This is a genomic window from Citrobacter sp. JUb117 (assembly GCF_024809055.1).
In the GTDB taxonomy this organism is placed as follows: domain Bacteria; phylum Pseudomonadota; class Gammaproteobacteria; order Enterobacterales; family Enterobacteriaceae; genus Citrobacter; species Citrobacter gillenii.
This window is the reverse complement of the sequence record NZ_JANUFB010000005.1, coordinates 57,672-114,860: the sequence shown is the minus strand read 5'-3', so window position 1 is coordinate 114,860 and position 57,189 is coordinate 57,672. Positions and strand designations below refer to the sequence as shown.

General features: G+C 51.7%; 58 protein-coding genes and 1 pseudogene (2 of these 59 running past the window's edge). 29 read left to right on the top strand and 30 right to left on the bottom strand.

Annotated features, from left to right (window positions below; all coding sequences use genetic code 11):
- From M2374_RS12965 to M2374_RS12935, 7 genes are all read right to left on the bottom strand, one after another.
- Positions 1-144 carry the 5' end (the start) of a bifunctional alpha/beta hydrolase/class I SAM-dependent methyltransferase gene (locus tag M2374_RS12965; RefSeq protein ID WP_181689059.1) on the bottom strand. Its footprint begins 1,617 nt before the window's first position, so only the first 144 of its 1,761 coding nucleotides appear in the window; its start codon is at positions 142-144; its stop codon lies beyond the left edge, outside the window.
- Positions 137-775 carry a lysophospholipid acyltransferase family protein gene (locus M2374_RS12960; RefSeq protein WP_370316940.1) on the bottom strand — a complete coding sequence of 213 codons (639 nt, stop codon included), beginning with the start codon at positions 773-775 and terminating at the stop codon, positions 137-139. Before M2374_RS12960 ends, M2374_RS12965 begins: the two co-directional genes overlap by 8 nt.
- 6 nt (positions 776-781) lie before the next feature.
- Positions 782-1,699: a phosphatidate cytidylyltransferase gene (locus M2374_RS12955; RefSeq protein ID WP_115258366.1), complete on the bottom strand. Its 918-nt coding sequence runs from the start codon at positions 1,697-1,699 to the stop codon at positions 782-784.
- Entirely contained in the window at positions 1,696-2,301 is a 606-nt protein-coding gene (locus M2374_RS12950; RefSeq protein ID WP_096756931.1) for a CDP-alcohol phosphatidyltransferase family protein, read from the bottom strand. Before M2374_RS12950 ends, M2374_RS12955 begins: the two co-directional genes overlap by 4 nt.
- A 106-nt stretch (positions 2,302-2,407) precedes the next feature.
- Entirely contained in the window at positions 2,408-2,731 is a 324-nt protein-coding gene (locus M2374_RS12945) for a YdbL family protein (RefSeq protein WP_096756930.1), read from the bottom strand.
- Positions 2,732-2,738: 7 nt separating this feature from the next.
- Positions 2,739-2,930, bottom strand: a complete 192-nt coding sequence (locus M2374_RS12940; RefSeq protein ID WP_003020350.1) for a YnbE family lipoprotein — start codon at positions 2,928-2,930, stop codon at positions 2,739-2,741.
- Complete coding sequence (locus tag M2374_RS12935; protein WP_181689058.1) at positions 2,927-5,566, bottom strand: YdbH family protein; 2,640 nt, start codon at positions 5,564-5,566, stop codon at positions 2,927-2,929. The genes M2374_RS12940 and M2374_RS12935 overlap by 4 nt, the downstream gene beginning before the upstream one ends.
- A gap of 181 nt (positions 5,567-5,747) precedes the next feature.
- Between M2374_RS12935 and blaGIL the strand changes: the two genes are divergently transcribed.
- On the top strand, positions 5,748-6,608 hold the full coding sequence (gene blaGIL, locus M2374_RS12930) for a GIL family class A beta-lactamase (RefSeq protein ID WP_345943523.1): 861 nt from the start codon (positions 5,748-5,750) through the stop codon (positions 6,606-6,608).
- Between the two features lie 156 nt (positions 6,609-6,764).
- On the opposite strand, the gene M2374_RS12925 is transcribed toward blaGIL, so the two are convergent.
- Positions 6,765-6,977 (bottom strand): hypothetical protein, encoded by a 213-nt coding sequence (locus tag M2374_RS12925; RefSeq protein ID WP_181689057.1) that lies wholly within the window; start codon positions 6,975-6,977, stop codon positions 6,765-6,767.
- A gap of 615 nt (positions 6,978-7,592) precedes the next feature.
- On the opposite strand from M2374_RS12925, the gene ldhA reads away from it, so the two are divergent.
- Together ldhA and hslJ are read left to right on the top strand one after the other, a co-directional pair.
- A complete protein-coding gene (gene ldhA, locus M2374_RS12920) occupies positions 7,593-8,582 on the top strand; it encodes a D-lactate dehydrogenase (protein WP_096756925.1) in 990 nt (329 codons plus the stop codon).
- A gap of 112 nt (positions 8,583-8,694) precedes the next feature.
- The gene (hslJ, locus tag M2374_RS12915) at positions 8,695-9,114 is read left to right on the top strand and encodes a heat shock protein HslJ (protein WP_115258361.1); all 420 of its coding nucleotides are present in this window, start codon (positions 8,695-8,697) and stop codon (positions 9,112-9,114) included.
- Between the two features lie 13 nt (positions 9,115-9,127).
- Here the strand turns inward: hslJ and M2374_RS12910 are convergent, their stop codons facing one another.
- Entirely contained in the window at positions 9,128-9,394 is a 267-nt protein-coding gene (locus tag M2374_RS12910) for a DUF333 domain-containing protein (protein WP_096756923.1), read from the bottom strand.
- 274 nt (positions 9,395-9,668) lie between these two features.
- Between M2374_RS12910 and nifJ the strand changes: the two genes are divergently transcribed.
- The 5 genes from nifJ (at position 9,669) to ttcA (ending at position 16,702) form a co-directional block, all read left to right on the top strand.
- Positions 9,669-13,193 carry a pyruvate:ferredoxin (flavodoxin) oxidoreductase gene (gene nifJ / locus M2374_RS12905; protein WP_181689056.1) on the top strand — a complete coding sequence of 1,175 codons (3,525 nt, stop codon included), beginning with the start codon at positions 9,669-9,671 and terminating at the stop codon, positions 13,191-13,193.
- Between the two features lie 362 nt (positions 13,194-13,555).
- On the top strand, positions 13,556-14,692 hold the full coding sequence (gene ompC, locus M2374_RS12900) for a porin OmpC (RefSeq protein WP_115258359.1): 1,137 nt from the start codon (positions 13,556-13,558) through the stop codon (positions 14,690-14,692).
- A gap of 147 nt (positions 14,693-14,839) precedes the next feature.
- Positions 14,840-15,052 carry a KTSC domain-containing protein gene (locus tag M2374_RS12895; protein WP_096756920.1) on the top strand — a complete coding sequence of 71 codons (213 nt, stop codon included), beginning with the start codon at positions 14,840-14,842 and terminating at the stop codon, positions 15,050-15,052.
- Positions 15,053-15,133: 81 nt separating this feature from the next.
- Positions 15,134-15,568: a universal stress protein UspF gene (gene uspF / locus M2374_RS12890; protein ID WP_115258358.1), complete on the top strand. Its 435-nt coding sequence runs from the start codon at positions 15,134-15,136 to the stop codon at positions 15,566-15,568.
- Between the two features lie 198 nt (positions 15,569-15,766).
- Positions 15,767-16,702, top strand: a complete 936-nt coding sequence (ttcA, locus tag M2374_RS12885) for a tRNA 2-thiocytidine(32) synthetase TtcA (RefSeq protein WP_115258357.1) — start codon at positions 15,767-15,769, stop codon at positions 16,700-16,702.
- A gap of 104 nt (positions 16,703-16,806) precedes the next feature.
- On the opposite strand, the gene dbpA is transcribed toward ttcA, so the two are convergent.
- From dbpA to M2374_RS12865, 4 genes are all read right to left on the bottom strand, one after another.
- Positions 16,807-18,180, bottom strand: coding sequence for an ATP-dependent RNA helicase DbpA (gene dbpA, locus M2374_RS12880; RefSeq protein WP_181689055.1), 1,374 nt, complete (start codon positions 18,178-18,180; stop codon positions 16,807-16,809).
- Between the two features lie 28 nt (positions 18,181-18,208).
- Positions 18,209-18,391: a hypothetical protein gene (locus M2374_RS12875; RefSeq protein WP_096756916.1), complete on the bottom strand. Its 183-nt coding sequence runs from the start codon at positions 18,389-18,391 to the stop codon at positions 18,209-18,211.
- A gap of 274 nt (positions 18,392-18,665) precedes the next feature.
- Positions 18,666-19,649 (bottom strand): zinc transporter ZntB, encoded by a 984-nt coding sequence (gene zntB, locus M2374_RS12870; protein ID WP_096756915.1) that lies wholly within the window; start codon positions 19,647-19,649, stop codon positions 18,666-18,668.
- A gap of 148 nt (positions 19,650-19,797) precedes the next feature.
- Positions 19,798-20,964, bottom strand: a complete 1,167-nt coding sequence (locus M2374_RS12865) for a methyl-accepting chemotaxis protein (protein ID WP_259155056.1) — start codon at positions 20,962-20,964, stop codon at positions 19,798-19,800.
- A gap of 418 nt (positions 20,965-21,382) precedes the next feature.
- On the opposite strand from M2374_RS12865, the gene M2374_RS12860 reads away from it, so the two are divergent.
- A complete protein-coding gene (locus tag M2374_RS12860; RefSeq protein WP_117342870.1) occupies positions 21,383-23,539 on the top strand; it encodes a bifunctional diguanylate cyclase/phosphodiesterase in 2,157 nt (718 codons plus the stop codon).
- A 24-nt stretch (positions 23,540-23,563) separates the two neighbouring features.
- The gene (locus tag M2374_RS12855; RefSeq protein WP_115258352.1) at positions 23,564-24,796 is read left to right on the top strand and encodes a sensor domain-containing diguanylate cyclase; all 1,233 of its coding nucleotides are present in this window, start codon (positions 23,564-23,566) and stop codon (positions 24,794-24,796) included.
- Positions 24,797-24,807: 11 nt separating this feature from the next.
- Here M2374_RS12855 and smrA read toward each other — a convergent pair whose 3' ends face one another.
- Positions 24,808-25,371 carry a DNA endonuclease SmrA gene (smrA, locus tag M2374_RS12850; protein ID WP_096756911.1) on the bottom strand — a complete coding sequence of 188 codons (564 nt, stop codon included), beginning with the start codon at positions 25,369-25,371 and terminating at the stop codon, positions 24,808-24,810.
- A gap of 224 nt (positions 25,372-25,595) precedes the next feature.
- Between smrA and ogt the strand changes: the two genes are divergently transcribed.
- The 4 genes from ogt to uspE all read left to right on the top strand — a co-directional run bounded on the left by ogt (position 25,596) and on the right by uspE (position 29,214).
- Positions 25,596-26,111, top strand: coding sequence for a methylated-DNA--[protein]-cysteine S-methyltransferase (gene ogt, locus M2374_RS12845; RefSeq protein ID WP_135911932.1), 516 nt, complete (start codon positions 25,596-25,598; stop codon positions 26,109-26,111).
- A 194-nt stretch (positions 26,112-26,305) separates the two neighbouring features.
- Entirely contained in the window at positions 26,306-27,058 is a 753-nt protein-coding gene (gene fnr / locus M2374_RS12840; protein WP_135911931.1) for a fumarate/nitrate reduction transcriptional regulator Fnr, read from the top strand.
- A 190-nt stretch (positions 27,059-27,248) separates the two neighbouring features.
- The gene (locus M2374_RS12835; RefSeq protein ID WP_181689054.1) at positions 27,249-28,064 is read left to right on the top strand and encodes an APH(3')-I family aminoglycoside O-phosphotransferase; all 816 of its coding nucleotides are present in this window, start codon (positions 27,249-27,251) and stop codon (positions 28,062-28,064) included.
- A gap of 202 nt (positions 28,065-28,266) precedes the next feature.
- On the top strand, positions 28,267-29,214 hold the full coding sequence (uspE, locus tag M2374_RS12830) for a universal stress protein UspE (protein ID WP_096756907.1): 948 nt from the start codon (positions 28,267-28,269) through the stop codon (positions 29,212-29,214).
- A 48-nt stretch (positions 29,215-29,262) separates the two neighbouring features.
- On the opposite strand, the gene M2374_RS12825 is transcribed toward uspE, so the two are convergent.
- Positions 29,263-29,523: a DUF2534 family protein gene (locus tag M2374_RS12825; protein WP_096756906.1), complete on the bottom strand. Its 261-nt coding sequence runs from the start codon at positions 29,521-29,523 to the stop codon at positions 29,263-29,265.
- 249 nt (positions 29,524-29,772) lie between these two features.
- Between M2374_RS12825 and M2374_RS12820 the strand changes: the two genes are divergently transcribed.
- Positions 29,773-30,804, top strand: a complete 1,032-nt coding sequence (locus M2374_RS12820) for a mechanosensitive ion channel family protein (protein WP_115258348.1) — start codon at positions 29,773-29,775, stop codon at positions 30,802-30,804.
- Positions 30,805-30,846: 42 nt separating this feature from the next.
- On the opposite strand, the pseudogene M2374_RS22365 reads toward M2374_RS12820, so the two are convergent.
- Both M2374_RS22365 and M2374_RS12815 read right to left on the bottom strand, forming a co-directional pair.
- Positions 30,847-30,945, bottom strand: a pseudogene (locus M2374_RS22365) (cupin domain-containing protein); the annotation flags it as partial.
- A gap of 4 nt (positions 30,946-30,949) precedes the next feature.
- Positions 30,950-31,333: a VOC family protein gene (locus tag M2374_RS12815; protein ID WP_115258347.1), complete on the bottom strand. Its 384-nt coding sequence runs from the start codon at positions 31,331-31,333 to the stop codon at positions 30,950-30,952.
- Positions 31,334-31,437: 104 nt separating this feature from the next.
- On the opposite strand from M2374_RS12815, the gene M2374_RS12810 reads away from it, so the two are divergent.
- Complete coding sequence (locus M2374_RS12810) at positions 31,438-32,208, top strand: DeoR/GlpR family DNA-binding transcription regulator (RefSeq protein WP_135911930.1); 771 nt, start codon at positions 31,438-31,440, stop codon at positions 32,206-32,208.
- Between the two features lie 16 nt (positions 32,209-32,224).
- On the opposite strand, the gene M2374_RS12805 is transcribed toward M2374_RS12810, so the two are convergent.
- Both M2374_RS12805 and M2374_RS12800 read right to left on the bottom strand, forming a co-directional pair.
- Positions 32,225-32,506: a Rho-binding antiterminator gene (locus tag M2374_RS12805; protein WP_115258345.1), complete on the bottom strand. Its 282-nt coding sequence runs from the start codon at positions 32,504-32,506 to the stop codon at positions 32,225-32,227.
- A gap of 65 nt (positions 32,507-32,571) precedes the next feature.
- Positions 32,572-32,802 (bottom strand): glutaredoxin domain-containing protein, encoded by a 231-nt coding sequence (locus M2374_RS12800; protein ID WP_096756901.1) that lies wholly within the window; start codon positions 32,800-32,802, stop codon positions 32,572-32,574.
- A gap of 115 nt (positions 32,803-32,917) precedes the next feature.
- Here M2374_RS12800 and M2374_RS12795 point away from each other — a divergent pair, with 115 nt between their 5' ends.
- Positions 32,918-33,478 (top strand): MarR family winged helix-turn-helix transcriptional regulator, encoded by a 561-nt coding sequence (locus tag M2374_RS12795; protein WP_115258344.1) that lies wholly within the window; start codon positions 32,918-32,920, stop codon positions 33,476-33,478.
- Positions 33,479-33,520: 42 nt separating this feature from the next.
- Here M2374_RS12795 and mppA read toward each other — a convergent pair whose 3' ends face one another.
- The gene (gene mppA, locus M2374_RS12790; RefSeq protein ID WP_115258343.1) at positions 33,521-35,134 is read right to left on the bottom strand and encodes a murein tripeptide ABC transporter substrate-binding protein MppA; all 1,614 of its coding nucleotides are present in this window, start codon (positions 35,132-35,134) and stop codon (positions 33,521-33,523) included.
- A 184-nt stretch (positions 35,135-35,318) separates the two neighbouring features.
- Here mppA and mpaA point away from each other — a divergent pair, with 184 nt between their 5' ends.
- Positions 35,319-36,047, top strand: coding sequence for a murein tripeptide amidase MpaA (gene mpaA, locus M2374_RS12785; RefSeq protein ID WP_115258342.1), 729 nt, complete (start codon positions 35,319-35,321; stop codon positions 36,045-36,047).
- On the opposite strand, the gene ycjG is transcribed toward mpaA, so the two are convergent.
- A complete protein-coding gene (ycjG, locus tag M2374_RS12780) occupies positions 36,022-36,987 on the bottom strand; it encodes an L-Ala-D/L-Glu epimerase (protein ID WP_117342876.1) in 966 nt (321 codons plus the stop codon). The two genes, mpaA and ycjG, sit on opposite strands and share 26 nt — an antisense overlap.
- A gap of 114 nt (positions 36,988-37,101) precedes the next feature.
- On the opposite strand from ycjG, the gene tpx reads away from it, so the two are divergent.
- Positions 37,102-37,608, top strand: coding sequence for a thiol peroxidase (gene tpx / locus M2374_RS12775; protein ID WP_096756896.1), 507 nt, complete (start codon positions 37,102-37,104; stop codon positions 37,606-37,608).
- Between the two features lie 49 nt (positions 37,609-37,657).
- On the opposite strand, the gene tyrR is transcribed toward tpx, so the two are convergent.
- From tyrR to pspA, 8 genes are all read right to left on the bottom strand, one after another.
- The gene (tyrR, locus tag M2374_RS12770; protein ID WP_181689053.1) at positions 37,658-39,202 is read right to left on the bottom strand and encodes a transcriptional regulator TyrR; all 1,545 of its coding nucleotides are present in this window, start codon (positions 39,200-39,202) and stop codon (positions 37,658-37,660) included.
- Positions 39,203-39,348: 146 nt separating this feature from the next.
- On the bottom strand, positions 39,349-40,410 hold the full coding sequence (locus tag M2374_RS12765; protein WP_181689052.1) for a YcjF family protein: 1,062 nt from the start codon (positions 40,408-40,410) through the stop codon (positions 39,349-39,351).
- Positions 40,407-41,804: a YcjX family protein gene (locus M2374_RS12760; RefSeq protein ID WP_181689051.1), complete on the bottom strand. Its 1,398-nt coding sequence runs from the start codon at positions 41,802-41,804 to the stop codon at positions 40,407-40,409. Before M2374_RS12760 ends, M2374_RS12765 begins: the two co-directional genes overlap by 4 nt.
- Before the next feature lie 142 nt (positions 41,805-41,946).
- Positions 41,947-42,264: a thiosulfate sulfurtransferase PspE gene (pspE, locus tag M2374_RS12755; RefSeq protein ID WP_115258338.1), complete on the bottom strand. Its 318-nt coding sequence runs from the start codon at positions 42,262-42,264 to the stop codon at positions 41,947-41,949.
- A 76-nt stretch (positions 42,265-42,340) separates the two neighbouring features.
- Positions 42,341-42,562 (bottom strand): phage shock protein PspD, encoded by a 222-nt coding sequence (pspD, locus tag M2374_RS12750; RefSeq protein WP_096756892.1) that lies wholly within the window; start codon positions 42,560-42,562, stop codon positions 42,341-42,343.
- Between the two features lie 8 nt (positions 42,563-42,570).
- The gene (gene pspC / locus M2374_RS12745) at positions 42,571-42,930 is read right to left on the bottom strand and encodes an envelope stress response membrane protein PspC (RefSeq protein ID WP_096756891.1); all 360 of its coding nucleotides are present in this window, start codon (positions 42,928-42,930) and stop codon (positions 42,571-42,573) included.
- The gene (pspB, locus tag M2374_RS12740; protein ID WP_115258337.1) at positions 42,930-43,154 is read right to left on the bottom strand and encodes an envelope stress response membrane protein PspB; all 225 of its coding nucleotides are present in this window, start codon (positions 43,152-43,154) and stop codon (positions 42,930-42,932) included. The genes pspC and pspB overlap by 1 nt, the downstream gene beginning before the upstream one ends.
- A 54-nt stretch (positions 43,155-43,208) precedes the next feature.
- The gene (gene pspA / locus M2374_RS12735) at positions 43,209-43,877 is read right to left on the bottom strand and encodes a phage shock protein PspA (RefSeq protein WP_096756889.1); all 669 of its coding nucleotides are present in this window, start codon (positions 43,875-43,877) and stop codon (positions 43,209-43,211) included.
- Between the two features lie 155 nt (positions 43,878-44,032).
- Here pspA and pspF point away from each other — a divergent pair, with 155 nt between their 5' ends.
- From pspF to sapF, 6 genes are all read left to right on the top strand, one after another.
- Positions 44,033-45,022 carry a phage shock protein operon transcriptional activator gene (gene pspF / locus M2374_RS12730; protein ID WP_170973006.1) on the top strand — a complete coding sequence of 330 codons (990 nt, stop codon included), beginning with the start codon at positions 44,033-44,035 and terminating at the stop codon, positions 45,020-45,022.
- 112 nt (positions 45,023-45,134) lie between these two features.
- Positions 45,135-46,778: an ABC transporter substrate-binding protein SapA gene (gene sapA / locus M2374_RS12725; RefSeq protein WP_115258335.1), complete on the top strand. Its 1,644-nt coding sequence runs from the start codon at positions 45,135-45,137 to the stop codon at positions 46,776-46,778.
- Entirely contained in the window at positions 46,775-47,740 is a 966-nt protein-coding gene (gene sapB, locus M2374_RS12720) for a peptide ABC transporter permease SapB (protein WP_096756886.1), read from the top strand. The genes sapA and sapB overlap by 4 nt, the downstream gene beginning before the upstream one ends.
- A complete protein-coding gene (sapC, locus tag M2374_RS12715; RefSeq protein ID WP_096756844.1) occupies positions 47,727-48,617 on the top strand; it encodes a peptide ABC transporter permease SapC in 891 nt (296 codons plus the stop codon). The genes sapB and sapC overlap by 14 nt, the downstream gene beginning before the upstream one ends.
- On the top strand, positions 48,617-49,609 hold the full coding sequence (gene sapD / locus M2374_RS12710; RefSeq protein ID WP_096756843.1) for a peptide ABC transporter ATP-binding protein SapD: 993 nt from the start codon (positions 48,617-48,619) through the stop codon (positions 49,607-49,609). The genes sapC and sapD overlap by 1 nt, the downstream gene beginning before the upstream one ends.
- 1 nt (position 49,610) lies before the next feature.
- On the top strand, positions 49,611-50,417 hold the full coding sequence (sapF, locus tag M2374_RS12705; RefSeq protein ID WP_096756842.1) for a peptide ABC transporter ATP-binding protein SapF: 807 nt from the start codon (positions 49,611-49,613) through the stop codon (positions 50,415-50,417).
- Positions 50,418-50,459: 42 nt separating this feature from the next.
- On the opposite strand, the gene M2374_RS12700 is transcribed toward sapF, so the two are convergent.
- The gene (locus M2374_RS12700; RefSeq protein WP_181689050.1) at positions 50,460-51,149 is read right to left on the bottom strand and encodes an EAL domain-containing protein; all 690 of its coding nucleotides are present in this window, start codon (positions 51,147-51,149) and stop codon (positions 50,460-50,462) included.
- Between the two features lie 509 nt (positions 51,150-51,658).
- Here M2374_RS12700 and fabI point away from each other — a divergent pair.
- The 4 genes from fabI to pdeR form a co-directional block, all read left to right on the top strand.
- A complete protein-coding gene (gene fabI / locus M2374_RS12695) occupies positions 51,659-52,447 on the top strand; it encodes an enoyl-ACP reductase FabI (RefSeq protein WP_137361798.1) in 789 nt (262 codons plus the stop codon).
- Positions 52,448-52,664: 217 nt separating this feature from the next.
- A complete protein-coding gene (locus M2374_RS12690) occupies positions 52,665-53,822 on the top strand; it encodes a carboxymuconolactone decarboxylase family protein (RefSeq protein WP_181689049.1) in 1,158 nt (385 codons plus the stop codon).
- 89 nt (positions 53,823-53,911) lie between these two features.
- A complete protein-coding gene (locus M2374_RS12685) occupies positions 53,912-55,846 on the top strand; it encodes an exoribonuclease II (RefSeq protein ID WP_115258331.1) in 1,935 nt (644 codons plus the stop codon).
- 263 nt (positions 55,847-56,109) lie between these two features.
- Positions 56,110-57,189, top strand: partial view of a cyclic di-GMP phosphodiesterase gene (gene pdeR / locus M2374_RS12680; RefSeq protein WP_181689048.1) — the 5' portion only. It continues 912 nt past the right edge of the window; only the first 1,080 of its 1,992 coding nucleotides appear in the window; it begins with the start codon at positions 56,110-56,112; its stop codon lies off the right edge, out of view.

Below are 57,189 nucleotides of genomic sequence, written 5' to 3'. Positions count from 1 at the left end.
CCCGGAGTGTTCGTGTCCGCGATGAAACAGGACAATCACTTTTGGCACAGGACCTGCTGCTAATGCCGGCCAGTGGCGGAAAAACAGCGCGGTGTTGTCGCTGGTCAAAAATGGACGTTCATCGGGCACTCGAATGTTAGTCATGAGGGTGCGGTCCTGTAGTTTGTTGCTGTAGCAGCACCAGCTGCTGTCTGAGATCGTCCATAAAAACGCGCTTATCGCTCTGCGCGACCAACGGTCTGCCAATGTTGACGTCAATAAACAGCGGCAGAGGAATACGATTCCCCTTCGCCATCACGTGTTCCGTTCCGCGCAGCCAGACGGGAATAATCGGTACCGACGGCATACGCTGACTGAGGTGCCAGATGCCGGATTTCAGTGGTGCCAGTATTCCCGGTTCGCCGCGGGTACCTTCAGGGAAAAGGATCAAGATCTTGCCGTCGCGTAAGGCCTGTTCACACTGTGCGAGCGGGTCAGCTTCGCCGCCCTTACGCGTAATCGGAATAATGTTGAGAATATTAAGCGCAAACCAGGCCATCCATTTATTACGCAGAAAATAGTCAGCGGCGGCCACCGGATGGATGGCCCCCTGACGGCGCAGCGCAAACAGCGACAGCAGCGCAAAAACATCCATATGACTGTTGTGATTCGCGACCACAATCGCCGGCCCCTGCTGCGGCAAGCGATCCCGGTGCCTGACGCGCAGCCCAAGCCACAGCCAAATTACCGGCCAGACGATGCACAGCGTAAACAGCGTTCGTAGCAATGTGTTGATCATACGTTAATAGTAAAAATAGCGAATGAAGTGGAAAAATACCGGGGCGGTGAAGATCAGCGAGTCCAGCCGGTCGAGAATACCGCCGTGACCTGGCAGCAGTGTACCGCTGTCTTTCACGCCAATATCGCGCTTAATGGCCGACATCACCACATCGCCACAGAAGCCGCTGATGCCGATAATAAGCCCTGCCAGCATCGCCATCGGTATGCTTAACGGTGTCATGAGCGGGCCCAGCACCGCCGCCGCAAGCGTGGTGGTTACCACGCCGCCAACCAGTCCCGCCAGGGTCTTATTGGGGCTTACCTTGGGGATCACCTTGATACGGCCCATTGATTTTCCCCACAGGTACTGGGCAATATCGTTGAATTCCGTTAAGCCGACGAGGAACAGCACCAGCAGTGCCCCGGTCTGCTTGCCGTCATCAGGGAGCACCAGCAAAAACGCCACGTGGCTGAACGCAAACACGGTGGTCATCAAGCTCCAGTGATGCTGGGAGGCGTAGCGTAAAAATCCCTGCGTATCGCCAGCAATCACCATGCGCACCGGCAAGAATAAGAACGCATACACCGGAATAAACACCACGAACATGCCGTACCAGTTGATACCAATCAGCCAGTAGTTAATGGGGATCGCAATAAACATCCACAACAGCGGCATACGGTCGGTCTGGCGCGATGGGGCCAGCGTTAAAAACTCTTTTAACGCCATAAAGCTCACCAGCGCGAAGAAGGTCAACGCCAGCCAGGGCGGGCTTAAGATAGCCAGTGAAAACAGTACAATGATCACCCACCAGGTGCGAATACGCAGCGTCAGCTCACGCCAGTCTTTACCCGGTCGACGCCACACCAGCAGACCGTTTGCCAGTGTCGCTATCACCAGCAGGGCAAAAATCACCGCCAGCGATTTTTCCAGCAGCATCATTTCGCCCCCTCGTCACGTAATGCGCTCTTACAGCGGTTAACGATAGTCCACAGCAGCAATAGCGTGGCAATGCCCCAAATAACGTTATTCCACTGCGCCACCTGCGGCCACAGCGCCAGCACCAGCCCCCATGTACCGAACACCAGCGCCCTGTCGCTTTTGCCGAACGGTCCGGCATAGCTGCGCACGCCATTGATGGTTTGCGCCAGCACACCGCAGAATTCCGTCATCAAAGCACAAAACAGCATAACCAGTACCAGCAGCGCATTACTGCCGGAAAGCAGCATAAACGGCAGATACAACGCGAGATCGGAGAGAATATCCCCGGTTTCATTGAGAATAGCGCCCAAGCGGGATTGTTGGTTACATTCACGCGCCAGCATGCCGTCCAGCGCATTGAGCGCCATGCGTATAAATAAAACGATGGGTAAAAGAATGAAAAGTTTAGGTTCGGGGAAGATAAACAGCACAGCACCAGTGATAAAAGAAAGCGCCATCGCGGCCAGTGTGACGTGATTGGCGGTGACGCTTTTTTTATCTAACCAGAACATGAGCGGGCGTAAAAGCGCCTGGAAAGCAGGCTTTATCTGATAAAGCGTCATCATCACTCCTTGATAATTTATTGATGCAATTATAGTGGATTAATTAACCATTACCTGCCTGATACTTGCCATTATTTCAAAATGAGATTTAATAAACATACGTTGATTACTTTTTCAACCACTTCCCGTTAATGCCCTGGACGTACTCCCCCGGTTTAGCGCGCGCCACCAGTTTTTGTCCGGCCATTTTTGCCACTTCATCAACAGGAATATTGTTACTCTCAGCCAGTTGCTGGTAGCTGGCGCTACGCGCCTTGTTTATCTCACTCACCAGCGTCTGGGTCTCAGCATCGGTTTGCAATGCCACAAGGTAGCCATTGAGCGTTTCACCCACCCGCCCCTGGGTTCTGGCTTCATTCAGGGTCAGCGCAAACGCATTGGCGCTCAGTAAACTCAGGAGCAACAGGGTCACTTTAAGCGTTTTTTTCATCGTCACCTCAGAATAAATCACTGCGTGATTTCAACAGGCTCTCGACGTCTTTATCGACTTTAATATGGATCTCATGCTCGATTTTGACGTTCATATTGATGGTGATGGGCTCTTTCGGCGCCGCGACTTCAATACGCGGGGTGCAACCTACCAGCAAAGATGACGCCAGCAGTCCCAGCATGGCCGCAATAGTTTTCATTGTTGTTCCTCACATTCCTTGCCTTCCAGGCAATGGGTTTCTGGCAGCGCTGCATTTTGCTCAAGCCATGCCTGTAAATTGTCGCCAAAACGCAAACTGCGCCATAACGTAAAGACGTTTTCTTCATGGGTGTAATTCAAATTCACCGTCCCGACTTTGCCATCTACCCGGCTATTGCCGGTGACGGCTGCCTGCATGGTTAATACGCCAAGGTTATCAAGATTTATTTTCGTCCAGGAATGGGTGATTTCCATATAACGCAGCCAGTTTATCGCCGCACCGGCCGCCATATTGTCTTTGACCACCGCATCCGCCGTGTCTTTATCGATGCGCAACGTCATCGGCCCAGGGTTGGTCAACCAGCCGTCTTTGATAATCCATTTTTCATTGTTTAACCAGAGCGGCAATGCGCCGCTGACCGGCCCGGACATGGCAAACTGTTTGGGATTAACCGCGCTAATCAACTCGCTGGACGAGATATTCTGCACCCGCACTAATGCCGGATCGTGTTGCGGCATACGCAGTTGCTGCATCACTACCTTGCCGCCCAGCAAATCGGCGCTAACATCGCTCAACAGTAAGGGATTATCTTCGCTCCAGGGATAGCCGCCTTGCAGATCCGCGGTGATATTTTTCACCGTGACCTGGTTCACCAGCTCTGCAATACGCAATGAAATCGGCCCGCGCGTGCCCAGTTGCCATGCTCCTTCGCTAAAACGAAACGGCAGCACAAAATCGACGCCATTAATCTGGTTGTCGGGCATCCAGGCGCTACCGCCTTTTAATACGCCATGACCGCCTGCCTCAAAGCCTTGTTCTGCGGCGGCGGAGAAGGCAACCTGAGCATACAGTTCGCCTTCGCGCAGGTTCATCTTCCAGTCCGGTGGCACCAGCGGCTGAAATACAGTGAGCGACTGTTTTGGCCACCAGGCCTGACCACGCAAGCGGATCCCGTCCCAGCGACCGTTCAACTGGACCGGGCCAATGGCGCCAGCATGCAGTTGGCCTTTGAACTGGAATATCGTCGGGTCGCTCCCTTCTACGCTGAACTTCAGGGTTGAAGGCGGCAGAGTACTGCCACCGGAGAAGGTGGTTTTCCCGGCGTCCAGCGACAGCGCCCCGCTAAACGTGGGCTGGGTCGGGTCTCGCACCCACACGATCGGCTCATCCATCACTAGACGCGGATTTTCCACCAGCATGGTGCCGTATTGCAGATGGTCAAATCCGGTAGAAAGGTCAAACAGTTTGACGGTGTTGTCGTGCCATTCCCCCTTGCCTGCCACGTCCCAACGAGCGTGCATCGGGGTAAAACTGCCCTCTCCCCAGTACCGCCACTGCCAGCGACCAGCGTCAGGCAGGAAATCATTAGCCAGACCATCAAGATGCAGCTCAAAACCGCCCATCTGGTTTTCATGGGCGCGTAAAATAGCCTGTAACCGCCCATCCACCCCGCGTTGGGTCACCTTGACACCGGCCAGCGGCCAGCGAATTTCGTCTATATCCAGCGAGTCGATAATCCGGCCACGAGAACGTAACAGGGCGCCAGGTTCAAAAGCCAGCTGCGGATCGCTCAGACTGCCGCTGAGCGTCGCGGGTAACATCGCATAAAAGATCAGATCACCCTGCTTCGCCTCGCCGGTTAGCTGTAACGGCATGTCGCTGTTGTCCATGCCAAGCGTGCCGGGACCAAAGGTTAACACCGCGTTACCCTTGCCTGCATCACCCTGCGTCAGAATGTTCAAACGCCCGCTAACTACCGCGTTTTCCACACCGGCCTGCCAGTTTTCGACGTTTAAGCCTAAACGACCGCTTAACGGGAAGCCCTGATAGGGCCAGTTCCAGCGCCCGTCGCTCACCGTCAGCCGCTGGCGGGTGATTTCCCACGGCAGATCCAGCAACGGTTCTGCATTGTCCCGCGCCATCACGATCAGCTGTCCGCTGTTTTCTCGCCATTCCAGCTCTGCATCCACAAGCGTTGGCTCCTGCGGCAGGCTTAGGGTGGCAACCGCGTGACCGCCAACCGGCAGTCCGTCGGGCACCAGCGGCATCGTAAACTCCCCGACCAGCTTCACCGGTGGTTGCTCTTCAAAAGCCGCCACAGACAGTTCGTTGACCGTCAGATTTTGTCCGTGCAGACGTCCCTGAAATTTAACCTTTTCGCCCTGATAACTGACTTGCTGGATGGCAGGCGTCAGCGAAAGTGACAGTTTGCCCTGCCACTCCTGCCACGGAGATAGAATAAGTTTATCGATGTTAATCCAGGTGTTGGGCAGCATGGATTGCCATTCTGCCAGCGTTTTCGGCGCGGCGGGCGATGGCTCCGTCTGCGGCAGTTTAGCCAGGCAAGCGGAATCCAGTTCAATACTGCCGACGTTCAGCAACCAGCGGCTGGGGTGGGATAAATCCGCCTCGGTGATACGCGCGAGTGGACAATCATCCACCAAATAACGGAGTTCGGGAATATGCAGCCCATGTCGGGTAAGCCGTGGACTCTCGTCCAGCGCAATGCGCGTACCGACAGGCAACCAGATGCCCGCCAGTGTAGGAACCCACAAGCCCAACGTCATCAATAACGTCAGCGGCACAAGGGTCAATAATAAGAGTAGAGCCAATACGGCTTTATATTTACCCTTCATGGGTAGTTAATATCCTGATTTAGCGAAAATTTAAGCCGGTTTCGGCGTCTATTGTGGCATGTTTAGCTAAACATGCCCACCTTAAGAATAGATGCCATTGAAATATATGTAATATTTATAGCTTGTGAATAATTTAAATAAGTTATCTTTAATCAGAGAGATACCAAGGAAGAATATAACTATGCCCCACTTTCGTCTGGCCCTTATCCCATTACTTACCGCATTTTGTCTGCCCGCGTTTGCCCACCCGACAACGCTGAATAAAGTCAAAGAAGCAGAAAGCCAGCTCACCGCACGCGTCGGTTATGCCGAGCTGGATCTCACCAGCGGCGAGATTCTGGAAAGCTATCGCCTGCAAGAGCGTTTTCCGATGATGAGTACATTTAAGGTTTTACTCTGCGGCGCGGTGCTCGCACGCGTTGACGCAGGAAAAGAGCGGCTGGATCGTCGCATCCCGTTCAGCCGGCGTGATCTGGTCGAATACTCGCCGGTTACAGAAAAACACCTGACCGATGGCATGACCGTCGGCGAATTATGCGATGCCGCCATCACCATGAGCGATAACACGGCGGCGAATCTACTGCTTACGGCCATCGGCGGTCCGCAAGGATTAACCGCGTTTCTGCGCACAACCGGCGATCGGGTGACCCGACTCGACCGCTGGGAACCCGAATTGAACGAAGCGCTACCCGGCGATAAACGCGATACGACGACACCTGAAAATATGGCGCAAACGTTGCGCCAACTGCTCACCGGAAAAATCTTGACGACGACATCACAGCAGCAACTCACCCACTGGATGGTGACGGATAAAGTCGCGGGGCCACTGTTGCGCTCGGTACTTCCGGCTGGCTGGTTTATAGCAGATAAAACAGGTGCCGGGGCACGCGGTTCTCGCGGGATCGTCGCGGCGTTAGGGCCGGACGGTAAGCCTTCCCGTATCGTGGTGATTTACGTCACCGAAAGCCAGGCAACAATGGAGGAGCGAAACAGGCAGATTGCGGGGATTGGGGCGACGCTGATCCAACATTGGGATGAGTAAAATTGCCTCAAAAAAACGGTACGTTGTTACGCGTGCCAGCGGAAATATAAAAAATCAGGGAATTGAGTTGAGTCATCTGCAGTGCATCGCGCGATTCCCCGTTGTTCTGTCTGCTCTTAAGACATCATATTAACGGGGACGCGGAAGCGTTCAGACTCAGTGATGGCTCAGTTGTCCATCGCTATGTTTAGGTCCGATACGACCTGCTTCTATCAGAATTTCCTCTATGAGCTCTTCGAGGCACGCCTTGCCATGATGATCGCAGACAAGATGCACCTGCCGGGAAATTTCTTCAGGTTTCATACCATCACATAATGCTGCCTTCAGCATTAAGGTGGCCCAGCGTTTTGCTTCAGAGTGAGTTAACATGACCCCTCCCGATATGTGATACCTGTATAAGCGTAGCTGCCTGAAGGTAATTCGCCTGGCTTTTTATCCGCGTTACAGGCTTAACGAACGTGGAGGAGATCGACGTGTCGGATGCTGTTACGGCACGACAACACCACACAGTTTATTGGACTCGGCGGTGGGGATACTTAGGCCCCGGCCATGTCACCCTCACACATGATCAGCATGAATGGAGCACGGGCAACCAGCGACGGTAATCAAGCATATTGCGAAGCGGTAGAATCAGCAGCGTAAAAAGCCAAACTCCCAACCTTTACCAATCCGGAACTATATCGAGAGTTTTAAAAATCCGGTTTCAATATGAGTGGCTAACCACATTAAGGCTATGAAAAGATGCGCCTCTCGCTCATCATTTCCGAATCTGCCCAACATACCCAAAGGTAACCATGCTTAACGGCAGGACGCCCAAAAGAGTACATATACTAAGACGAGTGGTTTAAATCCAGCAATGTGCCCACATTAAGAAGAGATGCTCTAGAATTATTCATTATATCTATGACTATCAATTGTTTTTTGGATTTTGTAAAATAATTTGAATTGGATTAATGTGATTTCAGAATCACTGGAGAAAGTCTTATGAAACTCGCCATCTATAGTACAAAACAGTACGACAAGAAGTACCTGCAACAGGTTAACGAGGCTTTTGGTTTTGAACTTGAATTCTTTGACTTTCTGCTGACCGAGAAAACGGCCAAAACAGCCCATGGCTGCGAAGCCGTGTGCATCTTCGTCAACGACGATGGCAGCCGCCCGGTTCTGGAAGAACTGAAAAAGCACGGGGTGAAGTACATCGCCCTGCGCTGCGCCGGATTCAATAACGTCGATCTGGACGCCGCCAAAGAGCTAGGCTTGCAGGTTGTGCGCGTTCCGGCCTATTCGCCGGAAGCGGTCGCCGAGCATGCGATTGGTATGATGATGACGCTGAACCGTCGTATCCACCGCGCGTACCAACGCACTCGTGACGCCAACTTTTCTTTGGAAGGCCTGACTGGTTTTACCATGTACGGTAAAACCGCCGGGGTGATCGGTACCGGTAAAATTGGTATTGCCGCGCTGCGGATCCTGAAAGGCTTTGGTATGCGTTTGCTGGCGTTTGATCCCTATCCAAGCGCTGCGGCTCTTGAATTAGGCGTTGAGTATGTCGATCTCAACACGCTGTTTGCGGAGTCAGACGTCATTTCCCTGCACTGTCCGTTAACGCCGGAAAACTATCATCTGCTCAATGAAGAAGCCTTCGCGCAAATGAAAAGCGGCGTAATGATCGTTAACACCAGTCGCGGAGCCCTTATCGACTCACAGGCTGCCATCGATGCCCTGAAAAACCAGAAAATTGGTTCTTTGGGTATGGACGTGTATGAAAATGAACGCGACCTGTTCTTTGAAGATAAGTCCAATGATGTTATCCAGGATGACGTATTCCGTCGCTTGTCTGCCTGTCATAACGTGTTGTTCACCGGGCACCAGGCATTTTTAACGGCCGAAGCGTTAACCAGCATTTCGGAAACAACCTTACAGAATTTGGCCCAGATTTCCAAAGGCGAAACCTGCCCGAACGCCCTCTTCTGAAAATGCCGCTCCCCTGCATTCGGGGGAGCATTTTCAGATAACCTCTGATGATAAATCCGACAGTATCATTATTATATTGATTGTATTCCCGTCACTAACGTAGAGAAATTCAATGAAGAAAATTGTCACGTTGATTGCGCTCAGCATGCTTATGGCTGGCTGTGTGAGCAATGGAAAAGTTTCCGTTAATCGCGAACAGTTACAGCACCACCGTTTCGTTCTGGAGAGCGTGAACGGCAAACCGGTCACCGTTGCGAAAAATCAACCCGAATTGAGTTTTGGTGAAAATATGACTGTGTCGGGAAAAATGTGTAATCAATTCACGGGCCAGGGCAAGCTGTCTGACGGCGAATTGAAGGTGAAAGACCTGGCGATGACCCGCATGATGTGCGCCGACCCACAGCTGAACGCACTTGATGGCGTTATCAGCGACGTGTTTAAGCAAGGCGCACAGGTCGATTTGACGGCTAACCAGTTAACACTGGCGACGGCAGAGCAAACACTGACGTATAAACTAGCAGACTTAATGTAATTAACGCGGAGACTTAATAGTTTCCGCAACTCCCGGCGGCAAGCGACTGTTCACTGCACCGTTTGCCGTTAGGTAAAGCACACATCCCGATGGCGGAACCATCCAGTTGACGCGCAATCGACAACGAACCGCCAATCATAGCGCAGTTTGCCTCACCAGAACCCGACATTGCAGCCTTCATGCCCGGCGCGACGTGAGCGGCCGTTGCCTGCTGAACAGGTTCACTGCTGCAAGCCGATAATAATAACGCGGCACACCCTACCCAAAACGCTGCGCGCATCTCACTCCCCTCTAAAAAATAACCCAACGACACAGCCCTAAATAATAGGCAGCAGAAACACTGTCGTCGAGAGGTAAAGTGCGCATTTATGCGCCCTGTTTACATTTTCTGGCAATTTTTTGACGGCTCCTTTGATCAAACCATTCATTCTGTTTATTACAGGGACACAAATGCGAAAATGTGTCCAGATGGCTTTTGCTAAAATAGAAAGATAACTACAGGACTCGTCGTCGTTTTGCGGGTCCCTCTTTTTGCGCAATGTAAGGGTGTCAGTATGCAAACAATTGACGGTAATGGTGCGGTTGCTTCGGTTGCATTTCGTACCAGCGAGGTTATCGCCATCTACCCGATTACGCCGAGTTCGACGATGGCGGAGCAGGCCGATGCCTGGGCCGGGAACGGGCTAAAAAACGTCTGGGGCGATATACCTCGCGTTGTGGAGATGCAGTCGGAAGGCGGTGCCATTGCGACCGTCCACGGCGCGTTACAAACCGGGGCGCTGTCTACATCTTTTACCTCATCGCAAGGTTTATTGCTGATGATCCCGACGCTGTACAAACTGGCCGGTCAACTGACGCCGTTTGTATTGCATGTTGCGGCACGTACGATTGCCACCCATGCGCTGTCGATTTTTGGCGACCATTCCGACGTGATGGCCGTTCGCCAGACCGGCTGTGCAATGCTGTGCGCTAGCAGCGTTCAGGAAGCGCAGGATTTTGCCCTGATTTCGCATATCGCCACGCTGAAAAGCCGCGTCCCGTTTATTCATTTCTTTGATGGTTTCCGCACCTCACATGAAATCAATAAAATCGTACCGCTGGCCGATGACACCATTCTTGGACTGATGCCGCAGGCGGAGATCGACGCCCATCGTTCTCGCGCGCTGAATCCGGAGCATCCGGTGATTCGCGGCACCTCGGCTAACCCGGATACCTATTTCCAGTCACGCGAAGCGACAAACCCGTGGTACAACGCGGTTTACGAGCATGTCGAACAGGCGATGAACGATTTCGCCACCGCAACGGGTCGCCAGTACCAGCCGTTTGAATACTATGGACATCCGCAGGCAGAGCGCGTCATCATTCTGATGGGCTCCGCCATCGGCACCTGCGAAGAAGTCGTGGATGAGTTGCTTACCCGTGGCGAAAAAGTCGGCGTACTGAAAATCCGTCTGTTCCGTCCGTTCTCAGCCCGACATTTACTGCAGGCCTTGCCGGAAACCGCACGCAGCATCGCCGTTCTGGATCGCACCAAAGAACCCGGGGCCCAGGCTGAGCCGTTGTATCTGGATGTCATGACCGCGCTGGCCGAAGCCTTTAACTGTGGCGAGCGTGAAACGCTACCGCGTGTAATTGGCGGGCGCTATGGCCTTTCCTCGAAAGAGTTTGGCCCGGACTGCGTGATGGCGGTGTTTAATGAGTTAAGCCATGCCAAACCAAAATCGCGCTTTACCGTCGGCATCTATGATGATGTCACCAATCTGTCACTCCCCCTGCCAGAAAACACCCTGCCCTCCACCGCAAAACTCGAAGCCCTGTTTTACGGATTAGGCAGCGACGGCAGCGTGTCAGCGACCAAAAACAATATCAAGATTATTGGTAACTCGACGCCGTGGTATGCGCAGGGTTATTTCGTCTATGACTCGAAAAAAGCCGGCGGCCTGACGGTGTCCCATCTGCGCGTCAGTGAAAAACCGATCCGTTCGGCGTATCTGGTGTCGCAGGCGGATTTTGTTGGCTGCCATCAGCTGCAGTTTATCGATAAATATCAAATGGCAGAACGCCTGAAGCCAGGCGGTATCTTCCTGCTCAATACGCCGTACAGCGTGGATGAGGTGTGGTCACGTCTGCCGCAAGAAGTTCAGGCAGTTCTGAACCAGAAGAAAGCCCGTTTTTACGTGATTAACGCGGCCAAAATCGCCCGTGAATGCGGCCTGGCAGCACGTATTAACACCGTAATGCAAATGGCGTTTTTCCATCTGACACGAATTTTACCCGGTGATAGCGCACTGGCGGAACTGCAGGGCGCAATTGCAAAAAGCTACAGCAACAAAGGTCAGGATCTGGTTGAGCGTAACTGGCAGGCGCTGGCGCTGGCACGTGAGTCGGTCGCCGAAGTGGCTCTTCAGCCGGTTGATCCGCACAGTGCCAACCGACCGCCAGTGGTCTCCGATGCCGCGCCTGATTTTGTGAAAACCGTGACGGCAGCGATGCTCGCGGGTCTGGGTGACGCACTGCCCGTCTCCGCACTGCCGCCAGACGGCACCTGGCCCATGGGCACCACACGCTGGGAAAAACGCAATATCGCCGAAGAAATCCCTATCTGGAAAGAAGAACTGTGTACACAGTGCAACCACTGCGTTGCCGCCTGCCCGCACTCGGCAATTCGTGCCAAAGTGGTTTCCCCGGAAGCAATGGCAGACGCCCCGGCTAGTTTGCATTCGCTGGATGTGAAATCCCGCGATATGCGCGGTCAGAAATATGTTCTACAGGTCGCGCCTGAAGATTGCACCGGCTGTAATCTGTGCGTGGAAGTCTGCCCGGCGAAAGATCGTCAGAATCCAGAGATCAAGGCCATCAATATGATGTCCCGCCTGGAGCATGTCGAAGAAGAAAAAGTGAACTATGATTTCTTCCTCAACCTGCCAGAGATCGACCGCAGCAAACTGGAACGCATTGATATTCGCACCTCACAGCTGATCACCCCGCTGTTTGAATATTCCGGTGCTTGCTCAGGCTGTGGCGAAACGCCGTATATCAAACTGCTTACCCAGCTGTACGGTGACCGCATGCTGATCGCCAACGCAACCGGGTGTTCATCGATTTATGGCGGAAACCTGCCCTCCACACCGTATACCACCGATGCAAACGGCCGTGGGCCAGCCTGGGCAAACTCTCTGTTTGAAGATAACGCCGAGTTTGGTCTGGGCTTCCGCCTGACGGTGGACCAACATCGCGTTCGCGTCATGCGCTTGCTGGAACAGTTTGCCGATAAGATCCCGGCTGAACTGAATGATGCCTTGCACGCAGAAGCCACGCCGGAAGTTCGTCGCGAGCAGGTCGCCGCACTGCGCCAACATCTGCAAGGCGTTGATGGCGCACAGCAACTGTTAACCGATGCCGATGCACTGGTTGAGAAATCAATCTGGCTGATTGGCGGTGACGGTTGGGCCTACGATATTGGCTTTGGCGGGTTGGACCATGTCCTGAGCCTGACCGAGAACGTTAACATCCTGGTGCTGGATACCCAGTGTTATTCCAACACTGGCGGGCAAGCCTCGAAAGCGACACCGCTTGGCGCGGTCACCAAATTTGGCGAACACGGTAAGCGTAAAGCACGTAAAGATCTGGGCGTCAGTATGATGATGTACGGTCATGTTTACGTCGCACAGATCTCGCTGGGAGCGCAGTTAAACCAGACGGTGAAAGCGATTCAGGAAGCAGAATCTTACCCAGGTCCGTCGCTGATTATTGCCTACAGCCCGTGTGAAGAACACGGCTACGATCTCGCCCTGAGTCACGATCAGATGCGCCAGCTCACGGCCACCGGATTCTGGCCGCTGTATCGCTTTGATCCGCGTCGCGCTGACGAAGGTAAACTGCCGCTGGCACTGGACTCTCGCCCACCGTCAGATGCGCTGGCTGAGACTTTGATGAACGAACAACGCTTCCGCCGCCTGAATGCACAGCAGCCGGAGGTGGCAGAGCAGTTGTGGAAGGATGCGACCGCAGATTTGCAAAAACGCTATGACTTCCTGGCGCAGTTGGCGGGAAAAGCCGAAAAAAGCAGTACCGATTAATACGTTCAGTTAAGTATTAATCTGGAATAAAAAAAGCCCGAACAGATGTTCGGGCTTGTCAATTTATTCGCTGGCTAATCAATTCTGGGACAACTCTCCAACGAAAAATAAAACGTGACAATAAAGGCATATAACCCGCGCAGAATATCCCAACAAAATTAACTTGTATAATACTTATTTTATATATTTAATCGTTAACTCATTCACCACAATTATCATCATTTCCGTGGAATTATTTGTTTAAGATTTTACTTAAGACGTAACAATTGATATTTATCTCTTTACGGAACTTCTCCTTTAGCATGCGTTAACACCCTACATGGGTCGTCGCAGGTAAATAAAAAAACTAAAGGATTATTTCAATGAACAGAAAAGTATTGGCCCTTGTAATTCCTGCTCTGTTAGCTGCAGGCGCTACTCACGCTGCTGAAGTTTATAATAAAGACGGCAACAAGTTAGACCTCTACGGAAAAGTAAACGCCCTGCGTTATTTTTCTGACACCCCAAGCAACGATGGTGATCAGACTTATTTCCGTGGTGGTTTCAAAGGCGAAACTCAGATCAACGATATGCTCACCGGTTATGGTCAGTGGGAATATCAGGTCAATGCTAACACCACCGAAAGCAATCGCAGCAACAACTTTACCCGTCTGGCCTTCGCGGGTCTGAAATTCGGCGACTACGGTTCTTTCGACTACGGTCGTAACTACGGCGTGATGTACGACGTTGAAGGCTGGACCGATATGCTGCCAGAATTCGGCGGTGACTCTTACACCAAAGCTGATAACTTCATGACCGGTCGTGCCAACGGTGTTGCAACTTACCGTAACACCGATTTCTTCGGCATGGTGAATGGTCTGAACGTGGCGTTGCAGTACCAGGGCGCGAACGAACAGAGCAGCGATGAGCTTGATAACTTCGACCAGGAAGGTACCGGCAACGGCGGCGATCGCAACGTTCAAAACTCTAACGGTGACGGCTTCGGTCTCTCCACTACCTACGATCTGGGTATGGGCGTTAGCCTCGGTGCAGCATACACCTCTTCTGACCGTACTAACGAGCAGACCACTGCCGGTGGCGACGTTGCTGGTGGCGACAAAGCTGACGCATGGACTGTCGGTATGAAATATGATGCAAACAACATCTATTTCGCAACCATGTACGCTGAAACACGTAACATGACCCCGTACGGTGATGCTGGCGTAGCTGACAAAACTCAGAACTTCGAAGTGACTGCACAGTACCAGTTCGACTTCGGTCTGCGTCCGTCCGTTTCTTTCCTGATGTCTAAAGGTCAGGATCTGGGCGCCAACGGTTCTGATGGCGACAAAGATCTGGTTAAATATGCTGACGTAGGTGCGACTTACTACTTCAACAAAAACTTCTCTACCTACGTTGATTACAAAATCAACCTGCTGGATGAAGACGACAGCTTCTACGCTAGCAAAGGTATTTCTACCGATGATATCGTAGCACTGGGTATGGTTTACCAGTTCTAATCTGTCAGCCCGCTGGAAACAGCGGGCTACTCCCCCCCTGCGCCGTAATTGCGTTTTATCTAGATCAAAACATTATATCTGTTGCGTTAAAACACATCCCTGATAGATGATATATTGCCTTCACACTCGCCGCAGAGGATGCCTGCAATGAATCATCACCCCGTTAAATCATCCCGTATTGCATCCGTCGGTTATGACGAATCATCCCGCACGTTAGAAATTCGTTTTCACCATACGGAAATCCTGCAATATCACTCGGTCCCGGCGCGTATCTTTCGAGATTTCCTGACAGTGGTCTCAAAAGGCCGGTTTTACGATGGCGTAATAAAAGGCAAGTTCCCTGAACTCAAAATAAAGTGATGCCAAAATGTGATCTCTGTCATTGTACATAAAGTGCCATTACGCGGTAAGCTTTAGGAGGATACTTAAACAGGAGGTTTTATGAACAGAACGATTCTTGTACCCATCGATATTTCAGACTCAGAATTAACTCAACGTGTTATTGCCCATGTCGAAGCCGAGGCAAGAATTGACGATGCACAGGTCCATTTTCTGACCGTTATTCCGTCATTGCCCTATTATGCTTCGCTTGGACTGGCCTACTCGGCTGAGTTGCCGGCCATGGACGATCTTAAGGCCGAAGCGAAATCTCAACTGGAAGAGATGATCAAGAAGTTCAATATCCCGGCAGACAGAATTCACGTTCATGTCGTTGAAGGTTCGCCAAAAGATAAAATTCTGGAGCTTGCCAGGAAATTACCCGCAGATATGGTCATTATTGCCTCTCACCGACCTGACATTACCACTTATCTGCTTGGCTCCAACGCCGCAGCTGTAGTGCGGCATGCAGAGTGTTCGGTTTTGGTCGTCCGCTAAGCTTTCTGGCCCGCACATCGCTGCGGGCTTTTCATTTCTACCTCTTTTACCCCGCGATTCCTGACCTAAATGTGCTGACATTTTTCCCGCTTATCCGTACCATACACGCCACAGTTTTTATATCAGACTTCTTTTGCCGGACAATCCGGCGTGATGCATTCTCTTTTGATGCCACACTATGAATTGAGCCTCTATTAAATGTCGCAAAATCAAGATATTAGCAAGAAAGATCAGTATAACCTGAACAAATTACAAAAGCGTCTGCGCCGTAACGTGGGCGAAGCGATTGCCGACTTCAACATGATTGAAGATGGCGATCGCATTATGGTGTGCCTTTCCGGTGGGAAAGACAGCTACACCATGCTGGAGATCCTGCGCAATTTGCAGAAAAGTGCGCCGATCAGTTTTTCTCTGGTTGCGGTTAACCTGGATCAGAAACAACCCGGTTTCCCGGAACACATTCTGCCGGAGTATCTGGAACAACTGGGCGTCGAGTACAAAATTGTCGAAGAGAATACCTACGGGATCGTCAAAGACAAAATTCCGGAAGGGAAAACAACCTGCTCACTGTGCTCTCGCCTGCGCCGCGGCATTCTCTACCGCACGGCAACCGAACTCGGTGCCACGAAAATTGCGCTGGGACACCACCGCGACGATATCCTGCAAACGCTGTTTTTAAACATGTTTTACGGCGGGAAAATGAAAGGTATGCCACCGAAACTGATGAGCGACGACGGAAAGCATATCGTCATTCGTCCGCTGGCCTATTGCCGTGAAAAAGACATTGAACGTTTTGCAGAAGCCAAAGGCTACCCGATTATTCCGTGTAACCTGTGCGGTTCACAACCGAACCTGCAGCGTCAGGTGATTGCTGACATGCTACGTGACTGGGATAAACGCTACCCGGGCCGTATTGAAACCATGTTCAGCGCAATGCAGAACGTGGTGCCTTCGCATCTTAGCGATATCAATCTGTTCGACTTTAAAGGTATTAAGCACGGCTCAGCGGTCGTTGACGGCGGTGACTTAGCGTTCGATCGCGAAGAGATCCCGCTGCAACCTGCTGGCTGGCAGCCGGAAGAAGATGAAAATCAGCTGGATGAGTTACGCCTGAACGTGGTTGAAGTGAAGTAATTTATCATGCCGGATGGCGACGTAAACGTCCTATCCGGCCTACGACATGCATAAACGCCTGTAGGCCGGATAAGTAGAGCACCATCAGGCACTCCAACGGACATTTATTTCAACAGGCGAACCCGACAGGTTTTGCCTTTAATCTTACCGTTTTGTAACTGCTTCCACGCTTTATGCGCCACGGACTGACGAACGGCCACGTAGACATGCATCGGATGCACGGCAATCTTGCCAATGTCGGCCCCATCCAGCCCCATATCACCGGTCAATGCCCCCAGAACATCACCCGGACGCATTTTTGCCTTTTTGCCGCCATCAATGCACAGCGTCGCCATCTCGGCCTCAAGCGGCACAATTGAACCGTTGCTAGGTGCAGGTAGCCAGTTCAGCTTAAGTTGCAGCATTTCAGAAAGAATATTGGCACGCTGGGCTTCCTCTGGCGCACAGAAGCTGATGGCCAGGCCGCTGTTACCCGCACGCGCAGTACGTCCAATACGGTGTACATGCACCTCCGGATCCCATGCCAGTTCGTAGTTCACCACCAGCTCAAGCGATTTAATATCGAGGCCACGTGCTGCAACATCGGTTGCCACCAGCACGCGCGCGCTACCGTTAGCGAAACGAATCAGCGTCTGATCGCGATCGCGCTGCTCCAGGTCGCCATGTAGTGACAGCGCACTTTGCCCCGCAGCATTCAACGCGTCGCACACGGCCTGGCAATCTTTTTTGGTGTTACAGAAGACAACGCACGATGCCGGCTGATGTTGACTGAGCAACTTTTGCAGCAACGAAATTTTGCCGTGTGTGGAGGTTTCAAAAAACTGTTGTTCAATCGCCGGTAGCGCATCTACCGTATCGATTTCAATCGTTAACGGGTTTTGCTGCACCCGGCCACTGATTGCGGCAATCGCTTCCGGCCAGGTCGCCGAAAACAGCAGCGTTTGGCGTGACGCAGGCGCAAAGCGGATCACCTCATCAATGGCATCGCTAAAGCCCATATCCAGCATGCGATCGGCTTCATCCATTACCAGTGTATTCAGGGCTTCCAGCGACACGGTACCTTTTTGCAGGTGGTCGAGCAATCTGCCCGGCGTGGCGACAATAATATGTGGCGCATGTTGCAAAGAATCACGCTGTGCGCCAAAAGGTTGCCCACCGCACAACGTTAATATCTTGGTATTCGGCAGGAAACGCGCTAATCGACGCAGTTCGCCCGCGACCTGGTCAGCCAGTTCACGTGTGGGGCATAAGACCAGCGACTGCGTCTGAAACAGCGCGGCATCAATGTGCTGTAACAGTCCAAGACCAAACGCGGCCGTTTTGCCACTGCCGGTTTTTGCCTGCACGCGAACATCTTTTCCTGCCAGGATCGCCGGTAGCGCAGCGGCCTGAACAGGCGTCATTTCAAGATAACCCAGCTCGTTAAGATTCTCGAGTTGAGCGGCAGGTAAAACATTCAGAGTAGAAAAAGCGGTCACAATTTAATCTCGCGGTAAGAACTTACAATTAGCAGGCGCGTATCCTCGCAGATCTGCGCCCGTGATGCGACAATTTAATCGGTTCTTCATCCGGCGGTGGATCAGGCATCGGCTGCGGACGAGGTATCGGGTCAGGAATAGGTACCGGATCGGTCGGTACAGAGTCGGTGTTGAGTGTGGGCAACGGTAGCAATAGCGTGAGACGGGTCATATTCCCTCCAGTCATTCAGGTTGACTCTTTTAGGGTAGACACTCATTTCCTGCAGGCAAAAAAAAGCCGACTAATCTAAGTCGGCGTCGTACGAATCAATTGTGCTATGCAGTAATTCAAAAAAGGAAGTAAGACAATATGGAGCGCAACGCCCATCGCTTGACGTTGCATTCACCTGCGAGAGAGATATTGCCCCGAATAGGTAGAGAGTTTATTGACCTCGCTCAAAATATTAAACGTTTTCGCCCATCAGAGGCGGTAAAAAACGTTGCTGTTACAACCATTTACTACGATGCAACCATAAAGTAACACCACCAATCAGGAGCACTAACAGAATACAGAACAATGAGAAACCAAACTGCCAGCCGCCACCGGGAATTCCCCCAAGGTTAACGCCAAACAATCCGGTTAAGAATGTGCTGGGCAGAAAGACCATCGCCATCAACGACATGGTATAGGTTCTGCGAGCCAACGATTCCTGCATCACCTGCGCAATTTCATCCGCCATGATACCGGTCCGGGCAATACAGGCGTCAATCTCATCCAACCCTCTTCCCAGCCTGTCGGCGATATCCTGCATCCGACGCCGCTGATCGTCGGTCATCCACGGCAGTCGTTCGCTCGCCAGACGTGCATAGGCATCTCGCTGTGGAGCCATATAGCGCCGCATGACGATCAGTTGCTTACGCAACAGTGCCAGAAAGCCGCGCGGTGGGATTTGTTGATCGAGTAAATTGTCTTCCAGATCGATAATTTTGTCGTGCAGCTGTTCAATAAACTCACTGGCATGATCGGTTAACGCGTCACAGACATCCACCAACCAACTGCCACAGTCATTCGGCCCCGTTCCTTCTTGCAAATCGCTGATCACATCATCTAACGCCAGCACTTTACGCTGACGCGTCGAGACAATCAGCCGCTCATCCATATATAAACGCATTGCCACCAGTTGGTCCGGACGCTCATCCGTGCTGCCATTAATACACCGCAGGGTGATCAGCGTGCCTTCCCCTATCCGGCTGACTCGTGGGCGCGTACTTTCACCGGCCAGCGCATCGCGCACAATATTAGGAAGCAGAGGCGTCGTCGCCAACCACTTCGCGCTATCAGAATGGGTATAATTAAGATGCAACCAGCAGGGATGCTGAGCATCGATCACATCGTTATCTTCCAGCGGTTTTACTCCGCCCTGGCCATCCAGTAGCCAGGCAAACACGGCATCCGGCACATTAACGTCCGCTCCCTTAATGGCTTCCACAGCGCCTCCACAGTCATTCAGTCTTTTTCGTTAGTCTAGCCTGCAGATTATGTTAAGCAATATCTCATTATCCCATTGTGCTGAAATGATTCAGAAAAGTTAAATAAAAATGAAAACGCCGACGACGTCGGCGCGGGTGACGACAGGATTAGAATGAATGACCGTATTTATCCCGTCGGCTGAACCCCGAAGGTGTTACGGTGCCGTGAGGTTGTGGGAAAAATTCTTTTTCCGGAGTGTTACTTAAATGAAATTTATGTGTTCGTGACTGCAGGTCGTTTACCTGATTTTTCAGAATGGCAGATGAATCCCATAACTCATCGACCATGATGGCATTACTTTGAGTCACGTTTTCCAACTCTGCCAGGGCCTGGGTAATCTTAACGATACCCTTCTCCTGTTCCCGCGTGGTGGTTAATATCTCCCCCATCAATTGGTCCAATTGCCCGGCGCCGCCCACGATATCCTGCATATTTTTTTCGGCTTCGCGGACAATAGCCGCCCCTTCGCGCACGTTATAATGAGTTTCATCAATCAGCCGTTTAATACTCTTTGCCGCTTCAGCACTACGATGGGCCAGCGTCCTCACTTCTCCCGCTACCACGGAAAACCCCTTGCCGTGCTCACCTGCTCGTGCTGATTCCACAGCTGCGTTTAATGCCAGAATATTCGTCTGAAAAGCAATGCCATCGATCAGGGCGATGATTTCCGTCATCTGCTGCGCGCATTCGGTGATAGAGCGCATATTGGTCGCAACCTGTACCATTAATTCGCCCCCCTGACGGGCAGAGTGTGTAGCGATATTCGCCTGGGCACTGGCCAACTGCGTATTCTCAGCATTATTACGTGTACTGATGGCTATCTCATCCATATTGGCAGAGGTTTGCGTTAACGCCCCTGATTGCTGCTCCGTTTTAACCGACAGCGCTGCACTGCGGTCCGCAAGTTGTTCAGAGAGCATCATCGCCGTGCGTGAAGAAGTGCGGATTTCGCTGACTAACGCAGAAATATTACTCGATAAGCTATTGATACCCGGAATAAGTCGCCCGGCGCAATTATTTCCGAACTCAGGAATACTGATCGCCAAATTCCCTGACGTGACCTCTTCAATGCTTTTTTTGACGGTATTGATTGGTTCAACGAGATATTTTGTCATGTACCACCACAGACATAATATCGAGATCAGACTCACTACGTCAGTATAAATAATAGTATCAATCTCTGTGGATAATAATAACTCCATCACATTGAGAATAAAAAGTGTTAATGTCACAAATGAAATAATAAACGTCCTGACGCTTATATTCTTCAACATTTTCAGCTCTGCTCACCAAGAAATAATATAAATACGGGTAGTAATTTTTATAGCAGTTGCGATACAGATTACCATTCGCTTACGCAGAAACCTTAATTTTCAATTGGACCCTACCCCACTTTCACTTAAGGCGTATTATTACAGTTTAAATTTTCATTAATGCCGCATTTTTCTCTGCCAAAGCGGAGCACCGCACCAACGTTCAGATTATTGTGATGAGGAGCACACCACGAACACAAAATGCGCAAAAACATAAATATGGTGAATGTTTACATAAGCGAAAATAGAATATTTCCTATTTTGAGAGGTTCAAGCTAATACTCATGATAAAATATTAAGACTATTCCTGGTTTTATCGGGTTAACTTGACAAAACCTGCTAGATTTAACATCACGACTTTTTATCTATAGGTAGTACGATGTTGCACGTGTCGTGGGACCCTGTACTGATTGGGATTTCCTTTGTAGTCGCTTTTATTGCCTCTTTTATTGCTCTCGACAGTGCGGGAAAAGTGGCAATCTCCAGTCGACGAGAATCGACCTTCTGGCGGTTATCCGGTGGTGCGACGCTAGGTCTGGGGATCTGGTCAATGCATTTTATTGGTATGCTGGCCATGAAAATGAGCATGTCGATAAATTATCATTTCGTACTCACCGCGTGCTCTTTTCTCATTGCTCTTGTAAGTGCAACGTTTGCCATCAATATCGCCATATCGGGTCAGACGCTTTCAACAAAACGCCTGGTTGTCGCCACGAGTCTATTAAGCACTGGCGTAGTGGCAATGCACTACGTTGGCATGGCGGCCATTATTGAACATGTGGCAATTATCTGGGATCGCAGGCTTATTCTGCTCTCTGTGGTCATTGCCGTCGTGGCGTCGGGCGTGGGTTTATGGCTGGCGTTTCATTTACGCCAAAATACCCGGCGCGCGTTGATCAACCGCCTTATTGCCGCGCTCATTATGGCGCTGGCTATTGCGTCTATGCATTACACCGGGATGAGTGCTGCAACTTTCACTCACGTCACGCACACCGCGCACGAGGGGATCTCCACGCTGGAACTCTCCATTTGGGTCAGCGCCATAACGATGGTGATCCTGGGGATAATGCTGGTGATTTCGATGGTGGACGCCCAACTACGGACATCACGACTGGCAGATAATTTGCATCAATTAAACTGTCAGCTCGAACATCAGGTCCACTTTGACCCGCTGACTGGGCTTGCCAACCGCACCCAGATCGATGCCTGCCTACAGGCCTGCCTGCAGTATTCCAGGCTGCATCAACACCCTTTTGCGCTGGTCTTTATTGATCTCGATCGGTTCAAAGTGGTCAACGACACCTGGGGTCATCACATGGGCGATCAACTGCTGATCGCCAGTACTCAACGCATCTATACCTGTCTTGATGACACTATGACCCTCGCAAGGTTGGGTGGGGATGAATTCATGCTGCTGGTTCCGAATAGCGGCAGAGAGGCTATCTCCAACCTGCTGGCCCGTATTGCCAATGTTATCAAAGAGCCGTTTACGCTATGTGGACATTCTCTTCGGGTGTCGTTAAGCGCAGGAAGCAGTATTTATCCTGAACATGGCGCAACGTTGCATGAGTTAAAAGTGAAGGCTGACATGGCGATGTACCATGTTAAACAGGCTGGCAGAAACGGTTGGGCAATATACACGCCAGATATGGAGGCAATCGCAGATACGCCACCGACGTTTTTACAGGAACTGTCGCAGGCGATTGAGCGTAATCAATTCGAGCTATGGTATCAGCCTAAATATACCGCAGGCGATCATACGCTGACCGGATTTGAAGCACTCCTTCGCTGGCACCACCCCGAGCGCGGCATGCTGCTGCCTGCTGAATTTCTTCCCGCGCTTGAGGAGACAGGTCTGATCATTCCAGTCGGTGACTGGGTTATTCATCAGGCCTGTTTTCAGTTACACCAATGGGCGTCGCAAGGTCATAGCCAGTGGACGCTCGCCGTTAATCTTTCATCCGCCCAGTTTGAACAGCATGATATCGTCGATATTGTCTGCAATGCTCTCGCGCAATATCAGCTATCACCGACACAATTAACGCTGGAACTGACTGAAAGTACAGCCCTTAAAAATTTAAAGCATAGCGTCGACGTTTTAAATGCATTTTCTGCACTCGGCATCACCATTTCTATTGATGATTTTGGCACCGGTTATTCAAATATCCTGATGTTAAAGTCACTCCCGGCGCGGGAATTAAAAATTGACAGAATATTTGTCAAAGATATTAGTGAGAACAGCAAAAATACAAAAATCGTGTCTACTATTATTGACATAGCCCACTCGATGAATATGTGCGTAGTGGCTGAGGGTATAGAGACACATGAGCAGGAAATACTCCTCACCCAAATGGGATGCAGAGTTTTACAAGGTTTTCTGTTTGCTAAGCCCCTGCCCGCACATCAGATCCATGAATTGATGCACACAGAAAGCAGCGTAAAACCGATACTGGCCGCACAGGCATTGTCTCACCAGGAATCAATATCGTGTGAGACTGAAAAAGAAATATTAGTTGCCAGTCGGTCGGCAACATAGCCAATGAAGATAACGGGATTATCGATGAGCACAAACGAACTGCATTCACTGGATTTATTAACCATTCCGGTCTGGCTCGTTTCGCCCTATACCGAGGACCTGGTATTCGCCAATACCGTAGCTCGGGAGATCATGCAAGCTGCGGATTTCTCACGCCTCAGGAAGGGGGTGTTTTCGACCCATGCTCAGGCCGACTTAACCCAGTATCTCAGCGACCTGAAAAATCAGCATGACATTGTGGAAATCCTCACAGTTTGCCGGGACGGAGAGGAAATTGCCCAGGCCTGCCGTCTGTCGATCAGAGTTCTGGCTAATTGCGGTGACGTCATTCTTTTTGAAGGTATTGAAACCCCGGCGGCACAAGGGCTTAAAGCCAGTCGTTCCGCCAATTACCAACGTAAAAAACAGGGATTTTACGCGCGTTTTTTCCTGACAAACTCAGCGCCGATGCTGCTCATCGATCCGTCTCGCGATGGGCTGATTGTCGACGCCAACCTCAGTGCGCTGAATTTTTATGGTTACAGCCATGACGTGATGTGCCAGAAACATACCTGGGAAATTAACATGCTGGGGCGTCACGTCTTACCGGTGATGCATAAAATTGCGCATCTGCCTGGCGGCCATAAGCCCTTACATTTTGTCCACAAACTGGCCGACGGCAGCACTCGTCACGTGCAAACCTACGCTGGCCCCATCGAGATTTACGGTAATAAACTGATGCTGTGCATTATTCACGATATTACCGAGCAAAAACGCCTTGAGCAGGAACTGGAACGGGCTGCACTGCGTGACGCCTTAACCGGATTATTCAATCGCAGGCATTTTTATCACATCACTGAAGCTGAACAAACGCACGCTATGCCGCTGACGCAGGACTATAGCTTGTTACTGATCGACACCGATCGTTTTAAAAGCATTAACGATCTCTTCGGTCATTTGAAGGGCGATGAGGTGCTTTGCGCGCTGGCCCGCACGCTGGAAGCCTGCGCGCGTAAAGACGATCTGGTCTTTCGTTGGGGAGGTGAAGAATTTTTACTGCTCCTGCCACGTACATCTCTCGATGTTGCACTTAATCTGGCAGAAACCCTACGTGCGACGGTTGCCCGTGTCAGCCTGCCGGGCCTCCCCCGCTTTACCGTCAGCATCGGCGTGGCACGACACGAAGCGAATGAAAGCATTGATGAATTGTTCAAACGCGTGGACGACGCGTTATACAAAGCCAAGAACGAAGGCAGAAACCGGGTGCTGGCAGCCTGAGATCGCAGCCGTTAACGACTGCGTTTTGCATGGCGCTCCCAGTTTTCCTGTTTGGCCTGCGCCGTTTTGCGAAGTGCAACATAACATGCCCCGCTACCACCATGGTGCGGCAGTGCACTGCAGTACGCCTGCACGTCGTCAAACTCCGTCAACCAACGCGCCACGTAGCTGCGCACGATATTGGCATGGGAATTATCGTCTCGTCCCTTGCCATGAATAATGAGGACGTTGCGCAGCCCCTCCTGTAGGGCCTGATGGATAAAACTGAATAACATCTGACGACATGTTTCGACCGGCTGACGCAAAAGATTGAGACTCGCCTGCTGGGGATACTTTCCGCTCCGCAGCTTATCGGTAACGCCCTGCTGTAACCCCTCGCGATGAAATGCCAGCGGTTCGTTCAACGGTACGATCTCCAGAAAACCCGTCGAGAGAAAATTATCCAACTGCAGCGTATCAATACGCGCTGGCGCACGAGGATTGCGCGAAGGCTGCCAGTGGATATCAGTACAGCCTTTCAGAGGTTCAACATCCCCCATAGCGTCCAGAAACAATGATGCGTCATCAGGGTTCATGTTTCATCCTCCAGCATTTTGCGACGGTCATTATCATAACTGCGCACTATTATACCGACAACTATACCGACAACGGTTTACAGCTATTTCCAATAATCAGGCGATTCTACTCGGTGGTTTAAGTCGTGGATCTTAGGGGGTATAGCTGTGAATATCCTTGGCGTGATAAGGTGTAAGCCCGCCAGATGACACGGGTATTGTCCCGCCGGTATTGAGAGAAACGGATGCTTAATTTACTTGAAGACACCATTGCAACACCGCTAGGTCCACTGTGGGTGATTTGCGATGAACAATTTCGCCTGCGCGCCGTCGAATGGGATCAGCACAGCGATCGTATGGAACAGCTGCTGGATATTCATTATCGCGCTGAAGGCTACCAACGCATTGCCGCAAAAAACCCCGGGGGGTTAAGCGATAAGTTGTCTGAATATTTCGCGGGGAATCTGGGCATTATTGATACACTGGAAACGGCCACCGCAGGTACCCCGTTTCAGCGGGAGGTCTGGCAAGCACTACGCGCGATCCCCTGTGGTCAGGTGATGCACTATGGGCAACTGGCCGAACAACTGGGGCGTCCCGGTGCCGCCAGGGCCGTGGGGGCGGCAAACGGTTCTAACCCAGTCAGCATCGTTGTTCCCTGCCATCGTGTGATTGGACGCAACGGTACCATGACCGGATATGCAGGTGGCGTGCAGCGAAAAGAGTGGTTATTGCGCCATGAAGGCTATTTGCTACTCTAGAATCCAGGCAATTAATGCCTTATTCATCACACTTCTACATAAAGCAACCGCAGATAAAGTGCGGTTAATCAAACAGATACAAACATTCAACTCGCTTATGCCTGAATTATTCTCTCTTAGGGGTAGGTCAGGCTTACGTGCTCACCAAAAAGATGTTAAAATTGACAAATATCAATTACGGCTTGAGCAGACCTATGATCCCGGAAAAGCGAATTATACGGCGCATTCAGTCTGGCGGTTGTGCTATCCATTGCCAGGATTGCAGCATCAGCCAGCTTTGCATCCCGTTCACACTTAACGAGCACGAGCTTGACCAGCTCGATAATATCATTGAGCGCAAAAAGCCTATCCAAAAGGGGCAGACGCTCTTTAAAGCAGGCGATGAACTTAAATCACTCTATGCTATCCGCTCCGGAACGATTAAAAGCTATACCATTACCGAACAAGGCGATGAGCAAATTACCGGTTTCCATCTGGCCGGCGATTTAGTCGGTTTTGACGCCATCGGTAGCGGTCATCATCCGAGCTTCGCACAGGCGCTGGAAACCTCAATGGTCTGTGAAATCCCATTCGAGACCCTGGACGATCTGTCCGGTAAGATGCCGAATCTGCGTCAGCAGATGATGCGTCTGATGAGCGGCGAGATCAAAGGCGATCAGGACATGATCCTGTTGCTGTCGAAGAAGAACGCAGAAGAACGTTTAGCGGCCTTCATCTACAACTTGTCCCGTCGTTTTGCCCAACGTGGATTCTCGCCTCGCGAATTCCGCCTGACCATGACTCGCGGAGATATTGGTAACTATCTCGGCCTCACGGTAGAAACCATCAGTCGTCTGCTGGGTCGATTCCAGAAAAGCGGCATGCTGGCGGTGAAAGGCAAATATATCACTATCGAGAATAGCGACGCGCTGGCTGTTCTTGCTGGCCATTCACGCAACGTAGCGTAATCGTTCTGCAAGCATCGCTATTACCCTTCTGTCACATCGCTAAATGTTCCCAATTTAACGATCTGGCAGAAGGTTCTCTTCTGCTCTAATCATCATTCATCGACTCTTTTCCGCTTTGCCCGTCTGGTATCCGTTTTCTGCTTACAACAAATGCATCCGCTATGAGTCAGTCACAATACAAAGGAATGTTATGAATTATATTCAAAGGGAAAAGCAGTGCTCAGCTCTGCAATTACATACAAGTCTGGACGCTGACCTGAAGGGCTATCAATGGGCGCGTGATCATGTCGGTCAATCTGGCGCAGCCATTTATCGATTGTATAGTAAAGCTGGTGCGCCGGAATTGTACCTGAAGCAAGGTAGAGGGACCGTTGCCGATGATATTACAGATGAAATGATCCGACTTAATTGGCTGAAGGCTTATTTACCACTTCCGGCTATCAAGCATTTTACCCGCACAGGGGATGAAGCGCTGCTACTCACAACAGCGATACCCGGCAAGACTGCGTTCCAGATGTTAGAAGAATACCCTGCTGCACAGAATAGTATTGTTGATGCACTTGCTGTATTCCTGCAGCGATTACACCAGTTCCCTGTAAGCCACTGTCCTTTTAACAGCGATCATTTGTTTCGGCTCGCATTGGCGCAAACACGAATGAATAGCGGTCTGGTTGATGCTGATGATTTTGATGATGAGCGCAAGGGGTGGTCTGTTGAACACGTCTGGAATGAGATGCAGTCCCTTTTACCCTTCTCGCCCGACTCCGTGGTGACGCACGGAGACTTCTCACTGGATAACCTTATTATTAGCCAGGGTGAAGTGGTGGGTTGTATTGATGTTGGTCGCGTTGGTATCGCCGATCGATACCAGGATCTTGCCATTATCTGGAACTGTCTCGGTGATTTTTCACCGTCTTTACAGAATAGACTTTTTCATACATATGGCATCGCAACTCCTGATCTGAAAAAGTTGCAGTTTCATTTGATGCTCGATGAGTTTTTTTAAATTGACGAGAAATCTCAACCCGTTCTGGCATCAAAGGGTTACAACGGCTAAGAACAGTTGCTCTCATTTCGTGGGATACGGACAAAAAACCGGGATTCTCCCGATTTATTGATCTGGCAGGAGGTTCTCCCCTGTTTCAATCCACATTATTGGGTTACTCTTTTAATGACAAACTGCGGTGACAGTTGTAAGGAGACCCTGTATGGCTATGTATCAAAACATGCTGGTGGTCATCGATCCGAACCAGGACGATCAACCTGCATTACGGCGAGCTGTTTATTTGCATCAACGGATTGGTGGCAAAATTAAAGCCTTTTTGCCGATCTATGACTTTTCCTATGAGATGACTACCCTGTTGTCGCCCGATGAGCGGACGGCAATGCGTCAAGGCGTTATCAGTCAGCGAACGGCATGGATACGCGAGCAAGCGAAATACTATATTGATGCAGGTATTCCTCTTGATATTAAAGTGGTCTGGCACAACCGTCCCTTCGAAGCCATCATCCAGGAAGTCATCAGTGCTAAGCATGACCTGGTCCTTAAAATGGCGCACCAGCACGACCGCCTGGAGGCGGTGATTTTCACCCCAACCGACTGGCATTTATTACGTAAATGCCCAAGTCCGGTGTGGATGGTCAAAGACCAACCATGGCCGGAAGGCGGGAAGGCGCTGGTTGCCGTCAACCTGGCCAGCGAAGAAGCGTATCACAACGCGCTTAACGAAAAGCTGGTCAAAGAAACGCTGATGCTCGCAGATCAGGTTAACCATACCGAAGTACATTTGGTGGGGGCTTACCCTGTTACCCCAATCAACATCGCCATTGAACTGCCTGAGTTTGACCCTAGCGTTTATAACGACGCGATTCGCGGACAGCACCTGCTGGCCATGAAGGCATTGCGTCAGAAATTCAGCATCGATGAGAAAGTCACGCACGTTGAAAAAGGATTGCCTGAAGAGGTCATTCCTGATTTGGCAGAGCATTTACAGGCGGGTATCGTAGTACTGGGTACCGTGGGGCGCACCGGCATTTCTGCCGCATTCCTTGGCAATACGGCGGAACAGGTCATCGACCATCTACGCTGCGATCTGCTGGTCATTAAGCCCGATCAGTATCAGACGCCGGTTGAACTGGACGACGAAGACGATTGATCACGCAGCAACCTGCCGGATGACGATGTCATCCGGCATCATAAGCGCTTAGTGCTTATCCTCGCCGCCAAGGAAATAGATCCCAAGCGGGATTGCCAGCAGAATAGTAAACACCATACTGTAGACGCCAATCATTGCCGATTGGATGGCATACATGGAAGCCGTCCAGTCAGACAGCGGGATATTGTACTGTTCAATCACCCCACCTATAGTGGCACGCGTCACCACCGATGCGGCGATGATAAACACCCCAAGCAGACACAACAAAAATTTTCTTCCCTTAGCTGTCTTCAGCTTAGCCATGATCATAGTCTCGTCCTTTTCTTGTGCAGATGAAAATATTGTCACTTTGCAATAACAATACCATGACATCAACTCACTGTCTGCTACATAAACTACCTACGGGGTTGACACCCGCGTTATTCAACTGAAAATAGCGCTAATTGTATTATTTCTATCTCCTCATGATGAATGATATGACAGCCTGTTACAGGTAAAATACCTGAGGTTCAGGATGTCAGATGATATTTTGCTAACACGGAGTAGCCAGGGAGAATCATGATCGCTAAATTGTTTATGAATAATGCCTTTAATCTGACGGTCATTCTCAGTTGCTGTGCAGCATTAGTGCTGATGAGCGTCTGGTTTCATCGTAGTGAAAAACACTGCAAAGGATTTATATTCCACGCGGCGCAGTTTTTCGTCTATGCCATTATTATCGGTACGTTTGGCAGCATCGCCAATAACGTTATCGACAGCTATAAACTGACATTTGTCTCGCCCAGCGTGGTCGATTTTCTTTGTACCTCGTTGATTGCATTGATTTTAACCACAAAGCTCTTTCTGGTGATTAACCAGTTTGAAAAAACGCAGATCAACAAAGGCCGGGACATTACCAGTGCGCGGATCCTGTCGCGTATTATTAAGATTACGATCGTCGTCGCCATCGTTTTACTGTACGGCGAGCATTTTGGTATGAGCCTGTCTGGCCTGTTAACCTTCGGCGGTATCGGTGGTATTGCTGTCGGTATGGCGGGGAAAGATATTCTGAGCAATTTCTTCTCAGGTATCATGCTGTATTTTGACAGACCGTTCAGCATCGGTGACTGGATCCGCTCCCCGGACAGAAACATCGAAGGTACGGTGACCGAAATTGGCTGGCGGATGACCAAAATAAACACCTTCGATCATCGTCCCCTGTATGTGCCCAATTCGATTTTCTCATCAATTAGCGTAGAAAACCCGGGCAGGATGAGCAATCGACGGATAAAAACGGTGATCGGGTTGCGGTATGAGGATGCCGATAAAATAAGCACGATTGTCGATGCGATCAGACAAATGCTGCAAAATCACCCTGGAATTGACCAGAAGCAGACCCTACTGGTCTACTTTAATGAGTTTGCCGATTCTTCGCTGAATATTATGGTTTACTGCTTCACCAAGACAACCGTGTGGCAGGAGTGGCTTGCCGTACAGCAGGATGTTTATTTGAAAATTATCACCCTGGTCCAGGAAAACGGCGCTGACTTTGCCTTCCCCAGCCAGACGCTGTATATGGATAATCCTCAGCCTCAGGCTTCTGCTCATTAAAAGGCATAAGGCGCGGAACCCCGCGTCTTATTAGTCTATCAATCAGGGAAGTGGGTTGTATTCTTCGTCGGCCACGGGTTCCAGCCATTCGTTCGAGGCGCCTGGAGCCGGGATTTCCACCGCGATATGCCCAAACCAACTCGCGTTATGCAACAATCTCAATTAAATTGCCGTCGGGATCGTGAATGACCGCTTCGTAATAGCCATCTCCAGTGGTACGCGGACCGGAGACGAGGATCCCCTGCTGTTTGGCGCGCATTGATATTGAGTCGACGTTCTCTACCCCACCAACAGAGATCGCCAGATGTACCCACCCGGTGGTGTTATTGTCGGGCACCACCTGGCTCAGGCTGGGTTTAGTCATTAACTCAATCGCAATACTCTCGCCAATTTTGACAAAATAGGATTCAAACCCGGGATTAGTTTTACTGGCGTATTTTTCGTTAATCTCACCGCCAAAAAAGGTGACCCAGAAACGGGCCTGCCGCTCGAGATCCTGTGTCCACAGCGCCATATGTGCAATCTTCATCACCTGCCTCTCTCAAACACGCCCATTAAGGGACATTGACAATACCAGTCATAATGCACGATCATGATTATTGTTGCTCGATATTTATTTTACCAGGAGTTTTTATGCTCGATTATGCTGCATTCCCGGAACAACGTCAGTCGCTGATTTATCAAATCCTGCAGGAAAACGGTAGGGTTGTCTGTTCCGAGCTTGCCGGTCGACTCGGCGTGTCAGAACACACAATTCGTCGGGATTTGCATGAGCTAAGTAAAGAAGGTGTCTGCAAAAAAGTGTACGGTGGCGCCGTCATTTCTTTGCCGGAATCTGAAGATATGTCGGTGAGGAAAACGAAAAATACGGCGAAAAAGAGTAGCCTCGCGCAACGCTGTGCCCGACTGGTCAAATCCGGCAGCTGTATCTTTATTGATAGCGGAACCACCAATCTGGCGATGGCTGAAGCGTTACCCGCCGAGCTTGCTTTGACCGTTGTGACTAATTCTCCGGAAATAGCCACCGCTCTGCTCAAGAAACCGTTGTACGATGTCATAATCCTCGGTGGCCCGATACAGCGCTCATCCGGTGGAAGTGTAGGCACCACCGCGATAACCCAGGTGCAGGGCATTTTGTTTGACCAGGGATTTATTGGCGGCTGCGCAATGGCACCGGAATCCGGTTTAACCGGGTTTGACTATGCCGACTGTGAGTTCAAGAGAGCGGTGATTAAGCAGTGCAATGAAACCATTGTCGCGCTGACGGCAGATAAGATCCCCGCAGTGGCCCGATATGTGGTCGCTCAGAGCAGCGAAATCGATGTGATAGTGGTAGAGGAAAACATAAGCAAACAGTATGGCACCGCTTTTCAGGCGCACGACATCCGGATTTATACCGTGTAACGCTCTCTCTGTGACGTCAACGAGTCACAGATGCAAATAGCACAGTGCTAAATTTTGCCCCTGCCGTTAACGCGGTGATGGCTGACAGGTAATCCAGACGAATGTTTTGCGGACTTTCCTGCCTTTCAACCACCAAATACTCCTCTTTACCTGCCGTTGTTCGTGTCGTCACGGCTCTGGCATCAAAGACTGTGCCGTCGGTGAGCACAATACGCAGCATATAGCGGTATAAGCAGGCGATCTCCAGATAATCATGAAGGTCGCAATCAACAGGGTGATACTTTTCTGTGGAATACATAACGGCCCCTGACCATTCGATCGGATGTTCGGGAAATTGCCCGCGCAACGCCCCGAACGCTTGTGTTATTTCAAGGCTTCGATAGGTGCGCCGAAGTTGATATGCAGCACATTGCCATCGATGACCAACGCCGGAACAGACTTCACGCCAGCCAACTCAGCCTCTGCCACCCGAGCAGGCTGTTCTCCCAGGTGAATGACATCAACCTCCACATCAGGGGACAGATGTTGTAGCAGCGTTTGTTCTGCGGATACGCACACCGGACAACCAGCATGATAAAACCGGGCTTTGCTCATAATACCTCTCCTGTGAATTATAGTATCGATTCGATACTATAATTCATACTACGATAGATTTAGACTTTGTCAATATAGTTTTTAGTCGATACTATATGCCGAGGAGGATTTTGTTATGCACGATATGTCACTTTTCGACGTTATGGACAGGCTTTCTAGCCTGATGCGGATGTGGTTTCGCCAGCATCCATTACTGTCGGAGCTGCAACCAGTACAGCTCAGCGCGTTAATGTATCTGGCGCGCTGCAACCGCTATTCCAATACGCCGCTCGGCGTGACGGATTACCTCGGTCTCACCAAAGGTACGGTATCCCAGTCGCTTAAGCTTCTGGAAACCAAAGGGTTGATCGTGCGCAAGCAGGATGATCGCGATAAACGCAGCGTTCATCTGCAATTAACTGAGTCAGCCAACACCTTACTGGATGCGCTGCTTCCCCCCACATTTTTAGTGGCAGGCGAATCGGCAATGGGTGAACGCGCGACGCAGCTAAAAGAACTGTTGTTCGAACTACTAAGAGAAATTCAGCGGACCCACAATGTGCCAGGCTTTGGTCTGTGCCATAGCTGTCGGTTTCACCAAAAAATAAAGGGTCAGGGATTTTGTAATCTGACGAAAGAGGTGTTGAGTGAAGATGATTCAATGCTGATTTGCCGGGAGCACCAGCCCCCGGAATAACAGGAAAAGGCTGGCACGAAAATGCCCCAGCCGATACCAGATTTAATGCTTCTCAATATACATGCTGCGGCTGTATGCCACATCTTCAGGGTTGGTAATCGGATACCCCTTCAGCCATGGCTTAATTAAACGACCATTGGTGTACTGATAAATCGGAGCAATTGGCGCCTGCTCCATCAGTATTTTTTCTGCCGCATTATAGTCCGCATTACGGGCTTTTTCGGTGCTTTCCATCGTGGCCTGGGTCAACACTTTATCGTACGCGGGATTATTAAACCGCGAAATATTGCCCGTGTGAGTCGAGGTTAATAATGACAGGAAGGTAGACGGCTCATTGTAATCCCCCACCCAGGAAGCACGGATAACATCGAAATTACCGGTATTACGACTGTCGATGTAGGTTTTCCACTCCTGGTTTTGCAACTTAACATCAACGCCCAGGTTTTTTTTCCACATTGACGCGACGGCGATGGCAATCTTCTGATGGTTTTCTGACGTATTATACAACAGCGTCAGATTTAGCGGTTTTTGTGGTCCATAGCCTGCCGCACGCAGCAGCGTCTTCGCCTGCGCGTTCAGCTCTTCCTGACTCATTTGCTCAAACGGTGAAGGTTCAGGCGTAAATCCCGCCGTGACATCCGGGGTAAAATGCCAGGCTGGTTTTTCGCCGGTTCCGAGGACTTTTTCCGCCATCAGACGACGATCGATAGTCATGCTGAGCGCCAGACGCACGCGTGAATCAGCCGTCGGGCCTTTCTGGGTGTTAAACGCATAATAATAGGTGCCGAGCTGCGGCGGGGTATAAACCTGTCCCGGAATATCCTTCAGTAGTTTCTGATACATGTTCTTCGGGAAGGATTCCGTAATATCAATATCGCCAGCCAGATAACGTTTTGTTGCCGCAGATTCCTGGTTAATCGGCAGGAAGGTGACTTTTTGCAGCACGGTATTGGCGTTATCCCAATAATGCGTATTCGGTACCACCACCAATTTTTCGTTAACCACGCGGTCTTTTAATACATACGCGCCGTTACCGATTAAATGACCCGGTCTCGTCCACTCTTTACCGCTTTCAACATTGGCTTTCTGTACCGGATAAAACGCAAAGTTAGCCGTTAAATTTGCAAACCACGGCAGCGGTTTATCCAGCTGAATTCTTAAGGTGCGGGCATCTACCGCGCTAACGCCCAGCGTATCGGGAGTGGCTTTACCATCGATAATCGACTGCGCATTATTGATCCCGGCTAGCGCCGCAAACCAGGCAAACGGAGACAGTGTTTTCGGATCAACCAGACGCTGCCAGCTGTAAACAAAATCTTGTGCCGTTACCGGCGTACCGTCGGCCCATTTGGCATTATCACGCAGCGTAAACGTCCAGACACGGTTATCGTTACTCTTCCACTGGGTGGCAACGCCAGGCACAATTTCGCCCTTTTCGTTTTGGTTAACCAGCCCTTCAAATAAATCACGAATGACCTGAATTTCTGGTAACCCCACAGCCTTGGCCGGATCGAGCGAGGCCGGTTCATCTTTGATATGACGCACCAGTTCTTGTTTCTCTGCCAGTACCGTACCGCTGGGTACATCCGCAGCCCAGGACAAGGAAATGCTGCTAACCAACAGCGCACAACAGGTTACTGGAACAGAATGCCGCATAAGATACCCTCAAATCTGGCCATTAAGTGAATGTGTAATTATTTGTATCGCCAGCAGGAAATGCAATTAACTTCGGACAAGAAAGTGATATTACACCTGAAAAGATAAGTGTGTGAAAACGATTTGATTATCCATACATTTTGCACAACACTGCGAATAACAATTTATGCATTCAGAGATGACTATGACCGTTACCCGTCCCCGTGCCGAGCGCGGCGCATTTCCGCCAGGAACCGAACATTACGGACGTTCACTCTTAGGTGCCCCGTTAATTTGGTTTCCCGCGCCGGCAGCCGATCGTGATAGTGGACTCATTCTGGCGGGTACCCACGGTGACGAAAACGCATCAATTGTCACGCTGTCCTGCGCCTTGCGTACGCTTACCCCTTCCCTGCGCCGTCACCACGTGGTACTGGCGGTAAACCCTGACGGGTGTCAGCTCGGCCTGCGCGCCAATGCTAACGGGGTTGATCTCAATCGTAATTTCCCGGCAGCAAACTGGAAAGCAGGTGAAACTGTCTATCGCTGGAATAGCAGTGCAGAACAACGCGATGTCGTGCTGTTGACGGGGGATCATCCGGGCTCCGAACCGGAAACCCAGGCGCTGTGTCAGTTGATTCACCGCATTCATCCCGCCTGGGTGGTCTCATTTCACGACCCGCTGGCATGCATTGAGGATCCGAGGCACAGCGAACTGGGCGAGTGGCTGGCACGAGGGTTCGAACTCCCCCTCGTCACCAGCGTGGGTTATGAAACACCGGGGTCTTTCGGCAGTTGGTGTGCCGATCTGAACTTGCACTGCATTACCGCAGAGTTCCCGCCCATCTCTTCAGATGAAGCCAGCGAAAAATACCTGCTGGCGATGTCCAATTTGCTGCGCTGGCACCCTAAAGATGGAGTTGCCCGGTCGTAAAATGCAGGGCGGGCTGCACATCGTTCGCAAGCCAGGTCGGGCCGTCGAGATCGGCAAAGCAGACCTGCGGCGTAAGCGGCAAAGCGGCATTGATCGCGCGCGATGTGCACAGCATGCATCCCAGCATCAATGCAAAACCCTGTTCTCGGGCTTCGGTCGCCAGCGCCAGTGCTTCCGTCAGGCCACCGGTTTTATCCAGCTTAATGTTCACCATCTCATAGCGTCCGTGTAGCGCTTTCAGGCTACTGCGGGTATGGCAGCTTTCATCCGCACAGATGGGCAGCGGATGCACAAAATTCTCCAGCGCAGCATCATCCTGAGCAGGCAGCGGCTGTTCCAGCATGGCAACACCTAAGTCAGCCAGCAGCTGACAGCGTGCAGCCAGACCTTCGGCACGCCAGGACTCATTGGCATCAACAATCAACGTCGCATCAGGAACAGCCGAACGAATAGCGACCATACGTTCGCTGATTAAGCGCGCATCCAGTTTGACTTTCAGCAGCGTCGCCCCGTTCTCCCACAGGGCGGCAGCGCTTGCCGCCATCTGTTCCGGCGTGCCGATCACCACCGTCTGAGCCGTCGTTACCGTTGCATCGAGTTCGACACCGACCTGCTCCACCAGGGTTTGCTGCTGTTGCCGGGCACTTAAATCCCAAAGCGCGCAGTCGACAGCATTACGTGCGGCACCGGCAGGCAGTAGCTTTTGTAAATCTTCGCGCGTCAGTCCGTTTTCCAGCTGTGGGGCGATACCCATAATTTGCGCCAGTACCGAGGCATCGCTCTCGCCATAGCGAGGATAAGGCGTACACTCGCCAATCCCCTTCACGCCGTTTTCTTCCAGTTCGACCACCACCACGTGCGCTTCGGTCCTGCTGCCACGGGCAATTACAAACGGGGTGTGTAACGGCCAGGCTTCCTCATATACCTTCACTGTTCTCATTTGTTTTCCTTATGCAGTCCCGGAAGTGGATATCCGCAAATAGCGTTTGCCGTGTTAACTGTTGATGGCATAAACTAACCTCGACGTTAACTATATGTAAACAGGAAGATAACCATGTCACAAACCGTTCATTTCCAGGGCAACCCGGTTGCCGTTGCCGGCTCCATTCCTCAGGCAGGTAGCAAAGCGCAGGCTTTTACCCTTGTGGCTAAAGACCTGTCTGACGTTACGCTGGGCCAGTTTGCCGGCAAGCGCAAAGTGCTGAATATTTTCCCAAGCATCGATACCGGCGTCTGTGCGGCATCGGTACGTAAGTTTAACCAACTGGCGACAGAAATCGACAATACTGTCGTACTGTGTATTTCAGCCGACCTGCCATTCGCCCATTCTCGCTTTTGTGGCGCGGAAGGCCTGAGCAACGTGATCACTCTGTCCACCCTGCGTAACGCGGAATTCCTGAAAAACTACGGCGTTGAAATCGCCGAAGGCCCACTGAAGGGCCTGGCCGCGCGTGCCGTGGTGGTTATCGACGAGAATGACAACGTCATTTTCAGCCAGCTGGTGAATGAAATCACCAACGAGCCAGACTATGCTGCCGCTCTGGACGTACTGAAAGCCTAAGTCGCCCTAAAGCAAAAAGCCTCCATTCGGAGGCTTTTTCATCTACGTATTACTCTTCGCTTTTTTTCTGCTGACTCAGACCGTATTCACGTAACTTATTGGCGATTGCCGTATGCGAAACACCAAGTCGTTTGGCCAGTTTGCGCGTACTGGGATAATTCATATACAGCTGCGTCAGGACAGAGCGCTCGAAGCGGCTGGTAATTTCATCCAGCGACCCTTCCATCACCTCTTCCCCCACAGCTACCGTCGCCGCATCATAATCCGGTAATAAGATATCCTGTGGCCGCAGTTCGTACCCTTCAAGCTGGGTTAATGCCCGGTAGATAGCATTTTTCAACTGGCGCACGTTACCCGGCCAACCGTAGCGGGTTAACACCGTACTGAGATCGGCGGACAGTTTCGGGCGCGGCACGCCCTGTTCGTCGGCAAAACGCGCCACAAACAGCTCGGTGAGCGGCATAATGTCTTGCGGACAATCGCGCAACGGCGGCAGGTTGAGCGTCAGTACATTCAGACGATAATAGAGATCTTCGCGGAACAAACCTTTCTGTACCAGCTCCACCAGATTTTTTTGCGTGGCGCAAATCACACGGACATCAACGTGAACCTCATGATCTTCGCCGACGCGGCGGAAGGTCCCGTCATTAAGAAAACGCAGCAATTTGGTCTGCATGCTCGGCGACATTTCGCCAATTTCATCCAACAGTACTGAACCACCGTTAGCCTGCTCAAAGAAACCTTTTTTACCTTCCCCCACATGACCAAACAGCTCGCTTTCTACCGCATCTTCAGGGATCGACGCACAATTCAGCGCCAGATAAGGTTTCGCCGCTCGCGGGCTTGCCAGATGGCAGGCATGGGCAAACAGATCTTTCCCCGTCCCGGTATTGCCGGTAATCAGCAGCGGTGCGCTCAGCATGGCCAGTTTACGCGCCTGTTCTACCACGTGCTTCATTTTGGCACTGACGGCAATAATCTGGCTAAAGGCGCTCAGGTCCTGGGTGGTCATGTTTTGCAACTGACGCCCCATGCGGATGGTGGAACGCAGCATCACCACCGCGCCGGTTAACATCTGTTCCTGATTTTCGCCCTGCAAATGGACAGGGGTTATTTCCATCAGGAAATTCTGTCCATTAATGACGACATGCTCGCTGTGGGAATCCTGCGGATTGCTCTCCAGCCAGCGCTGGAAGTTAAAGCCATTGATGAGTTGCGCCGCCGTGTGGTTGCGCATACGATCCTGAGTGTGGGCAAAAAGCTGGCAGCTCGCCGGGTTCGCCATCTCCACTTTGCTTTTCATGTCCAGTGAAAGGACCGGTTCAGGCAGCGCCTCAAGCAGCGCGCTCAGCGCCAGGTGTTCGCGTTCAGAAGGCATCCAGGGCACGGTGCGCACATCCGTAACACCGGCAATACGGCGGATTTCAGCCATCAGGCTGCTGAAGTTGGTGAACTCCAGTTCCGCAAAATTAAGGTAGATTCGCCCGATGGGGTCGATCTCGATACCGCGTAAGTCAATGCCTCGAAGCACCAGTAAATCGAGTAATTCGCGGGTCAGACCAAGTCGGTCTTCACAAAACACTTCCAGACGCATGGGAACCTTCACCTAAACAAGGGATCATGTGATAGATGATAAGCCAGTATTTCGTTAGCAGGAAGGACTCTGTCAACAAATATTGACAGCACGCTGGAAAATTAGGCGCCGGGGCGTAAAGTTATACGATCGGCGCCCATTTTTACTCAGCTTTCACGCGCAGGTTTATTCTTTTGTACGGTCTCTTTGACCTGAGTGATCAACTGGCGACGGAAATCACCGAGACGCGGTTTATCATCGTCAATCCACGGCAGCGGACGACACAGTTCCATCGCTTTAATCCCCAGACGCGCCGTTAACAACCCGGCGCCAATGCCCTGGGCAGCACGCGTGGATAAACGTGCCGCCAGATCCTGCGACATCCAGTCCATACCGACTTCGCGAACCAGTTCACTGGCCCCGGCAAAGGCAATATTCAGCAGCACCAGGCGGAACAGGCGCAAGCGGCTGTAATAGCCCAGTTCGATGCCGTATAGCGTCGCAATACGGTTAATCAATCGCAGATTTCGCCAGGCGATAAATGCCATGTCCACCAGCGCCAGCGGGCTGACCGCGATCATCAACGTAGATTCTGCCGCTGAGCGGCTGATTTCACGTCGCGCCTGCGCATCCAGCACAGGCTGCACCAGATGAGCATACAGACTCACCACTTCACGATCGTTTTGCGTTTCGTGTATAGAGGCATACCAGCGCTGTAGCGCCGGATGAGACTGGTCGATACCCGCCTGCTGTGCCAGCTTTTCACAAAACGCGCGCCCTTTGCCGGCGCCATGGCTATGCAACAAATCCCGCGCTTCATCACGCTCGTGCGCGCGCTGGCGTAAACGCCACAGCCGACGCCACTCCGTTGCCACCGAACCGACACCGGCACCAACGATCAGCGCCCCGGCGACATACCCGCCCAGCGCAACCCAGTCCTGCGTTTGCCAGGCATTCATCGTCCACTGCACACCCTGTGCGACCACGCTGACGCCAAACAATGCCAGTCCGCTCATCACCATTTTGCGCCACAGGCTACGCTTAGGACGTAAAGCAGCATCAATGACCGCTTCAGCTTGTCCTTCATCTGCCAGCGGCTCGTCAAGTTGAGCCGGAGAAAAAGTCTGCGCTTGCGTATCGTCGAACATCTGCTGCGCTTTAAAGGCCGGACGTTGATCAACGTCCAGCGGTCCTGAGAAATCGATACGCGGTTTTAACGGCTCGCTCATCGCAATTTATCTCCTATTAAAAACTCCAGCGCGGCATCAAGACGAATGTGCGGTAAGGGCTTATCCACATCCATGACCTGCGGACGAAACGCTTCAAACTGAAAGCCCTGACTGTCCCAAAACGCCTGACCCGGTAAGCGTGCTGGCACCTCTCCCGGATAGACGGTTAGCGGCGCGCCGTCGCTCAGGCGGTTCCCCCGCAGTGCCGGGATCTTCTCGCCTTTCACATCGATCAATCCGCTGGTAGTGGCCTGTACCGACGCCAGCCCCAGACAATCCATGCTGATGCCTTCAAAGGCGGCATTTTGCCAAGCGTCCTGGATCAGTTGCTGCAGTAGCGACACCATGTTGGCATGCTGATCGACCGTCACGTGGTCGGCTTTGGTAGCGGCAAACAGTAACTTGTCGATCACCGGTGAGAACAACCGCCGGAACAATGTACGCTGACCATAATGGAAGCTTTGCATCAATTGCGTGAGCGCCAGACGCATATCGTTAAACGCCTGTGGTCCGCTATTGAGCGGTTGCAGGCAGTCAACCAGCACAATCTGACGGTCAAAGCGCAGGAAGTGATTCTTATAAAACCCCTTCACCACTTTCTCGCAGTAGTAATTGAATCGATCGCGCAGCATGCCAGCGTTGGTGTTTTTATCAGCCTGCGCCAGTTTCGATTCGCCATACGCGTCAACATCCGGCCACGGGAAAAACTGCAGCGCGGGTGCGCCCGCCATATCGCCCGGCAGAACAAAGCGCCCCGGCTGAATAAAATGCAGGCCCTGCTGCTTACACTGATGCAAATAATCCGTCCAGGCGGCGGCAATCTCCGCCAGACGATTTTCATCGGCGGGCGCTAAGGGATCTACCCCCTGACTTAACTGCCGCCATTTTGCCGACCATTCTGCCCGCTGGCCCTGCAATAATCCGGTCATTTGCCGCGACCAGCTCAGGTAATCCTGTGCCAGCATCGGCAAATCAAGCAGCCATTCGCCCGGATAATCGACGATCTCCAGATATAACGTGGAGGTGTCTTTAAAGTGGCGCAGCAATGAGTCATTGGACTTATAACGCAGCGCCAGACGAATCTCACTCACGCCGCGCGTCGGTGTCGGCCAAGTCGGCGGAGCGCCGTACAGCTGGGCCAGCCCTTCATCATAGGTAAAGCGCGGAATGCCAAAGTCGCGTTGTGGAACCCGTTTAACGCCGAGCAGACGCTCTTCGCGCACCGCACTGAGCAGCGGCAGACGAGCGCCGGCATGAATATTGAGTAATTGGTTCACCATCGCGGTGATAAACGCGGTCTTACCACTGCGGCTAAGCCCGGTGACAGCCAGACGCAGATGCCTGTCCACGCCGCGATTCACCAGCGAATTGAGTTCATTTTTGAGTCGCTTCATCGCCATCCCGTTATGCTGAAGGAACCGTAGAAAATATAACAAACTGGAAGTAAAGATAGGGGGTAATTCTTATTTATCAACTACCTGAGGTCTAGCAGGCGACAAAAAATAATGCCGCCCGAAATAGATGTACATTGCGCGATTATTTGTTTTCTACTTTCGGAAGATCAATGCTTTTGATCCCCCCTTCATTTGTGACCTGCGTGTATCCCATCTCGGTAAGCATATCTTTCGCCTGTCCCGATTGTCGCCCGGAGTTGCAGTACAGTTTCACGGTGTCGGTCTTATCCGGAACCTCGGACGCGATGTGCGCTTTGAGATCTTTTAAGGGAATGTTGACGGCTCCCTGAACATGCTCCTGCTGGTATTGCTCAGGTACGCGGACATCAATCCAATGTTCCGCGGCAAAAACCGGCATACCGATGAGCAACGCTAGCGCGAATACCCCTTTTCTCAACATAGTATCGTCCTGTTAAATGACCTAATTTCATCTAACACTATATAACTGATCTTAAGAAAATATTGCGAGCGCACTATCACTGACCATAACGGCGGGATATTTTTTTGGCGACCTTGTTCAATAAAGGTTCAAGCATCAAAACCAGCAACATTTTTAGCGGGCGACGGGCGACGGATTTTACCGCCCACCCGGCGACGCCCGCCGGGCCGTAGCGAAGTGCCGTAAACAGAACCAGCTTACCTGCTAATTTAACGCCAGGCTTTACCCTCTGCCCGGCACGTTGCCAGCGATTGTTCATCTTATTCCTCACAGTTGACGGAAGCGGCTACGCAATGTGAAGGTATCTGACGTCACATAACGCTCCATATCCCGCAAACGATTTTCACTGGCCGCGAGTTCGCGGTCGACGGCATCCAACAGTTCCCCGCTGGACGGTTGCTGTTCACCGGTTGCGACATTGTCCGGCATTGGATCCAGCACAAAAGTCAGTACGATATAGGCCACCAGGGTGAAAAAGGCCAGGCCAAAGAAAATCGACAGTACCACCAGAATTCGCACCAGCTTCACCGGCACGTCGAGATACTGCGCGATGCCTGCGCAGACCCCCTTCACCATGCCCTGCTGCGGAATACGCCACAACTTTTTGTTCAGGTTAACGCCTCCCATTAGCGGTCCCTCCAGTTAGGATGTTCAGCATCCAGAATGTCTTCCAGCGTCTGAATACGCTCACGCATGCGCTGCGCTTCAGCGTTCAGCTCCACTAAACGCTGCTGTTCGTTCTGCGACAATTCGCCACGACTGGAACGGTTGCTGTAATGCAGCCATAACCAAATCGGTAAAACAAACAGCACAAAGATGGTTAACGGGATGGCCAGAAATAGCGCGCTCATGAGTACTCCTTACAGGTGATGAGCGGCGGCGCGTTCGGGCGCCGCCAGATATTATTATTGCTTGTCTTGCTGCATTTTGGCTTTCAGTTGCGCCAACTGCTCGCTAATTTCATCATCCGCTTTCAGGTCGGCGAATTGCTGATCCAGCGATTTTTGCTTACCAAAGTTATGGCTTTCAGCTTCAGCTTCCATATGGTCGATACGACGCTCAAAAGACTCAAAGCGCGCCATGGCTTCATCGAGTTTACCGCTGTCCAGTTGACGACGAACATCACGTGAAGAACTGGCGGCCTGATGTCGCAGGGTCAATGCCTGCTGACGAGCACGGGTTTCACTGAGTTTATTTTCCAGCTCGCCAATCTCTTTTTTCATGCGTGACAGCGTGTCATCAACCAGCGTCACTTCATGTTCCAGCGAGGCGATCAGATCGGTAAGCTTCTGCTTTTCAATTAAGGCAGAGCGCGCCAAATCTTCTTTCTCTTTACGCAGCGCCAGTTCTGCTTTTTCCTGCCACTCAACCTGTTGCGCTGTGGCCTGTTCAATACGGCGGGATAGCTGTTTCTTTTCCGCCAGCGCACGTGCCGAGTTCGAACGCACCTCAACCAACGTGTCTTCCATTTCCTGAATCATTAACCGCACCAGCTTCTGCGGATCTTCAGCCTTTTCCAGCAACGCATTGATGTTGGCGTTCACGATGTCGGCAAAACGAGAAAAAATACCCATAATGTAATCCTCACTGATAGTTCTGATATCGGGCGATGCCCTGCTGCTGGATTAATGCAGATTGCGTGCCAACTTTATAACTATTTGATTATAAAAATAATAGTTAATTTTACCTGATAGCGAAATTAGGGTACATTGGTGAATAACACTAACAAATAGTGAATTTCATCATGACCGGATACAAAGACAACCTTCTCGGCGAAGCCAACAGTTTCATCGAGGTGCTTGAGCAAGTTTCTCAGTTGGCACCGCTGGATAAACCGGTACTGGTGATCGGTGAGCGCGGCACGGGCAAAGAGCTGATCGCTAACCGCCTGCATTACCTCTCTTCGCGCTGGCAAGGGCCGTTTATTTCGCTGAACTGTGCGGCGCTCAATGAAAACTTACTCGATTCAGAACTGTTCGGTCACGAAGCCGGCGCCTTTACCGGCGCACAAAAACGTCATCCCGGACGCTTTGAACGCGCTGATGGCGGGACGCTGTTTCTTGATGAACTGGCCACCGCCCCGATGCTGGTACAGGAAAAACTGCTACGGGTGATTGAATACGGGGAACTCGAACGTGTTGGCGGCAGCCAACCGCTGCAGGTTAACGTGCGCCTGGTCTGCGCCACCAACGCCGATTTACCGCGGATGGTTAATGAAGGGACGTTTCGCGCGGACCTGCTCGACAGGCTGGCCTTCGATGTGGTGCAACTTCCCCCGTTGCGGGAGCGTCAAAGCGACATCATGCTAATGGCCGAGCACTTTGCCATTCAAATGTGCCGGGAAATTGGCTTACCACTGTTTCCAGGCTTTAGCGCACAGGCCAGGGATACTCTGCTGCACTACCGTTGGCCGGGCAATATTCGTGAGCTGAAAAACGTCGTCGAGCGCTCTGTTTACCGCCACGGCACCAGCGAATTTCCACTGGATGAAGTCGTGATTGACCCTTTCAAACGCCACACCGTACAACCTTCGGAGCAGGAAACTCACTCCGCGCCGGTGACACTGCCGCTGGATCTACGTGAATTCCAGCAGCAACAAGAAAAAGCATTTCTGCAAACCAGCTTGCAGCAGGCAAAGTTTAATCAGAAAAAGGCGGCAGAATTACTCGGGCTGACCTACCACCAGCTGCGGGCATTGCTCAAAAAACATCAGATTTAGCGGTTCCTTGACCTGAATCGCACACATTTACGCCAGTTACCTGCAGACATTTTTACCTGACGGGCCGTTGTGCGATACACTTTGCAGATCGACTCTAAAAACCTTAAAAATTATGCGCCTGGTTTTATCATCTCTGATTGTGATGGCTGGACTTCTGAGTGGTCAGGCTGCTGCCGCGCCTGAGCAGACCACGCACGCTGATATTCGTGACAGCGGCTTTGTCTATTGCGTCAGCGGACAGGTCAATACGTTCAACCCACAGAAAGCGAGCAGTGGACTGATCGTCGACACGCTTGCCGCCCAACTTTATGACCGTCTGCTTGATGTGGATCCTTACACCTATCGCCTGGTGCCAGAACTGGCCGAAAGCTGGGAGGTGCTGGATAACGGCGCAACGTACCGCTTCCACCTGCGTCGTGACGTGCCATTTCAAAAAACCACCTGGTTCACCCCTACTCGTAAACTGAATGCAGACGATGTGGTGTTTACCTTCGAGCGAATCTTTGACCGCCAGCATCCGTGGCACAATGTTAACGGCAGCAACTTCCCCTACTTTGATAGCCTCCAGTTCGCCGATAATGTGCAAAGCGTGCGCAAGCTGGACAGCCATACCGTTGAATTTCGCCTGACTCAACCGGATGCGTCTTTCCTGTGGCATCTGGCCACGCATTACGCGTCGGTTATGTCAGCGGAATACGCGGGGCAGTTGGCAAAACAGGATCGCAAGGAATTACTGGACCGACAGCCTGTCGGTACCGGTCCGTATCAGCTTTCGGAAAATCGTGGCGGGCAATATATTCGCCTGCAGCGTCACGACGCGTTCTGGCGCGGGAAACCCTTAATGCCGCAGGTCGTCGTTGATCTCGGTTCTGGTGGAACCGGGCGCTTATCAAAACTGCTCACCGGTGAATGCGACGTGCTGGCCTGGCCTGCTGCCAGTCAGCTCAGCATCTTACGTGATGACCCACGTTTGCGCCTGACGCTGCGCCCTGGGATGAACATTGCTTACCTGGCTTTCAATACCAATAAACCCCCGTTGAACAATCCGGCCGTGCGTCATGCACTGGCGTTGGCAATCAACAACCAGCGGCTGATGCAGTCGATCTATTATGGTACAGCAGAAACCGCCGCATCTATTTTGCCGCGCGCCTCGTGGGCGTATGACAACGAAGCTAAAATTACAGAATACAATCCGGCAAAATCTCGCGAGCAGTTAAAAGCGCTGGGGCTGGAGAACCTGACGTTACAGCTTTGGGTACCAACCAGCTCCCAGGCCTGGAACCCCAGCCCGCTGAAAACCGCCGAGCTTATTCAAGCGGACATGGCGCAGGTTGGCGTGAAAGTGAAGATTATTCCGGTGGAAGGTCGTTTTCAGGAGGCGAGATTAATGGATATGAACCATGATCTGACGTTGTCCGGTTGGGCGACAGACAGTAACGATCCTGACAGTTTTTTCCGTCCGCTGCTTAGCTGTGCCGCCATCAACTCGCAGACCAACTTTGCCCATTGGTGTGATCCGGAGTTTGACAGCGTTCTGCGCAAAGCGCTGTCATCGCAGCAGCTCTCGTCACGCATTGATGCCTATGACGAAGCGCAAACGATCCTGGCACGAGAGCTACCCATCCTGCCGCTGGCCTCTTCACTGCGTTTGCAGGCCTATCGCTATGACATCAAAGGCCTGGTACTCAGCCCATTCGGTAATGCCTCCTTTGCCGGCGTATCCAGGGAAAAGAAAGATGAGGTGAAAAAACCATGATTATCTTTACCCTGCGTCGCTTTCTATTGCTCCTGGTCACCCTGTTCTTCCTGACGTTTATCGGGTTCAGCCTGAGTTATTTTACCCCCCATGCTCCTCTGCAGGGTGCGTCGCTGTGGAATGCTTGGGTATTCTGGTTCAATGGCCTCATCCACTGGGATTTCGGTGTATCCAGCATTAACGGACAACTGATCTCGGAACAGTTGAAAGAAGTGTTCCCTGCCACAATGGAATTGTGCGTTCTCGCCTTCGGTTTTGCGCTAATGGTCGGTATCCCGATTGGCATGCTGGCGGGGATCACACGCAATAAATGGCCGGATCGATGCATTAGTGCCTTTGCCCTGATGGGTTTTTCCATCCCGGTTTTTTGGTTAGCACTGTTGCTGACGCTGTTCTTCTCGTTAACGCTCGGGTGGCTGCCCGTGTCTGGCCGTTTTGATCTGCTTTATGAAGTCAAACCTGTTACCGGTCTTGCCATCGTCGACGCGTGGCTTTCCGACTCGCCGTGGCGCGATGAAATGCTGGTCAGCGCAATACGCCACATGGTGCTGCCGGTGTTAACGCTCTCCGTTGCGCCAACGACCGAAGTCATTCGCCTGATGCGTATCAGTACCATCGAGGTATTCGATCAAAATTACGTAAAAGCGGCGGCTACTCGCGGCCTGTCACGGCTGACCATTTTGCGTCGCCACGTACTGCATAATGCCCTGCCGCCGGTGATCCCGCGGCTTGGTCTCCAGTTTTCCACCATGCTGACGCTGGCGATGATCACCGAAATGGTCTTTAGCTGGCCAGGCCTTGGCCGCTGGCTGATCAACGCCATTCGCCAGCAGGATTACGCCGCAATTTCAGCCGGCGTGATGGTGATTGGCTCACTGGTCATTATCGTAAACGTGATCTCTGATATTTTGGGTGCCATGGCTAACCCTCTGAAACATAAGGAATGGTATGCCTTACGATAGCGTATACAGCGAAAAGCGCCCGCCTGGCACGCTGCGTACCGCGTGGCGCAATTTTTATGGCGATGCGTCTGCAATGGTCGGTCTGTATGGCTGTGCGGGACTGGCCATACTGTGTGTTTTCGGTGGCTGGTTTGCGCCTTATGGTATCGATCAGCAATTCCTGGGTTATCAACTGCTCCCGCCTTCCTGGTCGCGTTATGGCGAGGTGTCATTCTTCCTTGGGACCGACGATCTGGGACGTGACGTATTAAGCCGCCTGCTGAGCGGTGCAGCTCCCACTGTCGGCGGCGCATTTGTTGTCACGCTCGCCGCCACGATATGTGGTCTGGTATTGGGGGTTTTAGCCGGGGCAACCCACGGTTTACGCTCGGCAGTGTTGAACCATATTCTCGATACCCTGCTCTCGATCCCGTCGCTGCTGCTGGCGATCATTGTGGTGGCGTTTGCTGGCCCCCATCTGACGCACGCGATGTTTGCCGTCTGGCTGGCGCTGTTGCCACGCATGGTGCGCTCTGTCTATAGCATGGTGCATGACGAGCTGGAAAAAGAGTATGTCATTGCTGCCCGACTGGATGGTGCCTCCACGCTCAACATTCTGTGGTTTGCGATTTTGCCCAATATTACCGCTGGGCTTATCACTGAAATCACCCGCGCTTTGTCGATGGCGATTCTGGATATTGCCGCACTGGGCTTTCTCGACCTCGGCGCACAGCTTCCGTCGCCGGAGTGGGGAGCCATGCTGGGCGACGCGTTGGAGTTAATTTACGTTGCCCCATGGACCGTGATGTTGCCCGGGGCGGCGATCATGATTAGCGTGCTGCTGGTAAACCTGTTAGGTGACGGTGTACGCCGCGCAATTATCGCGGGGGTGGAATAATGCCATTACTGGATATTCGTAACCTGACCATTGAGTTCAGAACCGGCGACGACTGGGTAAAGGCCGTTGACCGCGTCAGTATGACACTCAATGAAGGCGAGATCCGTGGACTGGTCGGTGAATCGGGCTCCGGTAAAAGTTTAATCGCCAAGGCTATTTGCGGCGTGGCAAAAGACAACTGGCGCGTGACCGCTGACCGCATGCGCTTTGATGATATCGATCTGCTACGACTGTCTGCCCGCGAGCGGCGTAAACTGGTCGGTCATAATGTGTCCATGATCTTTCAGGAACCGCAGTCCTGTCTCGATCCGTCTGAACGCGTCGGACGGCAGCTGATGCAAAATATTCCCGCCTGGACCTATAAAGGGCGCTGGTGGCAACGCATTGGCTGGCGCAAACGCCGCGCGATTGAACTGCTGCACCGCGTCGGGATAAAAGACCATAAAGATGCGATGCGCAGCTTCCCGTATGAGTTGACGGACGGCGAGTGCCAGAAAGTCATGATTGCCATCGCCCTGGCGAATCAGCCACGTTTGCTGATTGCCGATGAGCCGACCAATGCGATGGAGCCCACCACTCAGGCGCAAATTTTCCGTCTGCTGACCCGGCTCAATCAAAACAGCAACACCACCATTTTGCTGATCAGCCATGACCTGCAAATGCTCAGCCAGTGGGCGGATAAAATCAACGTCATGTACTGCGGACAAACGGTGGAAACCGCGCCAAGTAAAGATTTGGTGACGATTCCGCACCATCCTTATACACAGGCGTTGATCCGTGCCATTCCAGATTTTGGTAGCCCAATGCCGCATAAAAGCCGCCTGAATACGATGCCAGGTGCGATCCCGTTATTGGAACAGTTACCAATGGGGTGCCGTTTGGGGCCGCGCTGCCCTTACGCTCAACGTGAGTGCATTGAAACCCCACGACTGACCGGAGCAAAGAATCATCTCTATGCCTGTCATTTCCCGCTGAACATGGAGAGAGAGTGAGATGGTAGAAACACTGCTCGAAGTACGTAACCTGAGCAAAACCTTTCGCTACCGGACGGGCTTGTTTCGTCGCCAGACCGTAGAAGCCGTCAAGCCACTGAGCTTTACACTGCGTGAGCGCCAGACACTTGCCGTCATTGGCGAAAACGGCTCCGGTAAATCGACGCTGGCGAAAATGCTGGCCGGAATGGTTGAGCCGACCAGCGGTGAGCTGCTGATTGACGATCATCCGCTAAAATACGGTGATTATTCTTTTCGCAGCCAGCGCATTCGTATGATTTTCCAGGATCCGTCAACATCGTTGAACCCGCGTCAACGTATCTCGCAGATCCTCGATTTTCCGCTACGTCTGAATACCGATCTTGAGCCGGAGCAACGCCGCAAGCAGATCGTCGAAACCATGCGCATGGTCGGTCTGCTGCCCGATCACGTTAGCTACTACCCGCATATGTTGGCACCAGGACAAAAACAGCGCTTGGGGTTAGCTCGCGCCCTGATTTTACGTCCCAAAGTGATTATCGCGGACGAAGCGCTGGCCTCTCTGGATATGTCGATGCGCTCGCAGCTGATTAACCTGATGCTGGAGTTACAGGAGAAGCAGGGGATTTCTTATATCTATGTGACGCAGCATATTGGGATGATGAAACACATCAGCGATCAGGTGTTGGTGATGCACCAGGGCGAAGTCGTCGAGCGCGGCAGTACGGCAGATGTGCTGGCCTCTCCGCTGCATGAACTGACCCGCCGCTTGATTTCCGGGCATTTCGGTGAGGCACTGACCGCCGATGCCTGGCGCAAAGATCGCTAACTGTTATTGACGCCCTCCTCTGATGGAGGGCTTTTTATATCGTCAGTGAACAATATCTGCAGGTAGCAATGCTTCAATGTCGCTAAATGCAACCGGCGGGGAAATATCACCCTGCACGGCCCAGATACCCGCATGGCTTAGTTCATCAATAAGCCACGCATCCTCCAGCCCCTCGACGACCACTCGGTCACAATATTCCCTGATGTTCTTAATCAGAACCGGGAACATCGGCTTTTCGACCTGCGACATAAAGAAGCCGCGATCCATTTTCACTACATCAAAATTACCGCTGACCAGCGGGTTTGCCCCCACGCTACCAGAGCCAAGATTGCTCAACCACAAGGCATTAGGCCCGTCACGCAGAGAATTAATCAGCAGGTTATTCAGGCAAGCAATATTCGACAGGAAACGTTCTGAGAGTTGAAGTGCAATAAACGGCATAGCGTGTAAGGCCGAGGTTATGGCAGGGTCGCCTATCGCGAGAAGCGCCATTTCATCAATCAGATTAAGTGTACAAAAAAGGTTATTGCTCTCAAACCAGACGCGCTTTCGGGTGATTAACGCGATTTGTTCAAGCATGAAATGGCGTTTTTGTGCACTATTCCACGCGGCAATGATGAAATCTGAATGTAACGGGTGAACCGTCTCTGAGGTAAACCGGGCGATCATCTCAACACCCAGCAACTTTTCCGTTGTGTCTCTCATCGGTTCCGCGATGAAATGATAGCGCATAAGACCACTCCAATTGATCATAACATACTGATAATGCGCTTTTAATTATAATCAATCAATAATATCGATCAATGATTCATTATTGATCGATAAAAACAATATATGATAACAGGATGAATATAGCCGATTTTTTAGTTTTAAGAATCTTCTGACATTGATATGTTCATCAACATCGACTAGCGCTAAATCATACCATTTTAAGTCGTTGAGTCCTCGTGTTTTCTGCCCTCGCCCCTGCTCCGGTCTGGTTGGATGAGGCAGAACCTGGGGGGAGTGATATACTCCTCACGTGCAACGAATAGTGGCAGGCCACTGATACTGACAACGATGCCACGGTTCCCGAAATCCCTTTTACTGTCGTTAACCGTATGGTGACTCGCAGAGAAAGATCGTGACACAAGGGGCAGAGAGTGGGATATAATTTCAGACCAATTTCGAGTGACCTTGAAATTGCAATCATAACGCATTGATTGCTAAAAAAATAAGTAATGACTATAAGGATTAAAGCTATGGGTTTTCTTTCCGGTAAGCGCATTCTGGTGACCGGTCTTGCCAGTAAATTGTCCATCGCCTACGGTATCGCTCAAGCGATGCACCGCGAGGGAGCTGAACTGGCGTTCACCTACCAGAACGACAAACTGAAAGGCCGCGTGGAAGAATTTGCAGCTCAACTGGGTTCCAACATCGTCCTGCAGTGCGATGTGGCTGAAGACGCCAGCATCGACACCATGTTCGCTGAACTGGGCAAAACCTGGGAAAAATTCGACGGTTTCGTACACTCCATCGGTTTCGCACCGGCAGACCAGCTGGATGGCGACTATGTGAATGCGGTAACCCGCGAAGGCTTTAAAATCGCTCATGACATCAGCGCCTACAGCTTTGTGGCGATGGCAAAAGCCTGCCGCACGATGCTGAATCCTGGCTCTGCACTGCTGACGCTGTCCTATCTGGGCGCAGAGCGCGCTATCCCGAACTACAACGTAATGGGTCTGGCGAAAGCGTCTCTGGAAGCAAACGTCCGCTATATGGCTAACGCGATGGGTCCAGAAGGTGTGCGTGTCAACGCAATCTCCGCAGGTCCAATCCGTACTCTGGCGGCTTCTGGCATCAAAGATTTCCGTAAAATGCTGGCCCATTGCGAAGCAGTTACTCCGATTCGCCGTACCGTGACCATTGAAGATGTGGGCAACTCAGCAGCATTCCTGTGTTCTGACCTGTCTGCCGGCATCTCTGGCGAAGTCGTTCACGTTGATGGTGGCTTCAGCATCGCGGCAATGAACGAGCTGGAACTGAAATAATCTTTCAGACCTCCTCTGTGGGCGGCGCGATGTCGCCCATGATTTTTTCCCCCTCCCGTCAGCTACTCCCTGTCATATATACTTTTCTGATATTTATTATCACGTAACAATCTTTCATCCCCTCATCAGCTTACGCCAGGATATTGCAGCGCAAACGATCCGGCGGACGAACATAACGACGTATCCGGGTCGCCACTTTTTTGACCAAGGAACGCCCATGGAACAACGCCGAATTGAAGGCAAAAGCCACTGGTATCATGAAACGCAGTCGAGCACCTATCCGCAAGATGTTCTCCCGCTGGTGCCAGAAGCAGCAGACGTCGAAGACAGTTTTTTGCTGGACCTGGCGATACCGGAAGTCGCGCTGTTACCCTTTCAGTCCTGGTTAGAACCTGCCCGTGAACTTGCTCACCTTCTCTTCCCTGCTGATGTTGACCTAAATTCGTTACATACGTTCAGCGCCTATGAACGAATGAGTACCGCCTTAACTGTCGCTCAGGTTTACGGCATCCAACGATTGTGTAACCACTACGCAGCGCGTTTGACCCCGCTACCAGGCCCGGATTCCTCCCGTGAGAGTAATCACCGGCTGGCACAAATTACCCAGTATGCTCGCCAACTTGCCAGTTCTCCCGCCGTGATTGGCGCACGCGATCGCCTGCATCTTGATGATGTTGGATTAACAACCTGCGATATCATCTTGATTAATCAGGTCATCGGCTTTGTCGGTTTTCAGGCCCGTGTCGTGGCGGTCCTTCAGGCTTATTTTGGCCATCCCTTGCGTCGCATACCGGGCCTTGATGTTCAGCAATACGCGCAGGCCGCTATTTTTAACAACGCCGATGCACAATGGCATATGGCCGCATTCCCGATAGACGTCATCCCGCCTCGCGAGGCTCCGCCAGGCAGCGTTGACCAAAACGGGCGCATCCCGGATTTACAAACGCTCGCGCCGCTGCTGGCACATTCACCGACGATACTGGCTTTACTCAGATCATTGCTGACCAGTACGCTATGTACAGATACACCGTCGAGGGCGTTTTCTCTCGCCACACTGCTGACATCACGCATTAACGGCAGCGTGGCATGCTTTAATGAACAGGCCCTCACAGCTCATCAACTGGCGGACTTCATCACGATACTGCGCCTGGATGAACGCGAATTGCAGCGCTGGGAACAACGACATCCGGTTGAGCGCGCTACCCTGCAAGCGGTACAATGGTTAACCCGGGCGCCCGACCGTTTTAGCGCCGCACTGTTAACCCCGTTATTTGAACAGGGTACCTCATCGGAACAGGCTATTAACTTACTGGCTTGGAGTGGATTGTGCGGATGGTTGAATCGCTTGAAAATCGCGCTGGGCGAGACTCACTAACCACTCCGCTCATTGAAAGAGCGCTTGCTGCGACTGGCAGTTTCGCGTAAAACTGTCAGCCGCTCTTTTGGCCACGAAAATAGACAATTATGCTTCAGGACAACCCGCTGCTAGCGCAGCTTAAACAGCAACTACATTCCCAGACGCCGCGTGCTGAAGGGGTGGTAAAAGCCACGGAAAAAGGCTTTGGCTTCCTGGAAGTCGATGCACAAAAAAGCTATTTCATTCCACCGCCGCAGATGAAAAAAGTGATGCATGGTGACCGCATTGTCGCGGTGATTCATAGCGAAAAAGATCGCGAATCTGCCGAGCCGGAAGAACTGGTTGAACCGTTCCTGACGCGTTTCGTGGGTAAAGTTCAGGGTAAGAACGATCGTCTGTCCATTGTGCCAGATCATCCGTTACTGAAAGACGCTATCCCCTGCCGCGCTGCTCGCGGTGTGGATCATGAATTTAAGGAAGGTGACTGGGCCGTCGCAGAAATGCGTCGCCATCCGCTGAAAGGCGACCGCACCTTCTACGCTGAATTAACCCAGTTCATCACCTTTGCTGACGATCATTTCGTCCCCTGGTGGGTCACGCTGGCGCGCCACAATCTTGAAAAAGAAGCACCGAATGGCGTAGCCACCGAAATGCTGGATGAAGGTCTGGAACGTCAGGATCTTACCGCACTGAACTTCGTCACCATTGACAGTGCCAGCACCGAAGATATGGACGATGCGCTGTACGCCGAGGAACTGGCTGATGGCAAACTGCAATTAACCGTCGCCATTGCCGATCCTACAGCCTGGATTGCCGAAGGCAGCAAGCTGGATAACACTGCTAAAATTCGCGCGTTCACCAACTATCTCCCGGGCTTCAATATCCCGATGTTACCGCGTGAACTGTCAGACGACCTGTGCTCGCTGCGGGCTAACGAAGTCCGTCCGGTGCTCGCTTGCCGCATGACCATTGCGGCTGACGGCACTATTGAAGACGACATCACCTTCTTCACGGCGACCATCGAATCCAAAGCGAAACTGGCCTATGACAACGTGTCTGACTGGCTGGAAGGGAATAATGGCTGGCAGCCTGAAAACGATGAGATTGCCGAGCAGATCCGTCTGTTGCAGCGTATCTGCATGAGCCGTGGCGAGTGGCGTCATAACCACGCCCTGGTGTTTAAAGATCGCCCGGATTACCGCTTTGTACTGGGTGAAAAAGGTGAAGTGCTGGATATCGTGGCGGAACCGCGTCGCATTGCTAATCGTATCGTGGAAGAGTCGATGATTGCGGCAAACATCTGCGCCGCGCGCGTTCTTCGCGACAAACTAGGCTTCGGGATTTATAACGTACACATGGGGTTCGATCCGGCGAATGCTGAAGCGTTGGCCGCCCTGCTGAAAACCCATGGTATGCACGTGGATGCCGAAGAGGTGTTGACGCTGGAAGGCTTCTGCAAACTGCGTCGTGAACTGGATGCTCAACCTTCTGGTTTCCTCGATAGCCGTATTCGCCGTTTCCAGTCCTACGCTGAAATCAGCGTCGAGCCAGGTCCGCACTTTGGGCTGGGCCTGGAGGCATACGCCACCTGGACCTCACCTATCCGTAAGTATGGCGATATGATCAACCATCGCCTGTTAAAAGCGGTAATTAAAGGCGAAACCATCGCTCGACCACAGGACGACATCACGATACAGATGACGGAACGCCGTCGCCTGAACCGGATGGCCGAACGTGACGTCGGTGACTGGTTATACGCCCGCTTCCTGAGTGACAAAGCCGGGACTGACACCCGTTTTGCGGCTGAAATCATCGATGTCAGCCGCGGCGGTATGCGGGTGCGCTTAGTCGACAATGGCGCAGTCGCGTTTATCCCGGCACCGTTCCTGCACGCGGTCCGTGATGAACTGGTGTGCAGCCAGGAAAACGGCACGGTACAGATCAAAGGTGACGTGGTTTACAAGGTCACTGACGTGATCGACGTGACCATCGCAGAAGTGCGAATGGAAACCCGCAGCGTTATCGCACGCCCAGCCGCGTAGCACCACTAAACTCAACGGCCTTTCTCTTTTTGTGAAAGGTCGTTTTCTTTTCCCCCCTGATACGCCGCCACACACTACACTTCCTTCATCCAGTCCAATTTATTTTTTACTCTTTTCAGGTCTGCTGACTTTGCTTTTTTCTGAATCTGGATTACACATAAATATATAAATAAAACAATATGTTCAGCCATAATCACCCTGTATGAATCATGGCTACCCTTACTTTTGAGGCTCTATGCGCTTTAAACGGGATAGTACACATCATGAAAGACGTTCGGGAGTTGGTAACGTTGTATAGCTTTGTGGGTTCTCACAACCCCTACTGGCGTTTGTCAGAGGAGTGTAACATCCTGCATTTCTCTATTGACGAAACGGCCGCAGCAGAAAAAACCATCAAATTATCACCGGAACAAGCCGATCGCATTCGGGAAATGACAGTGATTACATCCAGTCTGCTGATGACCCTTCCCATCGATACGGATGACATTCCCGTGCACCTTGTCGGGCGAAAAATTAATAAACGTGAATGGGCAGGTAGCGCATCAGCCTGGGACGACACCCCTTCTGTGGCACGCGATCTGGCACAAGGATTATCCTTTGCCGAACAGGTCGTATCGGAAGCCAATTCAGTTATCGTGATACTTGACCGACAGGGTAACATTCAACGTTTTAATCGGTTATGCGAAGAATATACAGGGCTAAGAGAACGTGAAGTGATCGGGCAAAGCGTCTTCACGCTGTTTATGAGCCGTCGTGAAGCTGCGGCATCAAGACGCAATATTGACGTTTTTTTTCGTGAAGGCAACTCGTATGAAGTCGAGCGCTGGGTTAACACCTGTAAGGGGCAGCGCCTGTTCCTGTTTCGTAATAAATTTGTGCATAACGGCAGCGGTAAGAACGAAATATTTCTGATCTGTTCCGGGACCGATATTACCGAAGAACGGCGCGCCCAGGAGCGACTTCGCGTGTTGGCGAACACCGACTCCATCACTGGGTTACCCAACCGTAACGCCATTCATGAGTTGATTAGCGAGGCGATTGATAACGCGGGCGACACGCAGGTTGGCATTATTTATCTCGACCTCGATAACTTCAAAAAGGTCAACGATGCCTACGGGCATATGTTTGGCGACCAGCTTTTACAGAGTGTCTCGCTGGCCATCCTAAGTTGCCTCGAAGATAACCAGTTACTGGCGCGCTTCGGTGGTGATGAGTTTATCGTCCTCGCGACGGGAACCTCCCAGGGGGCGCTGGAGGCCACGGCCTCGCGCATTCTGACCCGTCTGCGGCTACCGTTCCGCATTGGCCTGATTGAAGTGTATACCGGCTGTTCTATCGGCATT

Excerpts from the sequence above, each read along its gene's own strand:
- M2374_RS12955 (WP_115258366.1), bottom strand. The coding sequence starts at position 1,699 with ATGATGCTGCTGGAAAAATCGCTGGCGGTGATTTTTGCCCTGCTGGTG.
- M2374_RS12950 (WP_096756931.1), bottom strand. The coding sequence starts at position 2,301 with ATGACGCTTTATCAGATAAAGCCTGCTTTCCAGGCGCTTTTACGCCCG.
- M2374_RS12945 (WP_096756930.1), bottom strand. The coding sequence starts at position 2,731 with ATGAAAAAAACGCTTAAAGTGACCCTGTTGCTCCTGAGTTTACTGAGC.
- M2374_RS12940 (WP_003020350.1), bottom strand. The coding sequence starts at position 2,930 with ATGAAAACTATTGCGGCCATGCTGGGACTGCTGGCGTCATCTTTGCTG.
- M2374_RS12935 (WP_181689058.1), bottom strand. The coding sequence starts at position 5,566 with ATGAAGGGTAAATATAAAGCCGTATTGGCTCTACTCTTATTATTGACC.
- blaGIL (WP_345943523.1), top strand. The coding sequence starts at position 5,748 with ATGCCCCACTTTCGTCTGGCCCTTATCCCATTACTTACCGCATTTTGT.
- M2374_RS12925 (WP_181689057.1), bottom strand. The coding sequence starts at position 6,977 with ATGTTAACTCACTCTGAAGCAAAACGCTGGGCCACCTTAATGCTGAAG.
- ldhA (WP_096756925.1), top strand. The coding sequence starts at position 7,593 with ATGAAACTCGCCATCTATAGTACAAAACAGTACGACAAGAAGTACCTG.
- hslJ (WP_115258361.1), top strand. The coding sequence starts at position 8,695 with ATGAAGAAAATTGTCACGTTGATTGCGCTCAGCATGCTTATGGCTGGC.
- M2374_RS12910 (WP_096756923.1), bottom strand. The coding sequence starts at position 9,394 with ATGCGCGCAGCGTTTTGGGTAGGGTGTGCCGCGTTATTATTATCGGCT.
- nifJ (WP_181689056.1), top strand. The coding sequence starts at position 9,669 with ATGCAAACAATTGACGGTAATGGTGCGGTTGCTTCGGTTGCATTTCGT.
- ompC (WP_115258359.1), top strand. The coding sequence starts at position 13,556 with ATGAACAGAAAAGTATTGGCCCTTGTAATTCCTGCTCTGTTAGCTGCA.
- M2374_RS12895 (WP_096756920.1), top strand. The coding sequence starts at position 14,840 with ATGAATCATCACCCCGTTAAATCATCCCGTATTGCATCCGTCGGTTAT.
- uspF (WP_115258358.1), top strand. The coding sequence starts at position 15,134 with ATGAACAGAACGATTCTTGTACCCATCGATATTTCAGACTCAGAATTA.
- ttcA (WP_115258357.1), top strand. The coding sequence starts at position 15,767 with ATGTCGCAAAATCAAGATATTAGCAAGAAAGATCAGTATAACCTGAAC.
- M2374_RS12875 (WP_096756916.1), bottom strand. The coding sequence starts at position 18,391 with ATGACCCGTCTCACGCTATTGCTACCGTTGCCCACACTCAACACCGAC.
- M2374_RS12865 (WP_259155056.1), bottom strand. The coding sequence starts at position 20,964 with ATGTTGAAGAATATAAGCGTCAGGACGTTTATTATTTCATTTGTGACA.
- M2374_RS12860 (WP_117342870.1), top strand. The coding sequence starts at position 21,383 with ATGTTGCACGTGTCGTGGGACCCTGTACTGATTGGGATTTCCTTTGTA.
- M2374_RS12855 (WP_115258352.1), top strand. The coding sequence starts at position 23,564 with ATGAGCACAAACGAACTGCATTCACTGGATTTATTAACCATTCCGGTC.
- smrA (WP_096756911.1), bottom strand. The coding sequence starts at position 25,371 with ATGAACCCTGATGACGCATCATTGTTTCTGGACGCTATGGGGGATGTT.
- ogt (WP_135911932.1), top strand. The coding sequence starts at position 25,596 with ATGCTTAATTTACTTGAAGACACCATTGCAACACCGCTAGGTCCACTG.
- fnr (WP_135911931.1), top strand. The coding sequence starts at position 26,306 with ATGATCCCGGAAAAGCGAATTATACGGCGCATTCAGTCTGGCGGTTGT.
- M2374_RS12835 (WP_181689054.1), top strand. The coding sequence starts at position 27,249 with ATGAATTATATTCAAAGGGAAAAGCAGTGCTCAGCTCTGCAATTACAT.
- uspE (WP_096756907.1), top strand. The coding sequence starts at position 28,267 with ATGGCTATGTATCAAAACATGCTGGTGGTCATCGATCCGAACCAGGAC.
- M2374_RS12825 (WP_096756906.1), bottom strand. The coding sequence starts at position 29,523 with ATGATCATGGCTAAGCTGAAGACAGCTAAGGGAAGAAAATTTTTGTTG.
- M2374_RS12820 (WP_115258348.1), top strand. The coding sequence starts at position 29,773 with ATGATCGCTAAATTGTTTATGAATAATGCCTTTAATCTGACGGTCATT.
- M2374_RS12815 (WP_115258347.1), bottom strand. The coding sequence starts at position 31,333 with ATGAAGATTGCACATATGGCGCTGTGGACACAGGATCTCGAGCGGCAG.
- M2374_RS12810 (WP_135911930.1), top strand. The coding sequence starts at position 31,438 with ATGCTCGATTATGCTGCATTCCCGGAACAACGTCAGTCGCTGATTTAT.
- M2374_RS12805 (WP_115258345.1), bottom strand. The coding sequence starts at position 32,506 with ATGTATTCCACAGAAAAGTATCACCCTGTTGATTGCGACCTTCATGAT.
- M2374_RS12800 (WP_096756901.1), bottom strand. The coding sequence starts at position 32,802 with ATGAGCAAAGCCCGGTTTTATCATGCTGGTTGTCCGGTGTGCGTATCC.
- M2374_RS12795 (WP_115258344.1), top strand. The coding sequence starts at position 32,918 with ATGCACGATATGTCACTTTTCGACGTTATGGACAGGCTTTCTAGCCTG.
- mppA (WP_115258343.1), bottom strand. The coding sequence starts at position 35,134 with ATGCGGCATTCTGTTCCAGTAACCTGTTGTGCGCTGTTGGTTAGCAGC.
- mpaA (WP_115258342.1), top strand. The coding sequence starts at position 35,319 with ATGACCGTTACCCGTCCCCGTGCCGAGCGCGGCGCATTTCCGCCAGGA.
- ycjG (WP_117342876.1), bottom strand. The coding sequence starts at position 36,987 with ATGAGAACAGTGAAGGTATATGAGGAAGCCTGGCCGTTACACACCCCG.
- tpx (WP_096756896.1), top strand. The coding sequence starts at position 37,102 with ATGTCACAAACCGTTCATTTCCAGGGCAACCCGGTTGCCGTTGCCGGC.
- tyrR (WP_181689053.1), bottom strand. The coding sequence starts at position 39,202 with ATGCGTCTGGAAGTGTTTTGTGAAGACCGACTTGGTCTGACCCGCGAA.
- M2374_RS12765 (WP_181689052.1), bottom strand. The coding sequence starts at position 40,410 with ATGAGCGAGCCGTTAAAACCGCGTATCGATTTCTCAGGACCGCTGGAC.
- M2374_RS12760 (WP_181689051.1), bottom strand. The coding sequence starts at position 41,804 with ATGAAGCGACTCAAAAATGAACTCAATTCGCTGGTGAATCGCGGCGTG.
- pspE (WP_115258338.1), bottom strand. The coding sequence starts at position 42,264 with ATGTTGAGAAAAGGGGTATTCGCGCTAGCGTTGCTCATCGGTATGCCG.
- pspD (WP_096756892.1), bottom strand. The coding sequence starts at position 42,562 with ATGAACAATCGCTGGCAACGTGCCGGGCAGAGGGTAAAGCCTGGCGTT.
- pspC (WP_096756891.1), bottom strand. The coding sequence starts at position 42,930 with ATGGGAGGCGTTAACCTGAACAAAAAGTTGTGGCGTATTCCGCAGCAG.
- pspB (WP_115258337.1), bottom strand. The coding sequence starts at position 43,154 with ATGAGCGCGCTATTTCTGGCCATCCCGTTAACCATCTTTGTGCTGTTT.
- pspA (WP_096756889.1), bottom strand. The coding sequence starts at position 43,877 with ATGGGTATTTTTTCTCGTTTTGCCGACATCGTGAACGCCAACATCAAT.
- sapA (WP_115258335.1), top strand. The coding sequence starts at position 45,135 with ATGCGCCTGGTTTTATCATCTCTGATTGTGATGGCTGGACTTCTGAGT.
- sapB (WP_096756886.1), top strand. The coding sequence starts at position 46,775 with ATGATTATCTTTACCCTGCGTCGCTTTCTATTGCTCCTGGTCACCCTG.
- sapC (WP_096756844.1), top strand. The coding sequence starts at position 47,727 with ATGCCTTACGATAGCGTATACAGCGAAAAGCGCCCGCCTGGCACGCTG.
- sapD (WP_096756843.1), top strand. The coding sequence starts at position 48,617 with ATGCCATTACTGGATATTCGTAACCTGACCATTGAGTTCAGAACCGGC.
- sapF (WP_096756842.1), top strand. The coding sequence starts at position 49,611 with ATGGTAGAAACACTGCTCGAAGTACGTAACCTGAGCAAAACCTTTCGC.
- M2374_RS12700 (WP_181689050.1), bottom strand. The coding sequence starts at position 51,149 with ATGCGCTATCATTTCATCGCGGAACCGATGAGAGACACAACGGAAAAG.
- fabI (WP_137361798.1), top strand. The coding sequence starts at position 51,659 with ATGGGTTTTCTTTCCGGTAAGCGCATTCTGGTGACCGGTCTTGCCAGT.
- M2374_RS12690 (WP_181689049.1), top strand. The coding sequence starts at position 52,665 with ATGGAACAACGCCGAATTGAAGGCAAAAGCCACTGGTATCATGAAACG.
- M2374_RS12685 (WP_115258331.1), top strand. The coding sequence starts at position 53,912 with ATGCTTCAGGACAACCCGCTGCTAGCGCAGCTTAAACAGCAACTACAT.